Origin of the sequence: Prauserella sp. PE36 (assembly GCF_003311655.1) — a bacterium.
GTDB classification, from domain to species: domain Bacteria; phylum Actinomycetota; class Actinomycetes; order Mycobacteriales; family Pseudonocardiaceae; genus Prauserella_A; species Prauserella_A endophytica.
The window spans coordinates 1-56,785 of record NZ_QEQT01000027.1 but is presented as its reverse complement, the minus strand read 5'-3'; the positions used below and the strand labels follow the sequence as shown (position 1 = coordinate 56,785).

Here is a 56,785-nt window from a genome sequence, read left to right as displayed (position 1 = left end):
ACATCGACTCCAGCGAGGGCTACGACGCCGACGACTTCATCCCCAGCATCCGCCAGTCGCTGTCCCACGAGGGCTCGATGTACGCGGTGCCGTTCTACGGCGAGTCGTCCTTCCTGGCCTACCGCAAGGACCTCTTCGACCAGGCCGGGCTCACGATGCCGGAGAACCCCACGTGGCAGCAGATCGCCGACTTCGCCGCGAGGCTCCACGACCCGGCGAACGGCATCGCCGGGATCTGCCTGCGCGGCAAGCCGGGCTGGGGCGAGAGCCTCGCGCCGTTCACCACCGTGGTGAACACGTTCGGCGGCCGGTGGTTCGACCGGAACTGGAACGCCCAGCTCACGTCGCCGGAGTTCAAGGCGGCGGCCAACTTCTACGTGAACCTCGTGCGCGAGCACGGCGAGACGGGCGCCTCCAGCGCCGGGTTCTCCGAGTGCGGCACGCGCTACGGCCAGGGCCAGGCCGCGATGTGGTACGACGCGACGGTGATGGCCGGTACCAACGAGGACCCGGCCAGCAGCACGGTGGCGGGCAAGTCCGGCTACGTCGCCGCACCGGTGGACAAGACCGACGCGAGCGGCTGGCTCTACACGTGGTCGCTGGCGATGCCGAAGGTCACCGAGAACAAGCAGGCCGCGTGGGACTTCATGCGGTGGATGACCGACAAGCGGTTCGTCCAGACGGTGGGCGAGGAGTTCGGCTGGAACCGCGTGCCGCCGGGCTGCCGCCAGTCCACCTACGACATTCCCGAGTACCGGGAGGCCGCGAAGGCCTACGCGCAGCCGACCCTGGACGGCATCCGCGATGCCAGCCAGGACAAGACGATGACCGAGCCGGTGCCCTACCCGGGCATTCAGTTCGTCGGCATCCCCGAGTTCCAGGACCTGGGCACCCGGGTGAGCCAGCAGCTCTCCGCGGCGATCGCGGGACAGAAGTCGGTCGACGAGGCGTTGGAGCAGGCGCAGGAGTACGCCGAGACGGTCGGCCAGGCCTATCGGGAGACCCAATGACGACGACCGAGATCGCTCCTGCTCGGGCCGGTGAGAGCGCCGAGCAGCCGAAACCGCGCAGGCACGCCAACCCGTGGAAGCGCAGGGCCCCGTTGCTGCCCGCGCTGCTCTTCACCATCGCGGTGACGCAGATTCCCTTCCTGGTCACGGTGTTCTACTCGTTCCAGTCGTGGAACCTGGTGCGGCCGGGCTCGCAGCACTTCGTCGGCTTCCAGAACTACGTCGACGTGTTCGCCGACAGCACGTTCCGCGGCGCGATGCTCAACACCGTCGTGCTCACGGTGGTGTGCGTGTTCGTGTCGATGGCACTCGGGCTCGGGCTCGCCTTGCTGCTCGACCGCAAATTCACCGGCAGGGGCGTGGTGCGCACGCTCATCATCACGCCGTTCCTCATCCTCCCGGCAGCCGGTGCGCTGCTGTGGAAGACGACGATGTTCGACCCGGTGTACGGGCTGCTCAACTTCGTGCTCGGCACCGACATCGACTGGCTCTCGGAGTTCCCGCTCGGGTCGGTGATGGCGCAGGTGGTGTGGCAGTGGACGCCGTTCATGACGCTGCTGATCCTCGCCGGGCTGCAGGCGCAGTCCAAAGAGGTGCTGGAGGCCGCGCAGGTCGACGGCGCGGGCCGCTGGCGCACGTTCGCGTCCATCACGCTGCCGCAGCTGAGCCGGTACCTCCAGCTCGCCGCGCTGCTGGGGGCGATCTACATCGTCAACTCGTTCGACGCGATCTACCTGATGACCCAGGGCGGTCCGGGTACGGCGAGCACCAACCTGCCCTTCTACATCTACCAGCGGGCGTTCGAGGGCTTCGACGTCGGCCAGTCCTCGGCGATGGGCGTGATCGTGGTGATCCTGACGCTGATCGTGGCCACGTTCACCCTGCGCCTGATGTTCCGGACCTTCGACGTGAGCGGGGGTGTGAAATGAGGCTCGGCCGCATCTCGCTGACCGCGTTCACGTGGCTGGTCGCGATCCTGTTCGTCTTTCCCGTCATCTGGATGGTGCTGACGTCGTTCAAGACGGAGGCCGACGCCTACACCGATCCACCGAGGCTGTTCTTCTCGCCGACCCTGGAGCAGTTCGCGGGCGTGTTCGAACGCGGGTTCCTGCCCTACCTCGCCAACTCGGCGTTCGTCACGGTGGTGTCGACGCTCGCCGTGCTGGTGCTGGCGATCCCGGCCGCCTACGCGCTTTCGATCGCGCCGGTCAAGGGCACGAGCAACGTGCTCGGCTTCTTCCTGTCCACGAAGATGCTGCCGATCGTGGCGGCGATCATCCCGCTGTACGTGATCTCGCAGAACGTGCAGCTGCTGGACAACGTGTGGGCGCTGAACATCCTCTACACGGCCATGAACCTGCCGCTGGCGGTGTGGATGATGCGCTCGTTCTTCCTCGAGGTGCCGAAGGAGATGATCGAGGCCGCACGGGTTGACGGCGCCAAGCTGCCGACGCTGCTCTACAAGGTCGTGCTGCCCGTCGTGGCGCCCGGCATCGCGGCGACCGCGCTGATCTGCGTGATCTTCTCGTGGACGGAGTTCTTCTACGCAGTCAACCTCACCGCAGCGCGGGCCGGCACCGTGCCGGTGTTCCTGTCCGGCTTCATCACCAGTGAGGGCCTGTACTGGGCGCAGCTGTCGGCCGCGGCCCTGCTCGCCTCGCTGCCCGTGATGATCATCGGCTGGATCGCGCAGAACCACCTCGTCCGCGGCCTCTCCATGGGCGCCGTCAAGTAGAGGAGCGTCCGCGGCGCGGATCGTGGTGCGCGCGGGGTGCGTGAGCTGGGCGAAGTCCACGTCCTCGACCCCGAGACGACGTTGTCGATCACCCGAAACTCCCAACCGCAGTGACGCCGTGTGGCGGAACGGCTACGATGTCCAGCGTCCCGCATATGGTGAGGAGAGCGAGCCTTCAATGTCCTCCGACAGCGCAGCAGTCGACTCCGAGATCGTCGTACTGGACAACGGGGTGCCGACGGCCGCCCGCGTCTACGACGTCATGCTCAACGGCAAGGACAACTACGCCATCGACCGGCAGGTCGCCGAGGCGAGTCTGTCCGTGATGCCGGAGCTCAAGGAGATCGCACTGCACAACAGGGCGATCCTGCACCGCGTGGTGCGCCACCTTGCCGCCGAGCAGGGCATCACGCAGTTCCTCGACTTGGGCTCGGGGCTGCCTACGGTGCGCAACACGCACGAGGTGGCCCAGGAGGCCAACCCCGACGCGAAGGTCGTCTATGTCGACATCGACCCGATCGTGCTGGCGCACGGCAGGGCGCTGCTGCAGGACAACGAGAACACGCGCGTCGTCACCGCCGACCTCCGCAAGCCGGAGGAGGTGCTCTCGCACCCCGACGTGCAGGAGATGATCGACTTCAGCAAGCCGGTGTGCGTGATGCTCTGCGGCATCCTGCACCACCTCGCCGACGACGAGGACCCGAAGGGCATCGTGCAGGCCCTGCGGGAGGCCGTGGTGCCCGGTTCGTACTTCTTCATCACGAACTTCACGCGGCTGTCCGATTCGCCGGAGAGTGAGGAGCTGGAGAAGGTCCTGCTCTCGCAGCTGGGCACCGGCCGCGTCCGGACCCCGGCGGAGCTCGAGGAGTTCTTCGAGGACCTGGAGATCCTGGCGCCCGGCATCGTGCCGCTGCCGCTGTGGCGGCCCGACGAGATCGTCACCGACGCGACGACGATCGGCGTGCGCTTCATGACCGGCGGGGTCGGCAGGAAGAACTGAGGTGCTTTCCGGGACGCGGGCGGCGTAACCGGCTGATCACCGGAAACCGCCCGCGCCCCGGAATGACTTGACGCGTCCCTCACCTCACGTCGCGCGCCCGCTGAGCTTGTCGCGCATCCGGTCGATCAGGCCCGCGCCCGGGTCGAGGATGCGGTTGGCCGGCGGCTTGTCCGGCGACTGCGGGTGCGGCCTCGTCGGTGCCTTCTCCTTGGCCCGCAACACCTTCTCGCCCAGCTCGCGCAGCTCGTCCTCGCTGCACGCCGCGCGCAGCTTGGGCAGCAGATCGTTCTCCTCGTCCTCGACGTGGTGGCGGATCGAGTCCATCAGGTTGCCGAGCAGCTGGTCGAACTTGGGGTCGGTGGCGTCCATGTCCTCCAGCTGCTTCATCAGCAGCTCGGCCTCGGAGTGCTCCTCGATCTCGTGGTCGGCGAGCTCGTTGCCGTTCTCGAGGTGCTTGCGCGCGGCGGGGTACATGAACTGCTCCTCCGCGACGGAGTGCCGGACCAGCTCGGCGATGACGTGGTCGGCGAGCTCCCTGCGACGGCGCGGGTCGGTGGCCTTGTCCTCCAGCTCGGCGAACACCCGCTCGACCTCGCGGTGGTCGTTCATGATGACGCTGATCAGGTCGTCGGTCATGGGGTGGCTCCTCCTGCTCGGTTGCCTGGCAGGCGGCGGAGTACCCGGGTCCCTGCCTGCGAAACGGGCTCACGCGCGGTGTTCGGCGATCGTGGTCACCACCGCCCGCGCGGCGGCCACGGCGGGCACCGCGAACAGCACACCGGCGATACCGCCCTCGGTGCCGCCGATCACGAGCGCCACGAGCACCACGGCCGGGTGCAGCTTCGAGAGGTTGCCCTGCAGCACCGGTTGCAGCACGTGCCCCTCCAGCTGCTGCACGCCGAGCACCACGCCGAGGATGATGAGCGCGGCCACGCCGCCGTTGCTCACCAGGGTCACCGCGACCGCGACGATCCCGGACACGACGGCGCCCACGTAGGGCACGAACCCACCGAGGAACACCAGCGCCGCGAGCGGCACCGTGAGCGGGACGCCTACCACGGCGAGGCCGATCCCGATGCCGATCGCGTCGATGAGCGCCACGAGCGCCGTCACCCACACGTAGGTCACGACACTGCGGTAGGCCTTGCGCCCGGCATCGTCCAGGATCGTGCGCGTGGGGGTGCGGAACGGCCGCAGCAGGAACTCCCACATCTTCGGCCCGTCGTACAGGAACATCACGAGCAGCACGGTGGACAGCAGCAGGCCGATGGCGACCGCGCTCACGGTGCTGAAGGCGCCGAGCGCCTGCGAGATCACGGCCTGCTGGTTGCCGCCGAGCCACTCCTGCACCCGGTCGGACAGTCCGCCCTCGAACTGGAACGGTCCCCTGCGCAGCCAGTCCTCGACCTGGGCGATGCTCTCGGCGAACTGTAGCCGCAGCTCGTCGAAGTTGTTGAGGATGGAAAGCACGACGAAGGCCACCAGGCCGCCCGCTACCATGAGCCCCGCGATCAGCGAGGCCACCACCGCGAGGCCGCGTGGCCACCGGTGCCGGCACAGGAAGGCCACCAGCGGCTGCAGGAACGCCGAGAGCAGCAGCGCGATCGACATGGGGATCAGGACATAGCTCAGGTGCTGGACGACGTTGCGCAGCGCCCACAACGCGAGAAAGAGCAGCAGCAGCTCGGCTGACACGATGGCAGCGCTGCGCAGCAAGCCCGCGCTCAGCCGCAGGCGGGGCCTCGACATGCGCTGCGGGTATCCATTCGCGTGCATCCGGAAACAGTGGTCGTTTGCCGTCCGCTCCGCGGGGTAGCCAAGGGGCCCCGAACGCGCTGAGCGACGGCCCGTGTCCTTGAGTGAGCCCAGGAGCCGACCATGTTGAGCCATTACGAACGACAGGAGCTGGAACGGATCGCGCAGAGGTTCGAGCACGACGATCCCGAGCTGGCCAGTGCGCTCGGTTCGTGTGCGCACCCGCGTGGCACGCTCAGGCTGTCGAAGCTCGCCCGTCTCGGTCTGGACCTGTTCGCCGGTGTGCTCGTGGTGCTGGGCGCGCTCACGCTGAACTTCGGGCTGGTGTTCGTGGGCGCGCTGCTGCTGATCTGCGCCGCGTGCGCACACCTCAAGGGCTGGAGCCCGATCGACCCGCCGCCCACGCAGTACCGCCGCGTGGAGTGACCGAGGCCAGGGTGCCCCGCTGCAGTGAAGGCCACCTTCACTGCATCCAACGCAGTGAAGGTGGCCTTCACTGCGCCCGCCCGTCTCCCACCACCACCCAAACGGAGACGCTGCCCGCCGCAGTGTTGATTCCACGCAGTGAAGGTGGCCTTCACTGCGCCCGTAGGACCTTTCCTAGCCGGTCCAGGTGTTGCCGGTGATGCGCTCGTAGGCCTCGGTGTAGCGCGCCCGGGTGGCCTCGACGATCTCGGGCGGCACCTCCGGCCCCGGCGGGGTGCGGTCCCAGTCGGTGCTCGTGGCCCAGTCGCGCACGAACTGCTTGTCGAACGCGTGCTGCGTCCGGCCAGGTTCCCACTCGTCGGCGGGCCAGAACCGGGACGAGTCGGAGGTGAGCACCTCGTCGGCCAGCGTCAGCGTGCCGTCGGCGTCCCGGCCGAACTCCAGCTTGGTGTCGGCGACCAGGATGCCCCGGGTCTCGGCGTGCGCGGCGCCCCTGCGGTAGATCTCCAGCGTGAGGTCGCGCAGCCGCTCGGCGGTCTCCCTGCCCTCCTGCCGCACCACGTCGTCGAAGGTGATGAACTCGTCGTGGCCGACCTCGGCCTTCGTGGTGGGGGTGAAGATCGGCTCGGGGAGCTTGCTGCCCTCCTCCAGGCCCGGCGGCAGCGCGACGCCGGAGACCGTGCCGTACTTCTGGTACTCCTTCAGCCCCAGCCCGGCGAGGTAGCCGCGGGCGATGCACTCGACCTTGACCATCTCCAGCGGCTTGCACCGGATGGCCCTGCGGGCGAACTCGGGCGGCACGTCGGTGCCCGAGAGCACGTGGTTGGGCACGACGTCGCCGAAACGCTCGAACCACCACAGCGAGAGCTGGGTGAGCAGCGCGCCCTTGCCGGGGATCGGCGTGGGCAGCGTCACGTCGTACACCGAGACCCGGTCGGAGGCGACCAGGAGGATGTCGCCGCCGTCCTCGTAGAGATCCCTGACCTTGCCCGCATGGATGTGCTTCACGCGGCTCAGCATACGTACGGGTTGGACCGGCCTTGTTCGGGTAGCCACTGGCGGACGGTGACGGCGAGCGAGGAGGCGACATGGCCGAGACGGTCGGTGACCAGGTGGTGCGGCGCTTGCGGGAGTGGGGAGTCGAGCACGTGTTCGGCTACCCGGGCGACGGCATCAACGGGATCGTCACCGCTTTCGGCAAGGCGGACAACCAGCCGCGGTTCGTGCAGTCGAGGCACGAGGAGATGTCGGCGTTCCAGGCCGTCGGCTACGCCAAGTTCAGCGGTGAGGTCGGCGTGTGCCTCGCGACGTCGGGGCCGGGCGCCATCCACCTGCTCAACGGGCTCTACGACGCCAAGCTCGACCACGTGCCCGTGGTCGCGCTCGTGGGGCAGACGGCGCGCACCGCGATGGGCGGTAGCTACCAGCAGGAGGTGGACCTGCAGGCCCTCTACAAGGACGTCGCCGCGGCCTACCTCGTGGAGGTCAACGTCGCCGAGCAGCTGCCGAACGCGCTCGACCGGGCGTTCCGCACCGCGCGGGCGCGGCAGGCGCCCACCGCCGTGATCATCCCGGCCGACCTGCAGGAGCAGGACTACAGCCCGCCGCAGCACGCGTTCAAGCAGGTGCCCTCCAGCCCGCCCAGCTCGCCGCACGCGGTGCTGGTGCCGCCCGAGGACGAGCTGGCCCGCGCCGCCGAGGTGCTCAACGCGGGGGAGAAGGTGGCGATCCTCGTCGGCCAGGGCGCACGCAACGCCGCCGACGAGGTCAAGCACGTCGCGGAGCTGACGGGCGCCGGGGTGGCGAAGGCGTTGCTGGGCAAGGACGTTCTCCCCGACGACCTGCCGTATGTCACCGGCTCGATCGGCCTGCTCGGCACGCGGCCGACGTACGAGCTGATGCAGGAGTGCGACACGCTGCTGATCGTCGGCTCCAACATGCCGTACAGCCAGTTCCTGCCCGAGTTCGGCCAGGCGAGGGCGGTGCAGATCGACGTGGACGCCAGCGTGATCGGCATGCGCTACCCGACCGAGGCGAACCTCGTCGGCGAGGCGAAGGGCACGCTGCGCGCGCTGATCCCCTTGCTGGAGGCCAAGGACGACCGGTCGTGGCGGCGGGACATCGAGCGGAACGTGGCCGCGTGGTGGGAGACGATGGAGCAGCAGGCGATGCTCGAGGCGCGGCCGGTCAACCCGCAGCGGGTGGTGCACGAGCTGTCCGCGCGGATCCCCGAGGACGCGATCGTCACGGCCGACTCCGGCTCGTCGACCAACTGGTACGCCCGCAACCTGCGCATCCGAGGCCGCATGCGGGCCTCGCTCTCCGGCACGCTGGCCACGATGGGTCCCGGCGTGCCGTACGCGATCGGAGCGAAGTTCGCGCACCCGGAACGTCCCGTGGTCGCGCTCGTCGGCGACGGCGCGATGCAGATGAACGGCATGGCGGAGCTGATCACCATCGCCAGGTACCGCGAGCTGTGGTCGGACCCGAGGCTCGTGGTGTGCGTGTTCCACAACGACGACCTCAACCAGGTCACGTGGGAGCTGCGGGCCATGGGCGGCGCGCCGAAGTTCGAGGAGTCACAGTCGCTGCCGGACGTCTCCTACGCCGGTTTCGCGCGCAGCCTCGGTTTCGAGGGCATCGCGGTGGATGATCCGGGCGAGCTCGGCCCGGCCTGGGACCGGGCACTCTCCGCGGACGGTCCGGTGGTGCTGGACGTACGGTGCGACCCCGAGGTGCCGCCGATCCCGCCGCACGCGACGTTCGAGCAGATGAAGTCGACGGCGGAGGCGCTGCTGAAGGGCGACCCCAACGCCTGGCACGTCCTGGTGCAGGGAGCCAAGACGAAGATGCAGGAGTTCGTCCCTGGCAGGCGCTGAGCGACGCACGGTGCCGCGCTGTAGCGCGCTGCTTTTCCTTGCCCAGCAAGCGAAAATCGACTCTCTCGGGGACGATTTCGGCATCGGCCCGGCCCCCGTTGGACGGCCGATCGCAGTAGAATCTGGTGCCCTGCACGGCGGAAGATCACGAGGATCGACCGGGCGTTGTCCCGAGGAGGCGTACTCAGAGTGGCACTCCCCGTCCACCCTGCTGGCCAGCATGAGGCTGACCAGCCGAGCATCGCGCGTGTGAATGACTGCTGGTTGGAGGGCTCGCACCACTCCGACCTGGACCGCGAGTACGCGAACCACATCGCGCTTTGCGCCCCGCACGTTCCGTATCTGGTGCGCGAATCCCGTCAATTGCTGCGCAGGATGGTCGAGTTCCTGGTCGGACAGGGCGTACGACAATTCTTGGACCTCGGAAGCGGCATCCCGACGCAGGGTCATGTCCACGAGGTCGCGCAGCAGATCGACCCGGCTTGCCGGGTGTTGTACGTAGACAACGATCCGCGGGTCGCCTCGGACGGTGCGGCCGTGGTGGCCGGCACTCCGGGGGTCGCATTCGTCGGCGCCGACATTCGCAGGCCGAAGGAGGTGCTCGACACGCAAGAGGCTCGCGAGTTGTTCGACCTGAGCCGGCCGGTCGGAGTCCTCCTGATCGAGACCCTCTTGTACCTGCGAGATGAGGACGATCCCGCGGCCGTCGTCAAGGCGTACGTCGACTCCGTCAGCTCGGGCAGTTACGTCGGTATCGTGCACTTCAGTCAGAACGCCGAGCTGGAGGAGGGCCTGGGGCTGTTCAGCCGGATGTTCGGAGCACCACCTCTGGTCACGCTCCGTGACAGGGAACTCCTCGTCGACTTCTTCACCGGGTTGGAGCTGGTGGAGCCCGGTATCGCGCCGGTTCCGCTGTGGAGGCCGGAGGACGACAACCCAGTCCGCAACCCGGAGACCGTGCAGGTACACGCGGGTCTCGGTCGCAAGCCCTGAACCGACCGGGTCAGGTGTTCGACAGCGCCGTTGCCACCATCGCCAACTCGCCGATCGCCACGAGCGGCAACGTGCGCTTGAGCATCCGGCGCGCACTGGGTACTAGCTCCTCCGACCTGCGGCCGGCCAGCGTGACGACGCTGTGCAGAAACACCGCGTGAGCTGCGGTGGGGAGCAGTGCCCATAGGGGCCCGTAACGCCACCAGAGCCCGGCGACCACCAGGGCAAGCCCGCATGCCAGCACGAGGCAACACACGCCGATCGTCCGACGGAGCCCGTATCGCACGGCGGGTGCGGCGATCCCGCTCGCTGTGTCGGCCGCTTGGTCTGGCAATGACCACCACACCGTGCGGCCGACAGACAGCAGTCCCATTCCCGCGACGACCAGCCAGACCGGCCCCTCGATCGTCGCTGATACCGCGCCGTGGGAGATCAGGAAAGGTAATCCCACCGAGGCGATGCCAAAAGCGGCCGGTCCGGCGAATCCTCGCCGTTTCAAGCGGACCGGCTCGACGTTGTAAGCCACCTGTAAGGCGACGAGCAGCATCCCGGCGACTGCGGCGAGCCATGATCCACTCAGCAATGAGACCGCGATGGACAACGCAAGACCTGTGGTCATCTCTGCGATGGACCAACGCAGAGCGCGTCGGCGGCCGAAGCCCGTGGCTGCGTCCGCCAGGTAGCCCTTTTCCCGATGCCGCTCATCGGTACGCATGTCGACAGCGACATTGAGGGCCAGCGGTCCCACGATCAGCAGGAGATTCGCGAGGACCGCGAGGATCACGGTGCCATGGGCCAGCTGTCCGGTGTCTGTGACCGCAAAGCACGCGCCGAGCGCGGCGTAGCACAGGTAGGTGAGCGGCAGGACGTATTCGAGCCGGTGGATGGTGACGACGTCGCGCCAGGCGGGTGGCGTCGTCAGTCGTGGCACGCCGTCACCTCCATGCGCAGCCGGCCTGACGGGGCCATGGCGTGCCCCCGCACTGTCGGGACTCCGGCGCTCGGGTTGACGCAGCGCAGGACGCGGCGGCGCAGGAGCGTTGCCGTGATGATCCGGACCTCCAGCTGGCCGAGCTGACTGCCGAGGCAGTGCCTCGATCCGCCGCCGAAGGGCAGATACCGCTGGGGTAGCGGCCGGGTGCCAAGGAAGCGGCCGGGATCGAACCGCTGTGGCGCGGGGAAGTAGTCCGGCTGCCTGTGAGCCAGGTAGATGCTCGGCGACACCACGCTGCCCCGGGGCAGCGTGCGGCCGAGCAGCTCCGTGGCCTCGGGCAGGGTACGGTTGCCCGCCGCCGGTACGGGCGGCGTAATGCGCAGCGATTCCTGCACGGTCGCCTGGAGCAGGGGCACCGCCTTCGCATCCGCACCACTGTCCGTTGTGGAGGAGAGTTCGGTCAGCACGTCATGGCGGAGCCGGTCGTGCCGGTCGAGCCAGTACAACGTCCACGCTGTCGCCGATGCCGTGGTCTCGTGCCCGGCGAAGAGCAGCGAAACGATCTGATCCCGCAACTCGTCGTCGTCGATCGCCCCGAGCGGGTTTCCCGGCGCCACCAGGAGGGAGGCCAAGGCGGGCGGTGCCGTTGCCCGTGCGCTGCGGACCAGCTCGCGATCCAGCCAGGCTTCTGAGCGGGGCAGGCCTCCCTTGAATGCCCGGTACAGCAACGAGCGGTACGGCGAGCCGAGCGCTCGGTCGAGCCAAGTTGTGAACGCGTCCAGCACACCGTTTTCGACGTTCCCCAACAGGATCCGGCCCGCGATGTCGAGCGTCACGCGACGCGTCCATTCGGGTAGCGCGAATACGGTGCCCGGTGTCAGCTCCGTGACCGCGCGGTCCGCGGCCTCCTCGATGAGCGAGTGGTAGTCGCCAAGCCTGCGCGCGCCGAGCTGCGGCCCGAGGAGCCGCCGGTAGGCCTCGTAGCGGGGGCCGTCCAGCCACAGCAACGACTTCGGTCCGAGTACCGGGCGCATCGATCTGCTTCCCGGATGGTCGAGCCGGTGGTCGGAGCGGAAGATCCATTCGAGCGCGTCCGGTTGCCATACCAGGAGCTTCAGCGCGGGCTTCGTCGTCAGCTGGACGTAGCCTTCCGGCGCATCGGCCCGGGCATCGAGAAACGGAAGCGTGCGTAACGCCAGCGCGAGTTCCCGCCTCAGCATGCTCCGGCTCGCTCGAGTACCGCGGGCATCAACGAGGTGACACGGACGTCGTTGTGTGCCAGGTAGAGCGCCGCGATGATCTCGACCTCCACGATCCGCAGCGGTGTGTACAGGTCCTTGTCATGCCATAGCGGGGGGTGAGTGGTGTCGCCGTCGGTGGTGAGCAGGTGGGCGGCGCCCCTCGCCGCGGCGCGGACCGTGGCTTCGGTGGTCGGGACTCCTTGGTGCAGCAGGGTTTTCACCGCGTAGGCGGTCTCCTCGCGCGTGCCGTTCCAGCGTCCCCACGAGCCGTCCTTCCGCTGCGTCGCGAGCAGCCAGTCGACGGCGCGGCGCACGGCCTTGTTCCCGTCAGCGCCGCCGTACTCGGCGAGCGCCGTCGCGCAGCACGCCGTGGCGTAGAACGGAGACGCGTGCCATTTGTCGTGCCAGCCGCCGTCGGCGTCCTGCCGCTCGCCCAGCCAGCGCGTGAGCGTCTTCGCCGCGGCGACGTAGCGCTCGCGGTCGGGCAGGTCGAGACCCAGCGAGGCGCCGATCGCTTGCAGCACGTGGGCGTTCGCGCTCGTCGACGGCGTGCGCTCCTCCGGGAAGCACCGGAAGTGGTCGTCCGCCTCGTAGTGCCACAGGCTTTCCGGCGACCGCGGGCTACCCAGCAGGGCCAGCGCGTAGAGCGCGGTGGCGGTGTCGTCGACGTCGGGCGGAAGCCCGTCGCCGCCCGCCGCTCCCTCCGGCGAGAACGCGGCGTGCAGGCCGTCCACGAGCTCGCGGGGGACCCGGACGTCGAGACCCGCGGAGACGAGCGTGGACAGTACCCAGGAGCGCTCGAAGAGGGCCAGCGGCGCGGCCACGGGAACGCCGCCGCCCGGCTCCTGCACCGCGCGCAGGTACCGCACGCACGGGTTCCGCTCGTCGCGCACCGCCTCGTCCCCGAGCCACACCGCCGTGGCGGCGGGGGAGCAGCCAACGACCCTGCCGTGCACCGGTTTCACGAACGGCGCGCTCTGCGCGGGCGCGCCGACGATCTCCAAGGAGTGCAACAGCTTCTCCGGCAGCGGATGTCCCTGCGAGACGGCCGTACGCAGCTGTGCCAGCAAGTCGGCGTAGGTGCCCTTCGGCGATGTCAGTGGTGGGCGGCCGAGGCGTTCGAGGTGAGCGTTGATGTCGTCGACGAGGCCGGGCACCATCAGCTCGATCGCGACCGTGTCGGGCAGAAGGGTGTTAAGACGCAACCGATCGGCGAGCGCACGTACTCCACGTTCGGCCGCCCTCGCGACCTCGGGGTGAGCGCCGGGTCGGGATGTCTCCGTCAGCAACGCGTGGGTCGCGCTCAACGTGGGCACGATGTCGTAGTCACCGGGCCCGCCCCAGCGGCCGTCGCCGTGCTGTTCCCGCAGGAGGAACCCGACCCGTTCCGCGTGTCCCGGAAGGGAAGGGGTGAGCGCCACGATTCTGCCCGTCTCGTAGACGGACGGCGAGAACCGGCCCCATGGATCGGCGGCCATGTCGGCCACCAGTGCTGTCACCGTCTCGTTCGCGTTCGCCAGCCAGGAACCGCGTGAACTCATGGGCACTCCTCGACGGTCAGCGCAGTTGAGTTGTCGGGCCAGCCGGTAACCGGTTGAAAACTCAAAGTAGCATTTCGCACCGAGGTGTCACACCGCTGTGCTCCGAACGGAGCAGTGTGGTGTTGGTCAACCGCGGACACTGAACTGGTTGGACGCACCGGTGAAACTCCTGACTCCACCGAGCAGGTTCCGGGCCTCCCCGTGGTAGCGAATCCGGTACGTGCCCTCGCTGCCAGGGGGAACCTTCCAGCCGATTGTGACGTGTGAGGCCGCGACGCCGCGCCGGGCCCAGCGCAGGGTCGTGCTCCAGTCGCCGTCGTCGGCCACCCGTATCCAGCGGTTTCCGTTCCACCGCTGGACTTCCAGGTAGGTGCCACCGCGGTGCAGGTCGTTGCCGGGATGCGCGCCCGCGAACACCACTTCGGCGCGCTCGCCGGGGGAGTACGACGGCCGGGGCTGGGTGAGCACGTCACCGAACCGCCTGCCCAGCGGCGGTGCGTCGGCGACGATGGGCGGCTGCAGGGAAATCCGCCGTCCCGAGAGGTCGGCGGGTGCGGGGCCGGACGGCGCGGGCCTGCCGTCGCGCATCGCCTCCGCGAGCCCCGCGGCGGTCTGCTGCAAAGCGGGCAGCTGCCAGCGGCCGAACAGCGTGCTGCCGCCCTCGTAGTGCTGCGCGTCGTACTCCTCCGGCGTGGTGACGTAGTGGAAGTAGGCGTTGCTGTACCCCGCGACGAGCACGTCGCGCACGTCGGCGCCGACGATGTCGGCGACGGTCCTGCGCAGCCGCAGCCCGGCCGCGATGGTGACCTCGCCGGGCACGCCGATCAGGTACAGCCCGCCGACGCGCACCAGCTGCACCGGAACCGTCTCCTGCACCCACGGGTACACCGCGTTCATCGCGCCGATCGGCACCGCGATGCCCTTGGGCGCCTGGCACTGCCTCAGCTCGGGGGATGCGGTGTAGAGCACCGAGTGCGACACCGTGTCCCACAACGGGTTCTCGCCCTCGGCGAAGAGCGGGAAGGCGGGGCCGTCCTCGGTGCTTCCCGCCGCCATCGCCGCGCCGACCGCGGGATCGCACGTGCGATGGTGCTTCCCGTCGCCGGTGAACTCGGGCCGCACGTCCACATCGGACATGTCGACGTAGACCAGCCGGGAGTCGACGCCTCCGGTCAGCGCGGCGCCGTCCCGGGTGAGCTGCCTGGCCGCGGCCTCGTACTGCCGCTGCCCGATCTCCTCGGTGCGCGCGAAGTCCTCCGGCGTGGTGGGTGGCGCGAGGTCCAGGTTCGGCGACATGTCACCGGCGTTGGTCTGCGCGAACGCCGACACGAAGTCCGGCGGCGTGTCCGCGAGGTAGTCGACGTGCTCGACCTCGCGTTCCCAGTGGTAGGCCGCGTAGCCCTTGTTGTCGGCGCTGATCAGCCGGTTGTCGCCGGACATGCTGGTGTTGTGCGTGGCGAACCAGTTGACGGCGCCGACCACACGCCCGTCGCGCTCGATGCGCAACAGCGACGTCTGCGGGTCGACCGCGGCTGGAAAGAACTCCCTGTCCTCGGCGGGGTTGCGGTCGAACGCCGCGCGGGAACGGTTCACGCTCGCGTCGGTGAGCTCGGAGTGGGTGAGCGTGAGCGACGCGGGCGCCAGGTCGGCGTGCGCGCGTTCCACCGACTCCACGATTCCTTCGGTGATGGCGTTGAACGTCTTCTCGTGGAAGCCCAGCGTGGTGAGGTTGTAGAGCAGGTGGTGGGAGTAGCCACCGGGGCCCGCGTGGGTGTGCGTGCCGGTGAGCAGAACGTTCTGTTCGGTGTAGAGGTCGCCGTAGCGCTCGGCGAGCCTGCGCAGCACCGCCTGGTGCACGCTGTCGAAGATCATCGGCGAGTCCACGACCACGAGCACCACGCGCTCGCCGGTCGCGGGGTCGGCGACCACGAACGCCCGCGAGCGCAGCCGGTTGTGCAGGCCCTCGGCCTGCTGGTCGGTGCGGCCGTAGCCCATCATGCCGACCTCGGCGATCTCGCCGGTGGCGTCGGCGATCCCGCGCCCGACGAGGTACGGCTCGGCGGGCGCGGGGGACGCCGCGGGTGCGGTCGTGGGCGCGGCGACGAGGCACGCGCCGGTGAGCAGCGCGGCAGCGAGCGCGCGGGCCCTCACGGGGTCAGCACGTCGGCGGGAACGGAGTAGCCGCGCACGCGCTGCGGGTGGTCGCCCACCGGGATACGGGCGACCTCGCGGGGGTTGTCGAACGACACCACCGAGATGTCGTCACTGTCGCTGTTGGACAGGAAGCAGTGCCGTCCGTCGGGCGAGGTGGCCGCCCAGTACGGCTTCTTGCCGGTCGGCACGATCGCGTCCACGGTCAGCGCGGGCACCGAGAGGATCGCCGCGTAGTCGGAGATCGTGCCGGCGTCGCAGATCTTGGTGTGGTCGTTGTTCGTCGAAAGGCCGTGGTGCGCGGAGTCCAGCGGGTACTCGTCGCGCCGCAGCTGTTTCGCCTCCTCCGACAGCGGAAGGTGCACGGTACGGGTGGTGCGTTCCTCCTCGAGGTCGTACTCGATGAACCCGTTGTGGAACGACAGCTGCGCGTACATCGTGCGCTGATCCGGCAGCACGACGAACGGGCGGATGCCGACGCCGAAGTCGATGACCTTGCGCACCTCGAGCGTCTTCGCGTCGGCGATCGTGAGCCAGCGCCTGCCCTTGGCGGCGTCGAGCAGCGGGGCGTCGGGAGCGACGACATTGCCGATCGTCGCGTTGTAGATCGTGCTGCCGTCCTCGGAGAACCGGTTCTCGTGCGGGAAGTCGCCGCTCGCGATGCGGCCGGTGATCGCGCCCGTGGCGGTGTCGACGGTGTTGACGACGTTGGCGGTGGTCGCCGAGACCAGCAGGGTGCGCCCGTCGGGCGAGAGCGCCATGTGGTCGGAGCGGTAGCCGTCGACGCGGGTGAACCACAGCTGCCTGCCGGTGGCCACGTCGAACGCCGACACGTCGCCGAGGCTGGGCCGCGACACGTACATCGTCCTGCCGTCGGGGGAGACCATGATGTCGTCGACGAGCTGGTCGTGGCCCTCGCCCGCGGTCTGTCTGATGACGAGCATCGCGACGAGCCGGTCGGGCGTCATCTCCCGCTTGCGCTGCTCGAAGTCGGGCACGACGTCGATTCGCTGGTACTTCTCGAAGGTCCGGGCGTCCACCAGGTCGACGGTGCCGTCCCAGTTGTTGCCGACGAACATCACGTCCCGTGCTGGCGCGGCGTGTGCCGCCGGAGCGAGCGTCACGGCCAGCAGAGCCGCCGCCACGAGTGAACCGAGCCGTACCCACCGCTTGGCCATAACGTACCTACCCCGTAGTAGATATGAAGGTGATTCACGATTGTGCGGGCTCCGGACGACGAGCGCAACCCGGACGTAGGGTCGCGGGGTGGGCAGTGGTGACGACGCACGGTACTGGCGGCATCCCGGCGTGGCCGGAGTGGACCTGCTCCGCGCGCGGTTCGTGCGGCACGCCTTCGCCCGGCACAGCCACGAGACGTTCGCGATCGGCGTCGTCGAGTCGGGAGCCGAGGAGCTGCGCATCGGCTCGGCCGTCGAGCGGGTCACCTCGGGCGGCACGGTGCTGCTCAACCCCGAGGTCGTGCACACCGGAGCGCCCGCCCACGCCGACGGCTGGACCTACCGCGTGCTGTACCTGCCGGTGGCCGAGCTGGTCTCGTTCACCGGCATCCGCGGCACGCCGGCGTTCACGGAACAGCTCACCTACGACCGCGACACGGCGGCCGCCGTGCTCGCCGCACACCGGGCCGCGGAGTCGCCGGACCGGCTCGCGGCGGGCACCCTGCTCGACCTGCTGCTCGCCCGGCTCTGGCACGCCCACGGCAGCCGGACTCCCACCGCCTCCCCGCGAGCCGGCCGCCGGGACGCCGAACTCGTCAGGCAGGTGCTGCTGGAGCGGATGGCCGGCCCGCCGCCGTTGGCGGAGCTGGCCGCCGAGTTCGGCACCAGCCGGTTCGCGCTGCAGCGCGCGTTCCGGGCCCGTTTCGGGCTGCCGCCGCACGCCTACCTGAACCAGCACCGTGTCCGCACCGCGCGGAGCCTGCTCGCGCGCGGTGTCCCGCCCGCCGAGGTGGCCGTGACGGTCGGCTTCGTGGACCAGGCCCACCTTTCCCGGCACTTCACCCGGATCGTCGGCGTCCCGCCCGGCGCCTACGCGCGGGCGCACGAACGTACAAGCAGGGGGCGAAGGTCCCGCCTAGCGTGAAGCCCATGGATCCCTCCCGCGAGGACGTCGCCGCGATGATGGCGGCGGCAACATCGTTCGTCACCGAGTTCCTTGACGGGCTGCCGCACGCGCCCGCGTCCCACGTGACCGATGGGGACGTGCCCGCGTTGCTGGAACCTCCCGCGGAGCGGCCAGGCGAGCTGGGCGAGTTGCTCGCGACGTTCCGGGACGCGGCCGCGCACGCGGTCGAGACCGCGGGACCCGGCTACCTCGCCTACTTCCCCGCCGGCGGCCTGTTCAGCTCCGCGCTCGCCGAGCTGCTCGCGAACACCGTCAACCGCTACACCGGCGTCAGCTCGACGGCGCCCGCGCTCGTGGCGATGGAACAGGGCGTGCTGCGCTGGCTGTGCGCGGAGTTCGGCCTCCCCGATGGCTCCGGCGGCATCGTCACCACCGGGGCGTCGATGGCGACCCTGTCGGCGCTCGTCGCCGCCCGCGAGCGGGTGCTCGGCGGACCCTTGCCCGCAGGGACGATCTACGTCACCGAGCACACCCACCACTGCGTCGCCAAGGCGGCGCACCTGGCCGGGTTCACGCCTGAACAGCTGCGCACGGTGCCCACTTCGGACGGGCTGCGCATGGACCCCTCCGCCGCGGCGGAGGCGATCACGCGGGACCGCGCCGAGGGCCACGTGCCGTTCCTGCTCGTCGGCACGGCGGGGTCCACGAGCACGGGCACGATCGACCCGCTCGGCGCGCTCGCGGAGGTGGCCCTGCGGGAAGGGCTGTGGTTCCACGTCGACGCCGCGTACGGCGGCGGCTTCCAGCTCACCGAGCGGGGCCGCGCGAAGCTCGCCGGGATCGAAAGGGCCGACTCGGTGACGCTCGACCCGCACAAGACGATGTTCCTGCCGTACGGCACCGGCGTGCTGCTCGTGCGTGCCGCGAGCGACCTGCGGGCCGCGCACTCCGCCGACGCCGACTACCTGCAGGACCTGCGCCGCGACCCGCTGCTGCCCGACTACGCCGACCTCGGCCCCGAGCTGACGCGCGAGTTCCGCGGCCTGCGGCTGTGGCTGCCGCTGCACCTGCACGGCGTCGCCGCGTTCCGCTCCGCGCTCGACGAGAAGCTCGACCTCGCGGCGTGGGCCCACCGCGAGCTGAGCCGGTTCGCCGAGGTGCCGACGGAGCCCGACCTCACCGTGCTCACCTTCCGGGTCCCCGGCGGTGACGACGCCGCCAACCGCCGAGCACTGGAGCGCATCAACGCGGGGAGACGGATCTTCCTGTCCAGCACCAGGATCGGTGGCCGGTTCACGCCAAGGCTGTGTGTGCTGAGCCTGCGCACGCACCGTCCGCACGTCGAGGAGGCGGTGCGCATCGTCCGCGACGCCGTGGTCAGCGCCTCCCGAGGAACTCCAGCAGCAGCGCCGTGAACGCCTCGGGCACCTCCTCGGGCACCCAGTGGGTCACGTCCTCCAGCATCTGGAACTCGTACGGCCCCGTGACCCACTGCTCGGTGTCGAGCGCGGCCGTCGAGCCAAACGCGACGTCCTCGGTGCCCCACACGTACAGCGCGGGAACGCCGACCTTGCCGATCCGTTCCGCCGGCCTGCCCGCGCGGTACCAGTTCAGCGCGGCCGTGAGCGCGCCCGGCTCGGAGAGCCTGCGGAGGTAGTCCTCGACCCGGTCCCTCGGCACCTTCCACTCGTACATCCGCCGCAGCGCCTCGGCGTTGCCCGCGAGCATGCGCTTCTCGGTGTCGCGGCTGCGCCAGTCGCGCATGTACTGCGAGCGCATGGCCTGGTCCTCGTCGCGCCGCAGCGCGTCGGCGAGCGCACCGGGATGCGGCGTGGCCACGGAGGTGATGCTGCGCAGGCGTTCGGGGTGCTTGTCGGCCGTCCACCACGCGACGGCGCCGCCCCAGTCGTGTCCCACGAGGTCGAACCGGCCCCAGCCGAGCGCGTCGGCGATCGCGACGACGTCGCCGACGAGGTGCTCGATCGCGTATTCGGCGACGTCCTCCGGCCGCACACCGGGGGAGTATCCGCGCTGGTCGGGCGCCACGGCGCGGTAGCCCTCGCGGCCGAGCACGGCCACCTGGTGCTCCCACTGCACAGCCGCCTCGGGAAAGCCGTGCAGCAACAGGACCGGTCGCCCGTCCTCGGGACCCGCGGCGAGCGCGTCGAAGGAACCGGCGGGCGTGGGGATGCTCAGGTACTCGCTCACGGAAGGAGCCTAGCCAGCCGGATTCGGCCCCCTCTATCCGCAGTGAAGGCCACCTTCACTGCGTTGAGCGCAGGCAAGGTGGCCTTCACTGCGGTCGGGCAGCCCCCGCGGTCACACGCCCCAGTCGGGGCGCAGGGGCATCGCGGCGTCGCCGTTCGCGGCCACCTTCACGCCAAGCACCTGCTGCAGCTCGATCTTGTGCCGCTCGAAGCCCAGCCGCGACGCTGCCATGTACAGCGCCCACACCCGCGCCCTGCGCACGCCTGCCTCCTGCACCGCCTCGGACCAGTTCGCGTCGAGGTTGGCGCACCAGGCCGCGAGTGTGCGCGCGTAGTGCTCGCGCAGGTTCTCCGAATGCCGCACCTCGAACCCGTGGTCCTGCATCGCCGAGATGATCGTGCCCACGCCCTCCAGTTCGCCGTCGGGGAACACGTAGCGGTCGATGAACGGCCCCGTGTGCGCGGGCTCCCTGGTGGTCGGCCGCGTGATGCAGTGGTTCAGCAGGCGCCCGCCTTCGCGCAGTTTCGAATGCAGGAACCGGAAGTACGACGGCAGGTTGCGGGCCCCGATGTGCTCGGTGAGCCCGATGGAGGACACCGCGTCGAAGCCGCCCTCTGCCACGTCGCGGTAGTCGAGGTGCCGGACCTCGGCCCGGTCGGCGAGACCGCGCGCGACGATGTTCTTCTGCCCCCACTGCGCCTGCTCGCGCGACAGCGTGACCCCGATCGCCCGCACCCCGTAGTGCTCGGCGGCGTGCGCCACCATCCCGCCCCAGCCACAGCCCACGTCGAGCAGCCGCATCCCCGGTTCCAGGGCGAGCTTGCGGCACACCAGGTCGAACTTGTGGAACTGCGCCTCCTCCAGCGTCGAGTCCTCCTCGGGGTAGCACGCACACGTGTAGGCCATCGAGGGACCGAGCACGAGCTCGTAGAAGTGGTTCGACACGTCGTAGTGCTGCGAGATCGCCGCGCTGTCCCGGGACTTCGAATGCCGCAGCCCGCGCAGGCCGCGCTTGACCCTGCCGGGCGCCTCCTCGGCGGGCACGGGCACCGAACGCAGGAAGCGCGTGCCGAGCCTGCGCATGATCCACAGCTTGTCGGCGATGCTGAGCCCGTCGATCACGGCGGTCAGCGCACGCAGCACGGTGTAGAGGTCGCCGTGGACGTCGAGGTGCCCGGTGACGTACGCGCGGGCGAGGCCGAGCTCGCCCGGTGCGGAGAAGACGTAGCTGAGCGCCGTCGGCGAGCGCACGTCGATCCGGTGGGGCGAGCCGGGATCGCCGACGACGCTGCCGTCGTAGAGCGTGATGGCCACGTGCTCGCCCGCGGTGAGGAGCCGTCCGAACACCTCACCGAGTTCTCCATGTGCCATTGCTGCTTTCACCTCGCTCTAACGCACTTGTCGTAAAGGTCTAGCAACCTCCGCGCGGGGTCGTATCGCCGTTTCAGCGCGTGATAGGCCGTTCCGTTGTAGAGCCGCCAGAACGTGTCCTCGTCGTAGAAGCTTTCGGAGTACAGCGACTTCCGCCCGCCGAGCTCGGTCACCTTCTGCTCGATGAGCCGGTTGTGCGTGCCGTCCGGCTCGCCCGGCTCCAGCGGGACCGTTGCCCAGAAACCGAAGTTGACGTAGAGCGCTTTCGGGTCCAGTTCGTACAGTGGCCAGGTGCGGTCCGCGTCCCGCTGCCGCACCGGGCACACCCACACCGGGCTGATCGGTATCTCGCGGTGGAAGAAGTCGAGGAACGCCGCCGCCCGGTCCACCGGAACCTCGATGTCCTGCACCACGGACTCGCGTTCCGGTTTGCCCAGTGCGCGCTCGAACCGGGAGAGCAGGCCGTGCCGCCGCTCGAACGCCACGACCTTCCAGTACACGTCGGAGCGCAGCAGCTTCGGTCCCACCAGCAGGCGGACGAGCCGGTTCTGCACCCCCAGCGCGCGCGAGCACCAGAACCAGTCGGTGTCCCAGCGCCACAGGTAGTCCCGCACCGGGAGGTGGTCGACGGTGCGCTCCCTGATGGACCTGTAGTAGATGTCCAGCCACGTGTAGTCGCTGGTCTCTGGTGCCTCGCCGGTGAACGTCGCGAGCGTCAGGTACAGCTCGTCGGGTCCGAAGATCGTCCCGTCGACGAAGTCGGCCCCGCGTTCGCGGCACGCGCGCTCCAGCGCCGCGAAGTACCGCGCGGGATCGGTGTAGCGGACGTGTTCGAGCCGGACGTAGGGCCGCACCGGTTCCAGCTCGATGCGCAGGCGCAGCGCGTAGCCGAGCGTGCCGTAGGAGTTGGGGAAGCCGAAGAACAGCTCGCTGTGCTCGTTTTCGGGCCGGGCGAGCACGATCTCGCCGTCGCCGGTGAGCAGGTCCATCTCCAGCACCGACTCGTGCGGCATGCCGTTTCGGAACGACGACGACTCGATGCCCAGCCCGGTGACCGCGCCGCCGAGCGTGATGGTCTTGAGCTGCGGCACGACCAGCGGCATCAGCCCGTGTGGGAGGGTCGCGTCCACGAGCTGCTCGTAGGTGACCATGCCCTCGACGTCGGCCGTGCGCGCCACCGGATCCACCGACAGCACGTGGTTGAAATCGGAGACGTCCAGCCCGGAGGAGGTGTCGGCGCGCGGCCGGAAGAGGTTCGACGTGCGTTTCGCCAGCCGCACCGGGGCGGCCTCGGGCAGTGCGGCGAGCTGCTCCCGCAGCCGCGCCACCCTCGCCGCGTACCCCTCAGCTGTGGCCGTGCTCCCGCTTCCCCCGCCGCTTCGCACCATGCAACCCATGATCGCGCTGTCCCGGCCGCGCTGCCAGGGTCCGCTGTGGGTTTGCCTACGGTCAGGCGAAAACGCAGGTCAGACGGGTTGACCCAAATGGCCTATTCGCGGTAAGAGGCGCTGCGCGCCGCTGTGTTCGTCAAACGCGGGCATGGTGGCCTCCACTGCGGCTGAGGTGTCCCGGCAACGCCGCCCTCGACGGCCTCGAGCGCGTCGTCGTGCCCGCGCTCATGCGTCCGGACCCCCGAAAACGCCCTGACCGACCGTCAGCACGCCCTTCGGGTCGTACCGCTTCTTGGCGGCCTCCAGCTTCTCCCACTCGTCGCCGAAGTGGTCCTTCCAGTCCTTCTCCGTCATCGGCAGCGTGTTGGCCGGGTACACCGTGCCGCCGAGCGCCTTGACCCGCTCGTACAGGCCGGTGTTGAGCTGGATCATCCTCGCCACGCCCGCCGGGTCGTACGGCTTGCCCGTGCGCAGCAGTGCGAACAGCCACACGAGGTCGCTCGACGGCACACGGACCAGCGGTGTCGACAGCGGCTCCCTGCGCACCGGGTAGAGCATCACGAGGCCCGAGTCGCCGAGGTCCTCGCCGCCCGTCTCGGCGAGCGTGTCGGCCACCACGGCCTCCACCTCGTCATCGGGCACGAACACGTTGAGCCACGGGTGCGGGTGGAACCAGCTGCCCTCCTCGCGCAGCACCGCTTCGCCGTCGGCCATCCGGTCGAGGAACTCGTGATAGGTCGAGTCCTCCACCTCGGCGGTCTCGCGCGAGAACGACAGGTCCCCGAGCAGTGCCTCCTCGTCGGGCTGGTCCGGCAGCGAGAAGTACGACGCTGCCTCCAGCAGGTACAGCCACTCGCCGGTCTCGTCGTCGAGCAGGAGCTGGCCCTCCACGTAGTCGAAGCGGCCGTCGGTGACCGTGGTGCGCTGGTCGGCGAGGAAGTCGCCGAGCGTGTCGTAGTACAGCTTCCAGCGGCGCGCCCGCTGCTTGGCGGGCTGCAGCCGGATCGTGGCGCGGGTGACGATCCCGCACTGGCCGAGCCCGGCGCGCACGGCGTCGAACAGCTCGCCGTTCTCGTCCGCCGAGCAGCGCACGAGCGCGCCCTCGCCGGTGACGACGTCGAGCTCGGTGACCGTGTCGGTCTGCATGCCGTGGTGGTGGGTCGCGCCGCCGATGCCGCCGACGGCGAGCGTGCCGCCGACCGTCAGCTCCAGGTAGTCCGTGAGCACCGGCGGGGTGAGCCCGCGCGGCAGGCTCGCGCCGAGCACCTGCTGCCAGCGCGCCCCGGCGTCGACCACCAGCCGATTGCCGGTGCCGGCGTGCACGGTGGCGAGGCTCGTCATGTCGAGCACGATGCCGCCGGCCGCCTGGCCCTGCCCGAACGGCGAGTGACCAGCCCCTCTCGCCGCGACCGGAACACCCCTCTCCGCGGCGAACCCGACGACGGCCGCGACGTCCGCCGGGCTTCCCGGTCGGACCACGACGCGGGGCCGTGCCTGGACGATGTGCCCCCAGTCCCGGGCCGCGGCAGCCAAGCTCGCGTCGCCGTCGAGGACATCGCCGTCGAGCGTGGGCAGGTCGGCGAGATCGAACGCTTCCGGCATCTGCCGGACTCTAGCGGCTAGCCTGGCGCACATGGCAGGAGACGTGCTCCCGGCCGAGGGGGAACCGTTCGGCGACCGGGTCCGCCGCAGGCTGCGGGACGAGGCGATCATCTGGCTCACCACCGTCGGCGCGGACGGCACGCCGCAGCCCAACCCGGTGTGGTTCCTGTGGGAGGGCGGCGAGGTGCTGGTCTACACCCGCCCCGACGCCTACCGGCTCGCCCACATCCGCCGCCGTCCCCGGGTCGGCCTGCACTTCGACAGCGACGGCACGGGCGGCGACATCATCGTGCTGAAGGGCACCGCGCGGATCGACGAGAGCCTGCCGCCGGCCGCGGAAATCCCCGCCTTCCGGGAGAAGTACGGCCAGGGCATGGTCACCGTCAGCGGCAGCGCCGAGAAGTTCAGCGCCGACTACTCCGTCGCGCTGCGGGTCCGCGTCGAGCGCGTGCGCGGCTTCCTGACCTGACCCCTGCTCGATTCCACGTCTGGCCTTCACTGCGGTAACCGAGTCCAGCTCTCGTGCAGACCGCGGAGCAGTGCGCGGATGGCCGACGCCGGGTCGAAGGCGGGATCCGGGCTGAGGCACTGGTGGGCGAGCAGGCCGTCGAGCAGGGACAGGACGGTCCACAGGTCACGTTCGGGGTGCGGGGAGCCGAGCGCACGGAACCAGTCCGCCGCCCAGGACTCGATCCGCCCCTGCTGCACCGCGACCTGCTCGCGCAGCCCGCCGTGGAAGGCCGCCTCGGCGAGCAGGGCGTGCCGCGCGAGCGTGACCACCCGTGCGGGGCCGGTCAGCTCCAGTGCGAGCTCGCCCACCACGTCGGCGAAGACGTCGATCTCCACCGCGCCGGTCAGCTCGGCCGCGACACGCTCCCAGCTGCGCGTCTCCAGCTCCCGCAAGCGTTCCAGGACGCCGGCCAGCAGCGCGTCCCGCGTGCGGAAGTGGTTGGAAGCCGTTCCGGATGGCACCCCGGCCTCCGCGTCCACCGCGCGGTGGGTCAGCTGCCGGGTGCCCTGTGTGCCGAGCACCCGGATCGCCGCGTCGAGGACCTGTTCCCGCCTGCCTGTCATCACGACGACAGTAACGGGGCGTCGCTCACCGCCGCGTCGACGCACGCCTCCGCGGTGCGGCGGCACGAGTTGCGGCAGCCGCCCGCGTTGCGCTTCGTGTCCGCGCGGGCGTCCCGGGCGGGAGTCACCACCTCGCTCGAGCAGGACACACCCGGTAGGGCGCTCGGCGCCCCGCTTCTGCCGCTGCCTGTCCACCTTGGACACGGGTGACGTTTTTCAGCCTTTCAGGTTGGGATCGCCCTGTGGTTTTTCCGCTGTCGCGTCGGGTATATCAAGATCATCGGTTTTCTGGTGTGAAAGGAGCCCGTGATGCGGAGCCCCGATGCCGAGCGACAGGCCGAGAGCGTCGAGACCGTCACGGCCGGCGTTCAAGGCGGGGCGGGAGAGGCGGCGGGCAACCTGCGTGTTCCCCTGCCCCGTGACGACGATGACGAGCTGGAGCCCACCATCGTCCTCGGCCGCGAATAGTCCCGGTTCCCCCTCCGAGCCCATTGGTGTAGCGTGCTACGCAATCACTGAGGGGTTCGAAGGGGTACCGACATGATCCGCCGAGACCGCGAGCTGCTCGCCCGGCTCTCCGCTGTGAACACCCATCTCGGTGAGGCCGTGGTGGAGCTGCTGCACCGCCAGGACGGCGGCCAGCTGCCCGCGGACGGCCTGCGTCTGCTCGGCAAGCACCTGCAGGAGCTGACCACCGACCTGATCGCCCGCGCCGACGAGCTCGACGCGATCGAGGGCGAACCGCACGTCCCCAGGCTCCACTGAGCCGGCCCACCGTCCGCGCCAGCGCCACCCATCCGCAGTGAAGGCCACCTTCACTGCGTTGAACGCAGGCATGGTGGCCTTCACTGCGGACGGGGCTCGGATCGGGCACGGGTTTGCCCTGGCGCGCGTGGGTACCCGGAGGCCATGACCACGCCACCACCTGATCCGGACCCGGCCAGGACGCCCGGACTCGAGGAGGGCGGCGGCGTCCGGCCCGGCGACACGCCGCCCGAATCCGGCCAGACGTCCGGCCTCTCGCACCGCGAGCCCCGGCAGTCCAAGGGGATGTCGATCGCGTGGCTCGTGGTCGTGGTGGCGAGCATCGTGCTCGTCGCCGGATTCTTCATCGCCTACTTGGTGATCTACGTCAACGGTGGGTAGGAGGCTTCTCGCGTGTCGAAACGGATCGTGATCGTCGGCGGCGGCTACGTCGGTCTCTACGCCGCGTTGCGCCTGCAGCAGCGGCTGCGCAGCGGCGAGGCGCAGGTGACCGTGGTCAACCCGGAGAACTTCATGGTCTACCGGCCGCTGTTGCCCGAGGTCGCCTCGGGCACGCTCGAACCGAGGCACGCCGTGGTCCCGCTGCGCGCGGTGCTGAGCGGGACGCGCTTCGTCGCAGGAAGGCTCACGGGTGTGGACACCCAGCGCAGGGTCGCGTCGGTCGCACCCGAGGCGGGCCCGGAACTGGAGCTGGAATACGACGAGCTGGTGCTCGGCATGGGCGCCATGTCCAAGCTGCTCCCGATTCCCGGGCTGGCCGAGTGCGGGATCGGGTTCAACTCGCTGGCCGAGGCCGTGCACCTGCGTGACCACGTGCTGCGCCAGCTGGAGATCGCCTCCGCCACCAGCGATCCCGAGCTGCGCCGCTGCGCGCTGACGTTCGTGTTCGTCGGTGGCGGCTACACCGGCGTCGAGGCGCTCGCCGAGCTGCAGGACATGGCCGTCGACGTGCTGGAGGGCTATCCCGAGATCGACGCCTCGGAGATGCGCTGGGTGCTCGTGGAGGCCATGGACCGCATCCTCACCACGGTCAGCGAGGACCTCGCCGCGCGTGCGGTGTCCGAGCTGCGTGGCCGCGGCATCGACGTGCGGCTGAGCACGCAGCTTGAGTCGGCCGAGGACGGCCTGGTGCGGCTGAACGACGGCGACAGCTTCCGCGCGAGCACCCTCGTGTGGGTCGCCGGGACGAAGCCTCCGCCGCTGGTCAAGGAACTGGGACTGCCCACAGACCAGCGTGGCCGGATCGTCGTCGACGAGACGATGCGCGTCGAGGGACACCCCGACATCTGGGCGGCGGGCGACTGCGCCGCGGTGCCCGACCTGCAGAAGGGCGGGGTGTGCCCGCCGACCGCGCAGTACGCGGTGCGGCAGGCGCGCAGGCTCGGCGACAACATCGCGCAGCGGCTGCGGGGCGGCGAGCTGAAGCCGTTCCACTACAAGAGCAAGGGCGAGTTCGTGACGCTCGGCATGAACAAGGCGGTCGGCGAGATGCTGGGCCGCAAGGTCCACGGCAGGTTCGCGTGGACCGCCCGCCGCGCGTACTACGCCACCCAGATCCCCACGTGGAACCGCACGATCAGGGTGCTCGGCGACTGGCTCGTCGGCATGCCGTTCGGGCACGATGTGGTCAACCTGGATTCCCGCGAGGAGCCGCGTGGCGCCTTCCAGGAGGCGGCGGGGCGGCGTGCTTAGCCCTGCTTAGTTCTACACAACCTTGACGTCGGTATGGTCATGCGTAGAAACTTGACAGGGTGACCGCCATCGATGTCGAGGACACCGCAGGGCCGACCACCGTGTCGTTCGACCGGCACCCGGACTCCTATCGCCACTGGAGACTGCGGGTGGACGGCCCGCTCGCGTGGCTGGTGCTGGACGTCGACGAGCAGGGCGGGCTCGTCCCCGGTTACGAGCTCAAACTCAACTCCTACGACCTCGGCGTGGACATCGAGCTGTACGACGCCGTGCAACGGCTGCGCTTCGAGCACCCCGGCGTGCGCACGGTGGTGGTGACCAGCGGCAAGGACAACGTCTTCTGCGCGGGCGCCAACATCCGGATGCTCGCGGGCTCACCGCACGAGTGGAAGGTGAACTTCTGCAAGTTCACCAACGAGACCCGCAACGGCATGGAGGACGCCACCGAGTTCTCCGGGCAGACCTACCTGGCCGCGGTGAACGGCGCCTGCGCGGGCGGCGGCTACGAGCTCGCGCTCGCGTGCGAGCACATCGTGCTGGTGGACGACAACTCCTCCACGGTGGCGCTGCCGGAGGTGCCGCTGCTGGGCGTGCTGCCCGGCACGGGCGGGCTCACGCGGGTGGTGGACAAGCGGCGGGTGCGCAAGGACCGGGCCGACGTGTTCGCCACGCGCAGCGACGGCGTCAAGGGCAGGACGGCCGTCGACTGGGGCCTCGTCGACGAGCTGGCGCCGCGGCGGGAGTTCACCGAGACGGTCACCCGCAGGGCCGAGGAGCTGGCGGAGCGCAGCACCAGGCCCCCGGACGCCGCCGGGATCGAGCTGACGCCGCTGCGGCGCGAGGAGACACCGGAAGGGCTGGAGTACGAGCACGTCTCCGCCCGCTACGACCGGGGCGCCGGCACGGTGGAGCTGACCGTGCGCGGACCATCGGCGGAGCCAGGCGACCCGCACGAGCGGGGCGCGGAGTTCTGGCTGCTCGCCCTGACCCGTGAGCTGGACGACGTGATCCTGCGGTTGCGCACCAACGAGCCCGAGCTTGGGACGTGGGTGCTGCGCACCGCCGGGGACCCTGAGCTGGTGCTGCGGCACGAGGCCGCGGTGCTCGACGGTGCGGCCGGGGATTGGCTCCGCAACGAGATCCTGCACTACTACAAGCGGACGCTGAAGCGGCTCGACGTCACCAGCCGGAGCCTGATCGCCCTGATCGAGCCGGGCTCGTGCTTCGCGGGCGTGCTGCTGGAGCTCGCGCTCGCGTGCGACCGGCAGTACATGTTGGACGGTCCTCCCCCGCCGGCTACGCCCTCATTGGCGGGGGCACCCCCACAGATCGAGGACGAGGACAGCGACGAGCGCGCGTCGATCACGCTCTCCGACGCCAACTTCGGGCCGTTGCCGATGGGCAACGGGCTGACCCGGCTGGAGTCCCGCTTCTACCGCGAGGACGACCACCTGGCGTGGCTCGCCAAGGAGCGCGGCCGCGCGCTGGCCCCCGCCGACGCCGTGGAGCTCGGGCTGGTCACCGACGCCCCCGACGACATCGACTGGGAGGACGAGATCCGCCTGGTGATCGAGGCTCGGAGGGGGCTTTCTCCGGACGCGCTGACCGGCATGGAGGCCAACCACCGCTTCGTGGGGCCCGAGACCATCGAGACCAAGGTGTTCGGACGCCTCTCGGCCTGGCAGAACTGGATTTTCAACCGGCCCAACGCCGCGGGGGAGCAGGGCGCGTTGCGTCGCTACGGCACGGGTCAGAGAGCCGTCTTCGACCGGAAACGGGTGTAGAGCATGCCGGAAAAGATTGACTACGACGCCAAGATCCCGAACAACGTCGACCTGTCGTCCAACCGGCGCCTGCAGCGGGCGCTGGAGGGCTGGCAGCCGAGGTTCATGAACTGGTGGGCCGAGATGGGCCCCACGCTGGAGACCCACGGCGTGTACCTGCGCACGGCGGTCAGCGTCGGCCGCGAGGGCTGGGCGCATTTCGACCACGTGGTGCCCGAGGAGTACCGGTGGGGCATCTTCCTCGCCGAGCGCGACGCCGACCGCACCATCGGCTTCGGCGAGCACAAGGGCGAACCGGTGTGGCAGCAGGTGCCCGGCGAGTACCGGGCCGACCTGCAACGGCTCATCGTCATCCAGGGCGACACCGAGCCCGCGAGCGTCGAGCAGCAGCGGCTGCTCGGCCTCACCGCCCCGTCGCTGTACGACCTGCGCAACCTCTTCCAGGTCAACGTGGAGGAGGGCAGGCACCTGTGGGCGATGGTGTACCTGCTGCACGCCTACTTCGGCCGCGAGGGCCGGGAGGAGGCCGAGGCGCTGCTGTACCGCAACTCCGGCAGCCCCGACTCCCCGCGCATCCTCGGCGCGTTCAACGAGGAGACCGCCGACTGGCTGGCCTTCTACATGTTCACCTACTTCACCGACCGCGACGGCAAGTACCAGCTCGGCACCCTCAAGGAGTCCGCGTTCGACCCGCTGTCGCGCACGTGCGAGTTCATGCTCAAGGAAGAGGCCCACCACATGTTCGTGGGCACCACCGGCGTCGACCGCGTGGTGACCCGCAGCGCCGAGCTGATCCGCGAGCGCGACACGCTCGACATCGCCTCGCACGGCGGCATCCCGCTCGACATCGTGCAGAAGTACATCAACTTCCACTACAGCGTCTCGCTGGACCTGTTCGGCAGCGAGACCTCCACCAACGCCGCCAACTACTACACGTCCGGGCTGAAGGGCCGCTGGCTGGAGAACCGCCGCAAGGACGACCACAAGCTCACCGACGACAGCGCGCTGCTGGAGAAGCCCCGCGACGACGGCACGTGGACCCAGGAGGAGCTGCAGGCGATCCTGCTGCTCAACCTCGACCTGCGCACCGAGTACATCTCCGACTGCCGCAGCGGGCTCAAGCGCTGGAACAAGATCCTCGCCGACAACGACATCGACTACCGCCTTTACCTGCCGCACCCCGGGTTCAACCGGCAGGTGGGCATCAACGCGGGCTACCACGTGACCCCCGACGGCACTATCGTCGACGAGCAGACGTGGCAGGCATCCAAGAGCAAATGGTTGCCCACCAGCGAGGACCTCACCTTCGTCCGTTCGTTGATGAAACCGGTCTACGAACGTGGCAAGATCGCGAGCTGGGTAGCACCTCCGACCAACGGCATCAACGGCAAGCCCTTCGACTACGAATACGTCTACCTGACCTAAGGCGGGGCCCATGTCAGCGCTGACCGCTCCTCCCACCACCTTCAACGCCACCGAGTACCTGGTCGGCAGGCACGTCGCTGCCGGCGACGGGGCACGCACCGCCGTCGTGTCCAACACCCGCACGCTCAGCTACGCCGAGCTGGACGAGGAGGTCCGCAGGGTCGCGGGCGGGCTGCACGCGCTCGGCGTGCGGCCGGAGGAACGCGTGCTGATGTGCATGGCCGACGAGGTCGAGCTGTTCACCGCCATCCTCGGCGCGATGTACCTCGGCGCCGTCGCCGTCCCGTGCTCGACCATGCTCACCGCGGGCGAGCTGGGCAAGCTCATCGCCGACTCGCGTACCCGGATCGTGCTCGGTTCCAGCGCGTTCGGTGACGTCGTGCTGGCCGCCGTCGAGCAGGCACCGGACGTCGAGACCGTCGTCCTCACCGACGACTGGCACCGCCTGCGGGGCGCGGGGGAGGGCGCACAGCCCTACGCGACGTGGGCCGACTCGCCCGCATTGTGGCTCTACACCTCGGGCACCACCGGCACGCCCAAGGCGGCGATGCACCGGCACACCGACATCCGGTTCGTGGCGGAGACCTACGCCCATCAGGTGCTCGGCATCACCCGCGACGACCGGTGCCTCTCCGTCGCGAAACTGTTCTTCGCCTACGGCATCGGCAACTCGATGTTCTTCCCGCTCTCGGTCGGCGCGACAGCGCTGCTCGAGTCGGCGCGGCCGACCCCGCAGCTCGTCGCCGCGCGCGCGATGACCGACCGCGCGACGCTGCTCTTCGGCACGCCGAGCTTCTGGGGACCGCTACTGGCGAGCGACGTGCCCCGCGACGCGTTCTCCTCGGTGCGCCAAGGGGTTTCGGCCGGGGAGGCGTTGCCCGCACGGATGTTCCACGGCATGCGCGACGAGTTCGGTGTCGAGGTGCTCGACGGCATCGGCTCCACCGAGATGCTGCACATCTTCATGTCCAACCGGCCCGGCGAGGTCCACCCGGCGTCGTCGGGTGTTCCGGTGCCCGGATACGACGTGGAGATCCGCGACGAGCACGGTGCGGTGGTCTCCGAGATCGGTAAGCCGGGTGAGCTCTACGTGCGCGGTGACAGCGCGGCGACCGGCTACTGGTGCCGGGCGGAGACGTCGCGCAAGGTGTTCCTCGGCGAGTGGATGCGCACCGGCGACACGTACGTGCGCAACGAGGACGGGACGTACTCGTGTCTCGGCCGCTTCAACGACATGATCAAGGCGGGCGGCATCTGGGTGACGCCGAGCGAGGTGGAGGAACGGCTGCTGGAGCACCCGGACGTTGCCGAGGCCGTGGTGGTCGCGGTACCCGATTCCGACGAGCTCGACAAGCCCGTCGCGTGCGTGGTGCCGAAGCCGGGTACGCACGTGGACGGCGACGCGTTGATCGCGTGGTGCCGGGCGGGGCTCGCGTCGTTCAAGCGCCCGCGCGCGGTCGTGGAGCTGACCGAGCTGCCCAAGACGGCGACCGGCAAGATCCGGCGCAACGTGCTGCGCGACCTGGTCAGGACCGACGCGGTGCCGGTCGCGGAGGCTCCGCCCGTCGAGGCGGTTACGTGATCGACGGCTACCCCGTGGTCGACGCGCACGTGCACGTGCCGCGCCTTTCGACCCTCAAGCCGGCGTGGCTGGAGTGGGCTCGGCGGTTCTCGGGGCCGCATCCGTGGCGTTCGGTCTACGACTCGGCCGGTGACCCGGTGCCTGAGCGGCTCGACGCGCTGTTCGAGGAGGAGGGCGTCGACCGGGCGCTGTTGTTCTGCGAGTACAGCCCTCGGGCGACCGGGATCCAGCCGATCGAGGACAACCTGCCGTTCGTGGAGTGCAATCCCCGGCGGTTCCGGCTCGTGGCCAACGTGAACCCCCATCTGCACCACCCGCTGGCGTCCGAAGTGGAGCGTCAACTGGACCTCGGCGCGGTGGCGCTGAAACTGCACCCGGTGCACGGCGGGTTCTCTCCGGCGGACAAGGAGCTGTACCGCGCCTACCAGGTGTGTGAGGAACGCGGCGTCCCGGTGATCCTCCACTCTGGCACGAGCAGCTTCCCCGGCGCGAGAACGATCTTCGGTGACCCCCAGCTGCTGGCCGACGTGGTGGAGGACTTCCCGGACGTGCGGTTCGTTTTCGCGCACGGTGGCCGTGGGTGGTGGTATGACGCGGCGGCGTTTCTGGCGCTGGCCAAGGACAACGTGTGGCTCGATCTGGCGGGTCTGCCGCCGAAGAAGCTGCCCGAGTACTACGCGCGGTTCGATTTCGAGAGGCTCGCGACCCGTTTCGTTTTCGGCACCGATTGGCCGGGGGTACCGGGCACGGCCCGCAACGTCCGCGCCCTCGCGGCACTCGGGCTTCCCGAGGAGGTACTGCGCGACGTCCTGGCCGGTAACGCGGCGAAGCTGTACCCGGGGTTGGCGATCTGACCCGCTCCGGCCCGCGAGTCCCCCGTTCGGGCCGGCGAGTTGCCCGCTCGGGCGCGCGAGTCCCCCGCCAAGGCCCGTGAGTCCCCCGTTCCGGCCCGCGAGTTCTGCGTTCCGGGCCACGAGTGGCCCGTTCAGGACATTCGCTTCGGCTGCCCGGCTCGCCGGGGCTCCCGATTCGCACACGCGGGCTCCCGGCCGGGAACGCACGATTCGCGGTCGGGAGCGGGGGACTCGCGCGCCTGAGTGGGGGACTCGCGCGCCGGAGTGGGGGACTCGCGGGCCTTGGCGGGGGACTCGCGCGCCGGAGTGGGGGACTCGGCGTCCGGAGCGGGGGACTCGCGGGCCTTGGCGGGGGACTCGCGAATGCGGGTCAGGCGGCTTCTTCGGCGGCCAGGCGTTCGTCCCAGCGGTGCTGGGCGGAGGGGCGCCATTCGGTATGCCTGCGGTGGAACAGCTCGGCCGCCTTGGCTCCGCTCCAGCCCGTTGGCAGGAGGGTCGCTGGCAGCTGGGGGTCCAGGAAGGGGAACCGGCGCCATTCGTGCACCAGCCGGGTCTGCGCGTCGAGCACGGCATCGCCGCCGGCGGGCTCCAGCGCCGCGAAGGCACCGACGAACTCCTCGTACCGCGTTTCCAGGTTCCGCAGGTCCCATGCGCGGGCGACCATTGTCGCCTCGTCGCCGATCCGGCCGTACGGACCGGTGAACGACAGCGCGTCGCCGAGGCCCAGGCCCGTGAGGATGTCGAGCGCTTCCGCCTCGCGCGAGGTGTGGGGGGTGACCCACACGCCGGGGTCGGGCGAGCCGAAACCCGCCCACGTCAGCTTGGTCCGCAACTGGTGCCGCAGGTCCCGCTTGGCCTCGGGCACGGACACGAGCACCACGAGCCACTCGCCGTCCCAGGTGCGCTCGGTGCTGCCGAAGTCGTAGATCCGCCGCGCGCCCTCGGTGAGCAGCTTGCGCCCCGGCTGCGTCAGCGACCACCGCACGCGCCTGCCGACGCGCTCCGACTCCAGCCAGCCCTCCGCGGCGGTGCGGGCCAGGGCCTGGCGGGCGGACTTCTCCTCGACGTCGAACATCGCCAGCGCGTCCACCAGCACGGAGGTCCACACCGGACGATCACGGGGGAGCACGAACTCGCCGAGCAGCGTCATGAGCAGCGACCGCGCGCTCATGTGGCTGACCTCGCGCCGTCTGCTCAGCACCGGCCTGCCGCGCCGCCCCTCCGCCGCCGGCATCGCGTCACCACCCTCATCGCTGATCGTGCGTGCCACTGGGCAGGGTAGCGTCACCCGGCCTGCCAGTCGCGCACGGCGGTGACCAGCGCGTCCGTCCAGGCCTCGAGCCGTGCCTCGCCCTCCGTGGCCGTCGCGCCCGTCGGATCACCGAGCACACCGTTCGCGCTCACGCTCCGTACACCCCTGCTCACCAGCCGGTCGATCAGCGAAGGCAGCGGTTCCGTGTTGCCGGGTTCGCCGGGCAGCACGTCGCCGGGTCGCAGGTGCAGCAGCACGGACGTCTCGGTGCGCCCCGCGTGCGTGTCGTCGGGCGGCCCGCCCGGAGCCCACGCGAACACGCGCCTGCCCTCCGCGCGCAGCAGCCGCACGGCGTTCCGCAGGGGTTCCAGGTTGCCGCCGTGACCGTTGACGAACACGATCCCCGCGAAGTGGTCGGCCGAGCGCGCCAGCTCGACGAGCACGAGTTCCAGTGCCTCCTGCCCGATCGACAGCGTCCCCGGGAAGCCCGCGTGCTCGCCGCTCGACCCGTACGGTAACGCCGGTGCCACGACCACGCCGGGCACGCGCTCGGCGAGCCGTCGCGCCAGCTCCTCGGCGACGGTGGTGTCGGTGTCGAGCGGCAGGTGCGGGCCGTGCTGCTCGGTCGCGCCCAGTGGAACGGCCAGAAGCGCGCGCGGCACCTCAGGCCAGCGCAGGTTCGCCAGGGAGGTCATCGCGGCGTGCCCTCGGTGCGGGGGTGCGTTCGCGGAGGCTGCCCGTCCACACCCCGGCGCCGTAGGTGGGGTCGTCGGCGGGCTACGCGGGTGGGCTCGGTGGTGGGCGTTGCCTCGGGCCAGGGCAAGCGGGACACCGACGTCATCGCAGCGCGCCCTCGGTGAATGCGGGCAGCAGTGCCGCGGGGGTGCGTTCGCGGAGGCTGCCCGTCCACACCCCGGCACCGTAGGCGAGGTCGTCGGCGATCCGCAGGGCCAGCCACGCCGGCGAGTGCCCGAGTGCCTCCGCCGCGCACGGCACCAGCGCGGCCAGCAGCACGCGGCGTCCCCTCGCGGTGAGCAGCGCGGCGGGCCACCACGCGCGGCGCGTGGCCTCCGCGAGCAGCCTGCCCGCGCCGAGGTGGCCGAGCGCCGCCAGCCGCAGGGACTCCGGCACCGGCACGCCCCGGCCCCGCAGCCTGCGCGGCAGCAGTGCCGTCGAGCCGGCCGCGAGCGCGAGGGCGAGCCACGGCCTGCCGAGCGCCAGCAGTGCCCACGCCGCCGCGCTCCACGCCGACAGCCGCGCCGGACTCAGCTTGCCGGGATGCCGCCGCGACAGCGGGGCCGCCGACGTGCCGTACTCGAACCGCTGCCGCAGCCACGGGCGCAGCGCGGCTCTCGGCTCGTGCGTCACCACGGCGGTGGGCTCGTAGCGCACGGCACCGAGCTCGAGCAGCCGCCACACCAGGTCGACGTCCTCGCCGAAGCGCAGACCGGTGTCGAAACCGTCCACAGCGGACAGCGCGGAGCGGCGGACGACGAGCGCCGCGCTCGGCACGTAGCTCACGCGGCTCATCGGTCGCACCGGCGCGGGGCGGGCACCGAGGTCGAGGCTCGACCGGTCGGCCTCGTACCGCGCGAGCACGTCGTCGCCCGGCACGCTGCGGATCCGGGGCGCCACGGCGAGCACGGTCGGGTCGGAGAACTGCGGCAGGAGCGCGTCGAGCCAGCCCGGCTCAGGCTCGGTGTCGGAATCGAGGAACGCCACCAGCTCGGTGCCCGCCAGCCGCCAGCCCGCGTTGCGTGCGGCGGCGGGCCCGCCCGGCCGCTCGTGCCGCACGTTCGCGCCGGGAAGCGGCTCGCGCGAGCCGTCGTCGACCACGATCCGCTCCGCGACCTCGGTGGTCGCGGACAGCACGCGTTTGACCCCGCCGGGGTTGTCCTTCACCGGCACCACGACGGTCACGTCGGCCGCGGTCAGCAGGGGCGGCGGGCTCGGGTGCACGAGCCCGGCGTCCAGCAGCCTGCGCGCGAGCCGTTCCTCCGAGGGGCCGTCGCCCAGCGGTTCGCCGGCGAGCCACCGGTCGAGCAGCCGGGTGCCCGCCTTGCCGAGCCGCACGAGGCGAAGCGGTGAGCCGCCGATGAGCAGGGGGCCGCGCCTGCGCACGGAGTCGTCGAGCGTGAGCCGCGTGCCGGGCTTCACGACGTGGCACCTCCCTCCGGACGTACGGATCGCCGATGGGAACGCAGGACTCGCGGTCCGGAACGCAGAACTCGCGGGCGGGAACGCAGAACTCGCGGTCCGGAACGCAGAACTCGCCGACGGGAACGCAGAACTCGCGGGCCCGGCTTCACGGCGCGAAGCCTCCGTCCGCGTGCACGACCGTGCCCGTGATGGCCGAGGACTCTGGCGAGCACAGGAAGCACACCGCCGCCGCGACCTCGTCGGGCTCGAGCAGCCGCTCGACCAGTTGGTGGGAGGCGAACTCCTCGACGTCGCCGAGGTCGTAGAGCCGCGCCGTCGCCGTGAGCATGTCCGTGCGGGTCGAGCCCGGCGACACCGCGGTCGCGCAGATGCCCGTGCCACGCAGGTCGGTGGCGAGCCCCTTGACGAGCCCGACCACCGCGTGCTTGGCGGCGTTGTAGCCCGCAAGGTGCCACAGGCCGTGGTGGGCCGCGGCCGACGCGAGCGCGACGAACCGGCCCTGCCGAGGCTGCGGGCGGCGCAGCATGGCGGGGATCGCGGCGCGCGCGAGGTTGGCGATCCCGGTGACGCCGACGGAGAACAGGGCGTCCCATTCGGTGTCGTCGCTCTCCCACAGCGGGCGGCCGCCCGCCATGAGCGCGGCGGCGGCCACCGCGGCGTCGAGTCCGCCGAAGCGCTCCTCGGCCAGTGCGACCGCCGAGCGCAGCCCGGCCAGGTCCTGCACGTCGGCGACGACGTCGAGCACCGAGTCCGGATACGAGGCCGCCAGCGCGGCCAGCTCCTCCCTTGTGCCGAGCGGGTACGGCACGCGGGGGTCGTCGGCGCAGCGGTCGACGGCCACCACCTGCCAGCCCGTGGTGGCCAGGCGCCGGACCACCGCCGCGCCGATTCCCCGGGCGGCACCGGTGACCAGCGCGACGCTCACAGGTAGCCCTTGCCCCGCAGGTACTCCAGCAGCTCGTCGGCCGCCTCGGTCGGGTCGTCGGTGACGACGACGCGGGGCGGTTCGCGATGCTCGTACGCACCGGTGAGGCGCAGCAGCCGCAGCCGGGGGTCGGCCTCGGGCGGCGGGGGAAGCTCCTTGGCCCTCGGCCGGAACGGGCGCGCGGCGTGTGCGGTCACCGGCTCGGCGGCGATGGACCCCGTGACGACCGGGATCGTGGCCGTGCGCGCCGCCAGTGTCGAGGGCAGCGCGGCCCTGCGCAGCCGCAGCCCGGCCGGTTCGACGGAGCACACGGCGGGCAGCGGCACGGCGAGCCGCTCCCTGCGGCCCCTGTCGAGCCTGCGCAGCGCCAGCAGCTCACCGTCGGCATAGGACAGTTCCACGAGGCCGAGTGCCTGCGCGCAGCCCAGCTCGGCGGCGAGGAACGCGGGGGTGCTGCCGGTGCCCCGGTCGGCCGAGTGGTCGCCGGTGAGCACGAGCGACGGCTCGCCGAGTTCCGTCCTGATCGCGTGTGCGAGCGCCCGCGCCGTGGTGGCGCCGGAGTCGGGGACGCGGGAGTCCCACGACGGCACGTCAACGCGCAGCACCGCGTCGGCACCGCACGCGAGGGCGTCGCGAAGCAGCTCCTCCGCCGGTTCCGGGGCGAGGGTCACGGCGACGCACCGGCCTGCGGCGGCCTCGGCGATGCGCAGTGCGTGCTCCAGCGCGCACCTGTCGGCCTCGCTCGGACCGGCACCGCGCGGGTCGGTCTCGACCTCGCCCGATAGCGGGTCGATCCTGGCCCGCGCGTCGGTCCAGCGCAGCAGGGCCACGACGAGCGGCCTGAGCGGCTCAGCCATGGCGGAACACCACGCCCTGGCCGCCGTCGGGGTAGCTCCAGCTGATCGCGTTGCCGCCGTCGCACATCAGGTAACACGTGCCGCACTCGAAGCACTGCTCGTAGTTGAACAGGATCCCGCCCTCGGCGGTGGGCACGAACAGGTTCGCCGGGCACGCGTGCACGCAGGTCTTGGTGGTGCACGACCGGCAGACGTCGGTGTCCACCACGATGTGCGGCTGCTCCGCGACCCGGAAGTCAACGTGCGACATCCGGTCCTCGAACGAGACGTCGCCGTAACGCTGCTTCATGGGCACCTCCTAGCTGCAGTGATGGTGGCCTTCACTGCGGATGGTTGGCTCATGGGGACACTCCTCACCCGAACGACCGCAGGCCGGTGAGCGCGTCCCTGGCCAGCTCGCGCATCTTCACGCCGTTGCGCTTCGCCGACGCGCGCAGCAGCTTTCGCACTCCTGGCTTCGGCTTGGGGTTCTCGACGGTGAACATCCCCTCGACCAGGTCGCACACCAGGCCGGGGTAGCGCTGCTGAACGCGCTCGGAGAGCACCAGCTCCGGCGCCTTGCGCAGCTTCTTGTGGTCGGCGAGCACGAACGACGACTCCAGCAGACCCCGGTACTCGCGCAGCGCGCCGAGGTCGCCCGAGGACAGTGCCTTCGAAGCCGCCCTGCCCGCGTACATCCCGGAGCCCATCGCGAAGTTGACGCCCTCCAGCCAGATCCCGGCCGCGAGGCACATCGCCGCCGCGTCGCCCGCCACGAGCAGCCCGTCGCCGGCGAGCTGCGGCATCGTGTCGTAGCCGCCCTCGGGGATGAGGTGTGCCGAGTACTCCACCAGCTCCGCGCCGCGCACGAGCGGCTGGATCGAAGGGTGCCGCTTCAGCTCGGCGAGCACCTCCTCGGGGCGCTTCCCGGACTTCGCGAGCCCCTGCAGCCCCAGCACGAGCCCGACGCTGAGCGTGTCGGAGTTGGTGTAGAGGAACCCACCGCCGGGGATGCCCTGCGTGCAGCCGAGCATCTCGATGTCGACGCCCTCGTGGCCGCTGACGCCGAACCGTTCGTCGATGGTCCGCGCGGGCAGCGCCAGCGTCTCCTTCACGCCGAGCGTGGTGTGCGCGGCCTGGTCGCCGGGGAAGAGCCCGGCCTGCTTGGCGAGGAACGAGTTCACGCCGTCGCACGCGATCACGACCTTCGCGGTGAGGTCGCCGTCCGGGCGGTCGGTGCGCACGCCGACGATCCGGCCCCGTTCCGTGCGCAGCAACCGGGTGGCCACGGTGGACGGGACGAGCACGGCGCCCGCCTTCTGCGCGTGCCCGGCGAGCCAGTCGTCGAACTCGGCGCGGTAGGTCGTGGCGCCGTTGTAGGGCTCGCGACCCCAGCTCTGGCTGCGGAAGTCCACGGTCATCGAGCGCTCGCCGTCCAGCAGCATGGTCTGCCGCCGCGTGACCCAGCGCTGCACCGGCATCTCGTCGTACCAGCCGGGGATCAGCTCGTCGAGGATCCGGCCGTAGACCACGCCGCCGTAGACGTTCTTCGAGCCGGGAAACGGCCCGCGCTCCAGCAGCGCCACCGAATGCCCCGCACGGGCCAGCTCCAGCGCCGCCGCCGAGCCCGCGGGGCCCGCGCCGACCACGATCGCGTCGAACTGCGGCCGCTCCGGCTCCGCCACGGTCACCGCGGAGCTCGCGGGTCCTGCCCTGTCACGCATCCTTGCTCCCGGGGGTGTCCAGGCGGCGAGCCAGCTCCCGCAGCAGCTCCTGCGCGTCGGTGACCAGCCCGAGGTCGGCCATCGCCGTCATGGGCGAGCTGCCGTCGGTGTTCACGGACACGACGTGGCGCGGGTTGCCGAGACCGCCGGTGTGCTGGGTGGCGCCGGAGACCCCGAACGCCACGTACAGATCCGGATCGACGACCACGCCCGTGGTGCCGATCTGCCGTTCGTAGGGCGCCCAGCCCGCGTCGGTGACCACGCGCGTGGCGCCGACGGACGCGCCAAGCGCCGAGGCGACCTCGCCGAGCAGCGCGAGCGACTCCGGCCCGGTCAGCGCGCCCCTCGCCAGGCCGGCGCCCGCGCCGAGGATGCGCGGGGCCTCCGCGAGGTCCGCGGTCGCCGGGTCGGGATCGAGCACCTCGAGCACGCGCGCGTCGGGAGATTCCGGGACGTCAAGGTCGACGTGCGTGACCTCTGGCGTCCCCTCGGCGGGGGCGCTGCCGCGCACACCCGGCACGAGCGTCGCGACGAACGGCCGCGACGTCTCCACGGTCACCGAGAGCCTGCCGTCCCAGCGGGCGAGGTCGGCGCACTGCTCACCGATCCGCACCGCACCGGCCAGCAGCGGCCGGTCCAGCTCGGCGGCGAGGCGGGGCGCGAGGTCCCTGCCGTCGGCGGAGGCTGGCAGCACGACGCGGCGGACGTCGCGCAACAGCGGCGCGAGCGCGTCCGCCCACGCCCCCGCGGCGAAGTCACCGGCCTCGGCACACCACGCGCGCCGCAGCGGAGGCAGCTGGTCCGCCGCCTGCGCGCAGCCGGAGCCGACGAGCAGCGCGTTCCCGTCCGCCTCCGCCACGGCCTCGTCGCCGCCGAGCGGGGGCACGCCACGGCGGATCACCAGCAGGGCAAGGGAATCGGTGTTCACAGGAACGTTCACAGCGCCACCGCCACCCGGTGTCCCTCGACCACCGCGGCGTGTGCGCGGCGGGGGGCCACGCAGTCACCCGCGCGGTACACCTCGAACTCGGCCGAGCCAGAGAGCTCGTGCCACAGCTCGTCCTCCGGCGCCTGGTGCGTCGCGCACACCACCCAGTCGCAGCGCACGTCGGTGGTTGATCCGGTGGTGTGCGTCAGCACCTGCAGCCGCACACCACCGGCGTCCTCTTCGGCGCCCAGCACCACCTCGTCGGTGGTCTGGGTGATCCCCTTCGCGGCGGCCCGCACGTTGAAGGTCTCCATGTCCAGCGTCACGCCGAGGTCCTGGCCGACGACCATGCCCGACGTCGAGATCCGCACCGTGCAGCCGCGGTCGGCGAGCAGCTCGGCCACCGAGGTCGCCTGGTGGAAGCCGAGGTCGTCGATCACCACGACGTCGCCCTCGGGCGCGACCCGGCCCTCCAGCACGTCCCGCACGTCGACGATGCGCTCGATCCCGCCGGCCCACCACGGCGCCTGCGGCTTCGCGCCGGTCGCCAGCACCACGACCTCCGGGTTCAGCGCGCGGATGTCGTCGGCGGTCGCCGTGACGCCCGTGCGCACGTCCACGCCGTAGCGGTGGCACTCCGAGAGCGAGTTGCGCACCACGTCGAGGAACTCGGCGCGGCTCGGCACGCTCGCGGCCACGCTCGCCTGCCCGCCCGTGGTCTGGTTCCGCTCCAGCAACGTCACCTCGTGCCCGCGTTCGGCGGCCGTCGCCGCGGCCTGCAGTCCGGCGGGCCCACCGCCCACCACCACGACCCGGCGGCCCCGGCGCGTCGGCATCGGCAGCGCGACGCTCTCCTTGCCAGTGCGCGGGTTCTCGATGCAGCCCAGCCAGCGGTTGAGGCCCATGCGGCCGACGCACTCCTGGTTGCACGACAGGCACGTGCGGATCTCCGTGGCATGTCCCGCGCGGGCCTTGGCGACGAAGTCGGCGTCGGCGATCTGCCCGCGCACCACGCCGATCAGGTCGGCGTGCCCCTCCGCGAGCGCGCGGTCGGCCTGCAACGGGTCCTTGAACCGGCCGACACCCACCACCGGCAGGTCCACCGCCTTGCGCAGCGCGCTCGGGATGAACATCGCATAACCGGGCGGGATGCTCATCGACGCCTCGATCATGTACAGGGTCGACGTGGCGACCCCGATCGAGGTGTTGATGTAGTCCACGTGCCCGCTGGCCTCGACCCACTTGGCGACCTCGACGGCCTCGTCGATCGTGGTGCCGCCCTCGATCAGCTCGTCACCGCAGAGCCGAACGCCCAGCGCCATTCCCGGCCCGATCGCCTCGCGCACCGCGGCCACGAGCCGGAGCAGGATCCGCGCGCGGTTCTCCAGCGAGCCGCCGTAGTCGTCGGTCCGGACGTTGGTGGCGGGGGAGAGGAAGCCGCGCACGATCGAGGAGTGCGAGCACTGCAACTCGACGCCGTCGAACCCACCCGCCCGGCAGTGCTCTGCGACCTTCGCGTACCCGGCCACGATCTCGTCGATCTCGGCGACCGTGACGGCCTTCGGCACCTCGCGGAACAGCGGGTCGGGCACGGGCGAGGGCGCCCACACCGGCAGCCGCGAGTACATGCTCGACGCCTGCCCGCCGTTGTGGTTGAGCTGCGCGAAGATCGGCACGCCGTGCGCGTGCACCGCCTCGGTGATGCGCCGGTAGCCGGGGATCACCTCGGGGTGGAAGCCGTGGATGAGCTTCTCGTACGGCCAGTCCGTCGGGTGGGTCGAGTGCTCCTCGGTGATGATGAGCCCCGCGCCGCCCTTCGCGCGGGCCGCGTAGTAGGCGGCGTGCTGCTCGCTGGGCAGCCCTTCCTTCGCGTAGTTGGTCAGGTGCGCGGAGAACACCACGCGGTTGGCCAGTGTCACCGGGCCCAGCCGCAGCGGTGAGAACAGGTAACGGTAACGGCTCGTTGCGCTCATCGGTGCACCGCCAGTGGTTTCGCGGCGAAGGCCAGCGCGGCCCTGCGGCCCTCCAGTACGGCCTCGTGCACCGATCGCGGGGCCACGCGGTCGCCCGCCTCCACCATCCCGGCCGGAACCGGGGTGGGATCGGGCAGCCGGTGTCCACAGTGGATCAGCGTGGCGCACTCGAGCTCGGTGGCTGTGCCGGTGTAGGCATCGGTGACCACCACGTGACCCGCGTGCACCTCGCGCAGCAGGCTCCGCTTGGCCAGCCGCACCCCGGCCCGCTGCAGGCGCGCGTTGGCGTCGGCGAGGTCGCCGGTGAGGGCGAGCTGCGTGCCCACCACCTGGTCCTGCGTGATGATCGTGGTCGGCCTGCCCGCGGCAGCGGCCAGCTCGGCGATGCCCACGCCCACGGCGTCGCCCACCGGGTCGTAGATCGCGACCGGCCCCTCCGGCAGGCGGCCGGGCGCCTTGAGCAGGTCGACGACGTCGAGCACGAACCCGCCGTCGTGCACGGTGTAGCTGCGCGGTCCGGCGACCGATCCGGTGGCGACCACGACGTCGCCGGACAGTTCCGCGAGGTCGGCCTCGGTGTTCAGTGCGACCTCCACGCCGAGCCGGTGCACCTCACCGGCTAGCCAGCGCGCGAGGTTGCCCAGCCGGCCGCGGCCGGGCACGCGGGCTGCCAGTGCGAGCATCCCGCCCAGCTCGGCGTCCCGTTCGACCAGCCGCACCCGGTGCCCGCGCAGGGCGAGCACGCGCGCGGCCTCCAGCCCGGCCGGTCCGCCGCCGACCACGAGCACGGACCGCGCGGGATCGGTTCCGGTCAGCGGAGCGTCGCCGGTCTCGTGCCCGCTGCGCGGGTCGCCGATGCAGCTGACGATCGGGTTGCGGTTGTCGCGGACCCGGCACTTCTGGTTGGTCAGCGTGCACGGCCGCACGGGCTCGGTCGTGCCGAGCTTGCGCACCAGGTCCGCGTCCGCGATCTGCGCGCGCGTCATCTCCACGAGGTCGGCGACGCCGTCGGCGAGCGCCTGCTCGGCCTGCCCGGGTTCGACCACCGAACCCTGGAGGATCACGGGCGCCGCACCGGCCACCGCCTCGCGGATGCCGCGGCACAACTCGACGTTGAAGCCCGGCTCGGTGTGCGAGTCGGGGCGCGTGGCCGAGGTGCCCATCGCGGAACCGCGCACCACTACGAGGTAGTCGACCGTTCGAGCGAGGTCCCTGGCGAGCGACTGCCCCTGGTCGGGCGTGATGCCCGCCCACGGCGCGAGCTCGTCGCAGGAGAGCCGCAGGCCGAGCACGCGGCCGTCGCCGATGCGGGCGCGCACCGCCGCGAGCACCTCGCGCAGCAGCAGGGCCTTGTCGGTGCCGTAGGCGTCGCCGCGCTGGTTGGTCAGCCCCGAGAGGAACTGCCGCAGCAGCGAGTGCTGGCCAGCGTCCACTTCCACGCCGTCGAGGTCGGCTTCCACGGCCAGCTCGGCGGCGCGGGTGAACCCGGCGACCACCGCGCGGATCTCGGCCGCCTCCATCTCCATCGGCATCTCACGGCTCGCCACGTCCGGCACCCGCGAGGGCGCCCACAGCGCCTGCTGCGAGAACGCCGACGAGCCCTGCGAGCCCGCGTGGCCGAGGCCCGCGAGCACGAGCGTCCCGTGTGGACGGCAGGCCCGCACGACCGAGGCCCAGCCGGCGCCGCAGCCGGCGGCGAGCGGGGCCCGTTCGTAGGGCCAGTCGGAGTCGTGGACGCTGGCCGTCTCGGTGACGATCAGCCCCGCACCGCCCGCGGCACGGCGCTCGTAGTAGGCCACGTGGGCCTCCGAGATCGCCCTGCCGCGGGCGAGGTTCGTCTCGTGTGGTCCGAAGAGCACGCGCGACGGTGCGCGGCGACCGGCCAGCGTGACCGGTTCGGTGAGTTTCACGGCCGGAAACCTGCCAGCGGGCTCGTGTCACACGCGCGGTCCGGCAGGCGGTCGGGCTCTGGTGGGCCCCACCCGATGCTGACGCCGACGCGGCCGCGCTTGGTCCGGTTGGGCTTGGAGTGGTCCTTGTCCGGCTTCGGCTTCTCCGAGCCGCCGCCGACGAGGGCGAGCGCGCGCTCCCCGTTGCCCTTGACGCATTCGGGATCGGGACCGTCGAGCGGAAGGCCCGTGAAGAACTTGGCGGCCATGCAGCCGCCCTGGCACGAGTCGTAGGCGGAGCAGGACGTGCACGCGCCGCCGGTCTGCGGGGCGCGCAGCCGCTCGAACAGCTCGGACGTGCGCCACACCGACGTGAACCCGCCCTCGTCGCGCACGTTGCCCGCGAGGAACTCGTCGTGGATCGCGAACGGGCACGCGTACACGTCGCCGATCGGGTCGATCAGGCACACCACGCGCCCCGCGCCGCACAGGTTCAGACCCGGCAGCGGGGTGGAGCCGAGCGCGTTGAGGTGGAAGAACGAGTCGCCGGTGAGCACGTTCTCACCGTGGTCGATCAGCCACTCGTAGAGCTCGAGCTGCTGGTCGGCCGTGGGGTGCAGCTCGTCCCACGTGTCGGCGCCCCGGCCCGAAGGCCGCAGGCGGGTGATGCGCAGCTGCGCCCCGTAGTCGTCGGCGATGCGCTTGAACTCGTCGAGCTGGCCGACGTTGTGGCGCGTCATCACCACGCTGATCTTGAAGTCCTTGAAGCCCGCGTCGCGCAGGTTCTCCATGGCCCGCATGGTGGTGTCGAACGACCCCGGCCCGCGCACGTAGTCGTTGACCTCGGCGGTGGCGCCGTCGAGGGAGAGCTGCACGTCGACGTAGTCGGTGCCGGCGAGCCAGCGGGCTCGCTCCGGGGTGATGCGCACGCCGTTGGTGGAGAACTTCACGCCCACGTCGTGCGCGACGGCGTAGTCGACCAGCTCCCAGAAGTCGGGCCGGATCGTGGGCTCGCCGCCGCCGATGTTGACGTAGAACACCTGCAGGCGCTGCAGTTCGTCGATGACGGCCTTGCATTCCTCAGTGGACAGTTCACGAGGGTCGCGGCGGCCCGACGAGGAAAGGCAGTGCACGCAGGAGAGGTTGCAGGCGTAGGTCAGCTCCCACGTGAGACAGATGGGGGCGTCCAGCCCGTGCTGGAAGTGCTCGACGAGTTTCATGAGGTCCCTCTTGCTTCGATCGTGCCCGCGGACAGCAGCCCGGCGAGCGCGTCGAGATAGCGCTTGTGCTCGGCCTCGGGTACCTCGGCTGAGTCGAGCGCGGAACGAGCGTCGGGCTGGTTCTCGAGTTCCCGGACGACGTTCACCAGCAGCTGCGTCTTGAGGAACGAGAGCTTGCGGGTGGTGAAGTCGTAGACGAGAGCGCCGAACGGTTCCGGCCGTAACGCGACTGAGGAGCTCAGCCGGTACGGCCGGTCCGGGGCGAACCGATCAGTAGACACCGCACATGCCGTCGATCGAGACTTCTTCGACGAGCAGGTCTTCCTCGACGGTGACCTCGGTGGCGGCCGATTCGTTCATGGCAAGCTACTCCTCACTGAGCAGGTTGTTGTGATCGACGGCACGAGTATAATGGCACCGGGTGCCAAATGGAAGGGATCGAGGCGAAGGCGGTGTCGGAACCATCCGTTCGGCCAGGTAGACGCCGGTCGACGAGTCAGCACGAGCTGGAGGCCGTGGCCTTCGAGCTGTTCGAGCGCGAGGGGTTCGACGCCACCACCGTCGACGCGATCGCGAAGAGCGCGGGCATCGGCAGGCGCACGTTCTTCCGCTACTTCGAGTCGAAGAACGACGTGGTGTGGGGGTCCTTCACCGAGCAGCTCGACCACATGCGCGAGCGGTTCGCGCAACGCCCGGCCGACGAGCCGCTCATGGAGTCCGTGCGCGCCGTTGTGGTGGAGTTCAACCGCGTCGACCCCGCCGAGGTGCCCAAGCACCGCAGGCGCATGGAGCTGATCCTGCGCGTCCCGGCCCTGCAGGCCCATTCGACGCTGCGCTATGGCGACTGGCGCGCCGTGGTGGCCGAGTACGCCGCGAAACGCCTCGGCGAGAAGCCGGCCGCGCTGCGCCCGCAGGCGATCGCCTACGCCGCGCTGGGCGTCTCGCTCGCGGCGTACGAGCACTGGCTCGCCGAGACCGATCTGCAGCTGTGTGACGTTCTCGACGAGGCGCTGTCCGAGCTGGCCAGAGGCTTCGTGCTGGGCTGAACACGTTTAGCGATCGCCCAGACGGGGACCCTCTCCGGCGTGAAGAACATCTTCGTACTCGCCCTCGACGAGGAGAACAGGCGCACCCTGCGCGACATCCGGAACGCAGACTCCTACGCGTTCCACTCCCTGCTCACGGTCGACGAGACGCAGGTAGGGGAGATCGACTTCGAACAGCTGCTGGACAAGGCACAGTCGCAGCTGGACGCGTTCGACGGGTCGATCGACGCCATCGTGGGCTACTGGGATTTCCCGGTGTCCACGTTGCGCGCGATCCTGTGCCACCGCTACGGCCTCCCCGGGCCGTCGCTCGCGTCGATCGTCAAATGCGAGCACAAGTACTGGAGCAGGCTCGAACAGCAGAAGGCCATCGACGAGTACCCGCGCTTCGGCATCGTCGACCTCGACGACGAGCAACCGAGTCCGCCGGACGGCGTGCGCTATCCGATGTGGCTCAAGCCCGTGAAGTCGTACTCCTCCGAGCTGGCGTTCCTCGTCCGCGACGAGTCCGAGTTCGACAAGGCCGTCGCCGAGATCCGCGAGGGCATCAGCCGCGTCGGCAAGCCCTTCGAACAGGTGCTGGACATGCTGGAGCTGCCGCGTGAGATCGCCGAGGTGGGCGGGCAGGCTTGTCTCGCTGAGGAGGCGCTCTCCGGCGTGCAGTGCGCCACCGAGGGTTACGTGTACAACGGCGAGGTCGTGGTCTACGGCGTGCTCGACTCCGTCAACTACGAAGGCCGTTCGTCCTTCCTGCGGCACCAGTACCCATCGCAGCTGCCGAAGGCCGCCGTCGACCGGATGATCGACGTCTCGAAGCGCATCATCGGTCAGATCGGGATGGACAACTCGACGTTCTCCATCGAGTTCTTCTGCGAGCCGGAGAGCGGCGACGTGTGCCTGCTGGAGATCAACCCGAGGCACTCGCAGTCGCACGCCGAGATGTTCGAATGCGTCGACGGCATGCCCAACCACCACGCGATGGTGATGCTCGGCCTCGGCCGGGACCCCGCGCTGCCCGACGACAAGGGTGAGTACGGCATCGCCGCGAAGTGGTACTACCGGCGGTTCTCGGACGCGCTCGTGCGGAAGGTCCCCACCGCGGAGGAGATCGAGCGCGTGCACCGCGAGATCCCCGGCGTGATCATCGACATCGTGCCCGTGGCCGGCCAGCGGCTCTCCGACCTGCCCGGCCAGGACAGCTACAGCTTCGAGCTCGCGCACGTCTTCGTCGGGGCCCGCGACGAAACCGAGCTGAAGGACAAGTACGAGCGTACGGTGGAGGCGCTGGACTTCGAGTTCGCCGAGGAAGGGCCCGAGAAGGAGGGATAGCTTGCTCCGCGCGGTCGGATCGCTGCCGTGTCAGACCACAGAGGACGAACACGTCTGGATCCCCGTCTCGGACGGCACCAGGCTCGCCGCCAAGATCTGGCGGCCCGTCTCGTCGGACGACCAGCCGGTGCCGGGGATCCTGGAGTACATCCCCTACCGCAAAAGGGACCTCACCGCCGTCCGCGACTCGATCCACCATCCTTACCTGGCCGGGCACGGCTACGCGTGCGTGCGCGTGGACATTCGGGGCACCGGCGAGTCGGAGGGCGTGCTGACCGACGAGTACCTCGAGCTGGAGCAGCGCGACGCCGAGGACGTGCTGGAGTGGATCGCGAACCAGCCGTGGTGCGACGGCCGCACCGGCATGATGGGCATCTCCTGGGGCGGCTTCGCCGCGCTCCAGGTCGCCGCCCGCAAACCGGAGACGCTGAGGGCGATCGCGATCGCGTCGTTCACCGACGACCGCTATTCCGACGACTTCCACTACATGGGCGGCTGCCTGCTCTCGGACAACCTCGCCGAGGCGGGCACCATGTTCGCGCACGGCACGCTGCCGCCGGATCCGGCGCTCGTCGGCGACCGCTGGCGCGACATGTGGCGCGAGCGCATCGAGGCGAGTGGGCCGTGGGTGGACACGTGGCTGCTGCACCAGCGCCGGGACGACTACTGGCGGCACGCGTCGGTGTGCGAGAACTACTCCGGCGTGCGCTGCCCCGTGCTCGCCTCCAGCGGCTGGGCCGACGGCTACTCCAACGCCGTCGCCCGCTTGCTCGCGAACCTGGACGTGCCGCGCAAGGGGCTCGTCGGACCGTGGTCGCACAAGTACCCGCACCTCGGCGAGCCGGGCCCGGCGATCGGCTACCTGCAGGAGCTCGTGCGCTGGTGGGATCACTGGCTCAAGGACGTCGACAACGACGTCATGGACGGGCCCATGCTGCTCACGTGGATGCAGGACAGCGTGCCGCCGTCCACGTCCTACGAGGACCGGCCCGGCCGCTGGGTGGGGGAGCCGAGCTGGCCGTCGCCGAACGTGCGGGACGTCGAGCTGCCGCTGTCCCGGCACCGCATCGGCAGGCCAGACGAGGAGGTGGCCGACGAGCCGCTGACCGTGCAGTCACCGTTGTCGGTCGGGCAGTTCGCCGGTAAGTGGGCCTCCTACAACGCACCGCCGGACATGCCGTACGACCAGCGTGAGGAGGACGGCGGGTCGCTCGTGTTCGAAACCGACCCGCTGCCGGAGACCTGCGAGATCCACGGCGCGCCGAGGGTCTGCCTCGAGATCTCGGCCGACCAGCCCGTGGCGATGGTGGCCGCGCGCCTTTCCGACGTCCTGCCCGACGGCAGGGCCACGCGGGTGACCTACGGCGTGCTCAACCTGACCCACCGCGACGGGCACGACATCCCGAAGCCGCTGGAACCCGGGAAGCGCTACCAGGTGAGCTTCGACCTCAACGTGGTCGCGCAGGCGTTCCCGGCGGGGCACAAGATCCGGCTGTCGCTGTCGTCGTCGTACTGGCCGCTCGTGTGGCCGTCGCCGGAGCAGACCTGCCTGACCGTTCACACCGGTGGGAGTGGTGTGCGGCTGCCGCTGCGCACGGGCGGTGAGGAGCAGGTGCACCGTCCGTTCGCCGAGCCGGAGGGCGCGGAACCGATCACGGTGACCCAGGTGGAACCCGGCGAGCACCGCTGGACCGTCACCCGCGACCTCGTCGACTACGAGTCGGCGCTGGAGATCGTCAAGGACAACGGCACCGTCCACTACGAGGACATCGACCTCGACGTCAGCAGGCGGGCCTACGAGCGGTACAGCTCGGTGGCGGACGACTTCTCGTCCCCGCGCGCGGAGACGGAGTGGACGATGAGGTTCGCCAGGGGCGACTGGTCGGCGACCACCGTGACGCGAACGGTGCTCACGTGCACCAGCACGGAGTTCCGCCTGCACGCGACGCTGGACGGCTACGAGGGCGAGAAGCGCCTCTTCTCCCGCAACTGGCAGCGCGCCATCCCGAGGGACTGCGTGTAGGCCCTTTCCAACCGCAGTGAAGGCCACCTTCACTGCGTTGAACGCAGGTAAGGTGGCCTTCACTGCAGTCTGGCGGGGGTGCCGGGGCTATTGGCCGACCTTGCCGCACTCGCCGTTTAGCTTGTGTTCGGAGAACGCGTTGGCGCTGGCCGACTGGACGGCGCGCAGGGAGCTCTGGTCCGAGTGCGCTCCGACGCCGGGTGTCTGGCCGATCGGGTCGGCGACGTCGCCGAGCGGGTGGTGTGCGAATGCGGCCTCGTTGGCGCAGTCGAACGATTCGACAATGGGATGAATCGTCGCCGATGCGATACCGGACATCAGTCCGAATGACAACGCGAGCGCCGCGAAAAACGCGAATATTCTTTTGCGCTTCATCGGGGGCCTCCCGGGTCTTCTCGGTGGAGAGGCCTGCCACTATCCACCTGGGCACCGGCGCTTTCAAGTGCGCGATATTCACCCGGCAATTCTTATCTTCTCACGAATTGCCGGGTGCGGCGGTTATTCATGAATTGGGTCGGCCTGCTGAAACTCTCGTTCCGGCTCAGGCGGGCAGCTTCAGCTTCAGGATCTCCGCGGAGACCTCGCCCGCCGGGGTGCGGTAGGTGATCGTGTCGCCCTTCTTGTGCCCCGTTATGGCCCTGCCGAGCGGGCTGTCGGCGGTGAGCGTGGACGCGTCGTCCTCGTCGGCCTCCTCGGTGAAGCCGACCACCACCATGTCCTCCACGCTGCCGTCGCTGAACTTCAGCGAGACCTTCGTGCCCGAGGGCAGCGCGGACTCGGAGTCGGCGGTGGGGCCGCCGTGGAGCAGGTCGTACACCTCGGCGATCCGGCGGTCCAGCCGCGACACGACCTCGGCCCGCTCGAGCAGGTCGGCCTGGTCGGCACTGTCGCCCAGCGGGTCCTCGCCGAGCCGTGGCGCCAGGGACTCGCGCTGTTCGCGTAGGGATTCGAGCTCCTTCTCGAGCCGCGCGCGGGTGGCCGGGCTCAAGCCTCCGGTGGACGTCATTGACCCATTGTCGGGCTTGACCGCCCGGCCCGCCACGTCATTCACCGAGGTCACCCCCGGCGGCGACCTCGTCAGCGACCGTAACCGGCCTTGCGCAGGGCGTCCGCCATCGCGCCGCCGGCGGGCGCCTGGCGCTGCCTGCCCTGGCCTTGCCGCTGCTGCTGCGGCTTGCCACCGCGGCCGCGCTGACCTCCACGCCCGCCGCCCTGGCCGGACTGGCGCTGTTCCCCGCCACCGGGCTTGGCCTCGTCGTCGAGCCGCAGCGTCAGCGAGATCCGCTTGCGCGCAACGTCCACCTCGAGCACCTTCACCCGCACGACGTCACCCGGCTTGACCACCTCGCGCGGGTCCTTGACGAAGTTGCGCGACATCGCCGACACGTGCACGAGGCCGTCCTGGTGCACACCGATGTCGACGAACGCGCCGAACGCCGCGACGTTGGTGACCACGCCCTCCAGCCGCATCCCCGGCGTCAGGTCGGTCATCTTCTCCACGCCCTCGGCGAAGGTCGCCGTCTTGAACTCGGGCCGGGGGTCGCGGCCGGGCTTCTCCAGCTCGGCGAGGATGTCGGTGACCGTCGGCAGGCCGAACGTGTCGTCGACGAACTTCTCCGGCTGGAGCGCCCGCAGCGTGCGCGCGTCGCCGATCAGCTCCCGGATGCCGACGTTCGTCTCGTCCAGGATCCGGCGCACCACCGGGTACGCCTCGGGGTGCACGCTGGAGGCGTCGAGCGGGTCGTCGCCGTCCGGGATCCGCAGGAAGCCGGCGCACTGCTCGAACGCCTTCGGGCCGAGCCGGGCGACCTCCTTGAGCGCGGTCCTGCTGCGGAACGGCCCGTTGTCGTCCCGGTGCGCCACGATGTTCTCGGCGAGCGTCGTCCCGATGCCCGACACCCGGCTGAGCAGGGGCACCGAGGCGGTGTTGAGGTCCACGCCCACGGCGTTCACGCAGTCCTCCACCACCGCGTCGAGCGAACGCGAGAGCTTCGACTCGGCGAGGTCGTGCTGGTACTGCCCGACGCCGATCGACTTCGGGTCGATCTTCACCAGCTCGGCCAGCGGATCCTGGAGCCTGCGCGCGATCGACACCGCGCCGCGCAGCGAGACGTCCAGCCCCGGCAGCTCCTGTGCCGCGTACGCCGACGCCGAGTACACCGAGGCGCCCGCCTCGGAGACCACGATCTTGGTGAGCTTCAGCTCGGGCCGCAGCTTCACCAGCTCGCCCGCGAGCTTGTCGGTCTCGCGCGAGGCCGTGCCGTTGCCGATGGCGATGAGCTGCACGTTGTGCTCGCGCGCGAGGTGCTCCAGCTTCGCCAGCGACTGGTCCCACTGCGACTGCGGCTTGTGCGGGTAGATCGTGTCGGTGGCCACCACCTTGCCGGTGCCGTCGACGATCGCCACCTTTACGCCCGTGCGGTAGCCGGGGTCGAGACCCATCGTCGTGCGCGTGCCGGCGGGCGCGGCGAGCAGCAGGTCACGCAGGTTCGCGGCGAACACGCGCACGGCCTCGTCCTCGGCGGCCTGCCGCAGGCGCATCCGCAGGTCGATGCCGAGGTGCAGCAGGATCTTCGTGCGCCACGCCCACCGCACGGTGTCGTTGAGCCACTTGTCGCCCGCGCGGCCCTGGTCGGAGATGCCGAACTTCTCGGCGATCCGGATCTCGTAGTCGCTCGGGCCCCGCTTCGGCTCGGCATCGGGAGCCGGGGGCTCCTCCGGCTCGGTGGCCACGTCGAGGATCTCCTCCTTCTCGCCGCGGAACAGGGCGAGGATGCGGTGGGAGGGGAGCTTCGTGAACGGCTCGGCGAAGTCGAAGTAGTCGGAGAACTTCGCGCCTTCTGTCTCCTTGCCCTGGCGGACCTTCGAGGTCACCCAGCCACGCGTCCACATGCGCTCGCGCAGCTCGCCGATCAGGTCGGCGTCCTCGGCGAAGCGTTCCACCAGGATGGCCTTGGCGCCGTCCAGCGCGGCGGCGGCGTCGGCGACGCCCTTCTCCGGATCGACGAACACGGCGGCCGCGGCCTGCGGCTCGGTGGTCGGGTCGGAGAGCAGGCCGTCGGCCAGCGGCTCCAGCCCGGCCTCCTTGGCGATCTGCGCCTTGGTGCGCCGCTTCGGCTTGTACGGCAGATAGATGTCCTCGAGGCGGGCCTTCTCCTCGGCAGCCATGATGCGGGCCTCGAGCTCGGCGTCGAGCTTGCCCTGCGAGCGGATCGACTCCAGGATCGTCGTTCGCCGCTCCTCCAGCTCACGCAGGTAGCGCAGCCGGTCCTCGAGCGTGCGCAGCTGCGTGTCGTCGAGCGCCCCGGTCACCTCCTTGCGGTACCGGGCGATGAACGGCACGGTCGAGCCCTCGTCGAGCAGGGTGACGGCGGCCCGGACCTGTCCCTCGCGGACACCGAGCTCGTCGGCGATCTTCTGATGAATCGACACCTTCTCAGCCACGTTGGGCATTGTGCCCTGTCTGTATTGAGGCATCATCGGCCCATGGCCGACTACGACATCAAGCCGCGCAGCAGGGCCGTCACCGACGGGATCGAACGCGCCGCCGCACGCGGGATGCTGCGGGCCGTCGGGATGGGCGACGAGGACTTCGCCAAGCCCCAGATCGGCATCGCGTCCTCCTGGAACGAGATCACCCCGTGCAACCTCTCGCTGCAGCGGCTCGCCGAGGCGAGCAAGAAGGGTGTGCACGCCGGCGGCGGGTTCGCCATGGAGTTCGGCACGATCTCGGTCTCGGACGGCATCTCCATGGGACACGAGGGCATGCACTTCTCGCTCGTGTCCCGTGAGGTCATCGCCGACTCGGTGGAGACCGTGATGGAGGCGGAGCGGCTCGACGGCGCCGTGCTGCTCGCCGGGTGCGACAAGAGCCTTCCGGGCATGCTGATGGCCGCGGCCAGGCTCGACGTGGCGGCGGTGTTCCTCTACGCGGGTTCGACCCTGCCCGGCACGGTCGACGGCCGCGAGGTGACGATCATCGACGCGTTCGAGGCGGTCGGCGCGTGCGCGCGCGGGCTCATGACCCGCGAGGAGGTCGACAAGATCGAGCGCGCCATCTGCCCCGGCGAGGGCGCGTGCGGCGGCATGTACACGGCCAACACCATGGCCTGCGTGTCGGAGGCGCTCGGCATGTCGCTGCCCGGCTCGGCCAGCCCGCCCTCGGTCGACCGCCGCCGCGACGGGTTCGCGCGCGCCAGCGGCGAGGCGGTGGTGGAGCTGCTGCGCAAGGGCATCACCGCGCGCGACATCCTCACCCGCGAGGCGTTCGAGAACGCGATCGCCGTGGTCATGGCGCTCGGCGGGTCCACCAACGCCGTGCTGCACCTGCTCGCGATCGCCAACGAGGCGCAGGTGGAGCTCACCCTCGACGACTTCTCCCGCATCGGCGATCGCGTGCCCCACCTCGCCGACGTCAAGCCGTTCGGCAGGCACGTGATGACGGCCGTCGACCGCGTGGGCGGCGTGCCCGTGGTGCTGAAGGCCCTGCTCGACGCGGGTCTCGTGCACGGCGACTGCCTCACCGTCACGGGCCGGACGCTCGCGGAGAACCTCGCCGAGCTCGGCCCGCCCGAGCTCGACGGCGAGGTGCTGCGCAAGCTCAGCGACCCGATCCACCCCACGGGCGGCCTGACGATCCTGCACGGCAGCCTCGCGCCCGAGGGCGCCGTCGTGAAGAGCGCGGGCTTCGACGCCAGCCGGTTCGAGGGCACGGCGCGCGTCTTCGACGGAGAACAGGCCGCGATGGACGCGCTCGGCGAGCTGAAGGCGGGCGATGTCGTGGTGATCCGCAACGAGGGCCCGCGCGGCGGGCCCGGCATGCGCGAGATGCTCGCCGTCACCGGCGCGATCAAGGGCGCGGGACTCGGCAAGGACGTCCTGCTGCTCACCGACGGCCGGTTCTCCGGCGGCACCACAGGCCTGTGCATCGGACATGTCGCGCCGGAGGCCGCGCACGGCGGGCCGATCGCGTTCGTCGAGGACGGCGACCCGATCGTACTCGACCTGGCCGCGCGCACGCTCGACGTCGGGATCGACGAGGCCGAGCTGGCGCGGCGCCGTGAGGGCTGGGAACAGCCTCCGCCGCCGCGGCGCACCGGGGTGCTCGCCAAGTACGCCAAGCTCGTCGGTTCGGCGGCACAGGGCGCGGTGTGCTCGTGACCCGCACCGCGCTCGTCACCGGCGGCACCGGGGGCCTGGGCGTCGCCGTGACGAGAGCGCTCCTCGGTGACGGCTGGCGCGTGGTGGTGCCGTGGATCGCCGAGGCGGAGCTGGAGCGGCTGGAGCCTACCGATGGGCTCGAACTGGTGCGCGCCGATCTCTTCGAGGCCGCAGACGCGCGGCGCTGCGCCGAGCAGGCGGCCGGCGTGACGCGGGCGCCGTTGCGGGCGGTGGTGAACCTCGTCGGCGGGTTCGCGGTGGGGGAGCGGGTGGCCGAGACGCCCGTGGAGGAGTTCGAGCAGCAGTTGCGGCTCAACCTGCGCCCAACGTACCTCGTGTCGCAGGCGGCGGTGCCTCACCTGATCGAGGCGGGCGGCGGGGCGATCGTGTGCATGTCCAGCAGGGCCGCGCTGCACCCGTTCCCCGGTGCGGCCGGGTACGTGACCTCCAAGGCCGCCGTGCTGGGCCTGGTTGGCGCGCTGGACGCGGAGTACTCGCGACGCGGCATCCGCGTCAACGCGGTCTTGCCGAGCATGATCGACACCCCGGCGAACCGGGCGAGCCAGCCCGGGGCCGACCGGTCTCGCTGGGTCTCACCGGAACGCATCGCGAAGGTGATCGCCTTCCTGTGCGGGGACGACGCGGGCGTGGTGAGCGGAGCCCACGTCCCGGTCTACGGCTGACGCCGCCCGCGAGTCCCCCCGCTCGGGCCCGCGAGTCCCCCCGCTCGGGCCCGCGAGTCCCCCCGCTCGGGCCCGCGAGTCCCCCCGCTCGGGCCCGCGAGTTGCCCGCTCGGGCCCGCGAGTTGCCCGCTCGGGCCCG

General features: G+C 70.7%; 53 protein-coding genes (1 of these 53 cut by a window edge). 23 read left to right on the top strand and 30 right to left on the bottom strand.

Annotation, left to right across the window (positions count from 1 at the left end; genetic code table 11):
- The 4 genes from DI005_RS01035 to DI005_RS01020 all read left to right on the top strand — a co-directional run.
- A protein-coding gene (locus DI005_RS01035; RefSeq protein WP_113641005.1) for a sugar ABC transporter substrate-binding protein crosses the window boundary here: on the top strand, window positions 1-1,010 show its 3' portion. 355 nt of this gene lie to the left of the window's left edge; only the last 1,010 of its 1,365 coding nucleotides appear in the window; its start codon lies beyond the left edge, outside the window; its stop codon occupies window positions 1,008-1,010.
- Window positions 1,007-1,939 carry a carbohydrate ABC transporter permease gene (locus DI005_RS01030; protein ID WP_112271634.1) on the top strand — a complete coding sequence of 311 codons (933 nt, stop codon included), beginning with the start codon at window positions 1,007-1,009 and terminating at the stop codon, window positions 1,937-1,939. Before DI005_RS01035 ends, DI005_RS01030 begins: the two co-directional genes overlap by 4 nt.
- Window positions 1,936-2,745 (top strand): carbohydrate ABC transporter permease, encoded by an 810-nt coding sequence (locus tag DI005_RS01025; RefSeq protein ID WP_112271636.1) that lies wholly within the window; start codon window positions 1,936-1,938, stop codon window positions 2,743-2,745. Before DI005_RS01030 ends, DI005_RS01025 begins: the two co-directional genes overlap by 4 nt.
- Window positions 2,746-2,923: 178 nt before the next feature.
- Window positions 2,924-3,745 carry an SAM-dependent methyltransferase gene (locus DI005_RS01020; RefSeq protein ID WP_113641004.1) on the top strand — a complete coding sequence of 274 codons (822 nt, stop codon included), beginning with the start codon at window positions 2,924-2,926 and terminating at the stop codon, window positions 3,743-3,745.
- Window positions 3,746-3,829: 84 nt separating this feature from the next.
- On the opposite strand, the gene DI005_RS01015 is transcribed toward DI005_RS01020, so the two are convergent.
- Window positions 3,830-4,381 carry a hemerythrin domain-containing protein gene (locus tag DI005_RS01015; RefSeq protein ID WP_112271640.1) on the bottom strand — a complete coding sequence of 184 codons (552 nt, stop codon included), beginning with the start codon at window positions 4,379-4,381 and terminating at the stop codon, window positions 3,830-3,832.
- 69 nt (window positions 4,382-4,450) lie between these two features.
- Entirely contained in the window at window positions 4,451-5,494 is a 1,044-nt protein-coding gene (locus tag DI005_RS01010; protein WP_113641003.1) for an AI-2E family transporter, read from the bottom strand.
- A 129-nt stretch (window positions 5,495-5,623) separates the two neighbouring features.
- On the opposite strand from DI005_RS01010, the gene DI005_RS01005 reads away from it, so the two are divergent.
- Window positions 5,624-5,926 (top strand): DUF3040 domain-containing protein, encoded by a 303-nt coding sequence (locus DI005_RS01005; protein ID WP_112271642.1) that lies wholly within the window; start codon window positions 5,624-5,626, stop codon window positions 5,924-5,926.
- Window positions 5,927-6,100: 174 nt separating this feature from the next.
- Here DI005_RS01005 and DI005_RS01000 read toward each other — a convergent pair whose 3' ends face one another.
- A complete protein-coding gene (locus tag DI005_RS01000) occupies window positions 6,101-6,943 on the bottom strand; it encodes a phosphoribosylaminoimidazolesuccinocarboxamide synthase (RefSeq protein ID WP_112272069.1) in 843 nt (280 codons plus the stop codon).
- Window positions 6,944-7,014: 71 nt separating this feature from the next.
- Between DI005_RS01000 and DI005_RS00995 the strand changes: the two genes are divergently transcribed.
- Both DI005_RS00995 and DI005_RS00990 read left to right on the top strand, forming a co-directional pair.
- Window positions 7,015-8,805 (top strand): thiamine pyrophosphate-requiring protein, encoded by a 1,791-nt coding sequence (locus DI005_RS00995; RefSeq protein WP_113641002.1) that lies wholly within the window; start codon window positions 7,015-7,017, stop codon window positions 8,803-8,805.
- A 189-nt stretch (window positions 8,806-8,994) separates the two neighbouring features.
- Window positions 8,995-9,798, top strand: coding sequence for an SAM-dependent methyltransferase (locus DI005_RS00990; protein WP_113641001.1), 804 nt, complete (start codon window positions 8,995-8,997; stop codon window positions 9,796-9,798).
- A 10-nt stretch (window positions 9,799-9,808) separates the two neighbouring features.
- Here the strand turns inward: DI005_RS00990 and DI005_RS00985 are convergent, their stop codons facing one another.
- The 5 genes from DI005_RS00985 to DI005_RS00965 form a co-directional block, all read right to left on the bottom strand.
- Window positions 9,809-10,729, bottom strand: coding sequence for a UbiA family prenyltransferase (locus DI005_RS00985; RefSeq protein WP_158559770.1), 921 nt, complete (start codon window positions 10,727-10,729; stop codon window positions 9,809-9,811).
- Window positions 10,717-11,952 carry a cytochrome P450 gene (locus DI005_RS00980; protein ID WP_113640999.1) on the bottom strand — a complete coding sequence of 412 codons (1,236 nt, stop codon included), beginning with the start codon at window positions 11,950-11,952 and terminating at the stop codon, window positions 10,717-10,719. The genes DI005_RS00985 and DI005_RS00980 overlap by 13 nt, the downstream gene beginning before the upstream one ends.
- On the bottom strand, window positions 11,946-13,514 hold the full coding sequence (locus DI005_RS00975) for a prenyltransferase/squalene oxidase repeat-containing protein (RefSeq protein WP_113640998.1): 1,569 nt from the start codon (window positions 13,512-13,514) through the stop codon (window positions 11,946-11,948). Before DI005_RS00975 ends, DI005_RS00980 begins: the two co-directional genes overlap by 7 nt.
- 126 nt (window positions 13,515-13,640) lie before the next feature.
- Window positions 13,641-15,665 (bottom strand): neutral/alkaline ceramidase, encoded by a 2,025-nt coding sequence (locus tag DI005_RS00970; RefSeq protein WP_113640997.1) that lies wholly within the window; start codon window positions 15,663-15,665, stop codon window positions 13,641-13,643.
- Window positions 15,662-16,843, bottom strand: a complete 1,182-nt coding sequence (locus DI005_RS00965; RefSeq protein WP_113640996.1) for a YncE family protein — start codon at window positions 16,841-16,843, stop codon at window positions 15,662-15,664. Before DI005_RS00965 ends, DI005_RS00970 begins: the two co-directional genes overlap by 4 nt.
- Before the next feature lie 88 nt (window positions 16,844-16,931).
- On the opposite strand from DI005_RS00965, the gene DI005_RS00960 reads away from it, so the two are divergent.
- On the top strand, window positions 16,932-17,768 hold the full coding sequence (locus tag DI005_RS00960; protein ID WP_113640995.1) for an AraC family transcriptional regulator: 837 nt from the start codon (window positions 16,932-16,934) through the stop codon (window positions 17,766-17,768).
- A 5-nt stretch (window positions 17,769-17,773) separates the two neighbouring features.
- Entirely contained in the window at window positions 17,774-19,165 is a 1,392-nt protein-coding gene (locus tag DI005_RS00955) for an aminotransferase class V-fold PLP-dependent enzyme (RefSeq protein ID WP_113641025.1), read from the top strand.
- Here the strand turns inward: DI005_RS00955 and DI005_RS00950 are convergent.
- The 4 genes from DI005_RS00950 to DI005_RS00935 form a co-directional block, all read right to left on the bottom strand.
- Window positions 19,128-19,958 carry an alpha/beta fold hydrolase gene (locus tag DI005_RS00950; RefSeq protein WP_113640994.1) on the bottom strand — a complete coding sequence of 277 codons (831 nt, stop codon included), beginning with the start codon at window positions 19,956-19,958 and terminating at the stop codon, window positions 19,128-19,130. The genes DI005_RS00955 and DI005_RS00950 overlap by 38 nt on opposite strands.
- Window positions 19,959-20,069: 111 nt before the next feature.
- Window positions 20,070-21,329 (bottom strand): cyclopropane-fatty-acyl-phospholipid synthase family protein, encoded by a 1,260-nt coding sequence (locus DI005_RS00945; RefSeq protein WP_112271654.1) that lies wholly within the window; start codon window positions 21,327-21,329, stop codon window positions 20,070-20,072.
- 8 nt (window positions 21,330-21,337) lie between these two features.
- Window positions 21,338-22,717, bottom strand: a complete 1,380-nt coding sequence (locus DI005_RS00940; RefSeq protein WP_113640993.1) for an FAD-binding protein — start codon at window positions 22,715-22,717, stop codon at window positions 21,338-21,340.
- 228 nt (window positions 22,718-22,945) lie between these two features.
- Window positions 22,946-24,322, bottom strand: a complete 1,377-nt coding sequence (locus DI005_RS00935) for an FAD-binding protein (RefSeq protein WP_113640992.1) — start codon at window positions 24,320-24,322, stop codon at window positions 22,946-22,948.
- A gap of 31 nt (window positions 24,323-24,353) precedes the next feature.
- On the opposite strand from DI005_RS00935, the gene DI005_RS00930 reads away from it, so the two are divergent.
- Window positions 24,354-24,791 carry a TIGR03667 family PPOX class F420-dependent oxidoreductase gene (locus DI005_RS00930; protein WP_112271659.1) on the top strand — a complete coding sequence of 146 codons (438 nt, stop codon included), beginning with the start codon at window positions 24,354-24,356 and terminating at the stop codon, window positions 24,789-24,791.
- Between the two features lie 26 nt (window positions 24,792-24,817).
- Here the strand turns inward: DI005_RS00930 and DI005_RS00925 are convergent, their stop codons facing one another.
- Both DI005_RS00925 and DI005_RS39400 read right to left on the bottom strand, forming a co-directional pair.
- Entirely contained in the window at window positions 24,818-25,396 is a 579-nt protein-coding gene (locus tag DI005_RS00925; protein WP_113640991.1) for a TetR/AcrR family transcriptional regulator, read from the bottom strand.
- The gene (locus tag DI005_RS39400; protein WP_255565645.1) at window positions 25,396-25,524 is read right to left on the bottom strand and encodes a hypothetical protein; all 129 of its coding nucleotides are present in this window, start codon (window positions 25,522-25,524) and stop codon (window positions 25,396-25,398) included. The genes DI005_RS00925 and DI005_RS39400 overlap by 1 nt, the downstream gene beginning before the upstream one ends.
- Before the next feature lie 181 nt (window positions 25,525-25,705).
- On the opposite strand from DI005_RS39400, the gene DI005_RS38450 reads away from it, so the two are divergent.
- The 8 genes from DI005_RS38450 to DI005_RS00890 all read left to right on the top strand — a co-directional run bounded on the left by DI005_RS38450 (window position 25,706) and on the right by DI005_RS00890 (window position 33,498).
- On the top strand, window positions 25,706-25,864 hold the full coding sequence (locus tag DI005_RS38450) for a hypothetical protein (protein WP_170200528.1): 159 nt from the start codon (window positions 25,706-25,708) through the stop codon (window positions 25,862-25,864).
- A gap of 72 nt (window positions 25,865-25,936) precedes the next feature.
- The gene (locus DI005_RS00920) at window positions 25,937-26,161 is read left to right on the top strand and encodes a hypothetical protein (RefSeq protein WP_112271661.1); all 225 of its coding nucleotides are present in this window, start codon (window positions 25,937-25,939) and stop codon (window positions 26,159-26,161) included.
- A gap of 144 nt (window positions 26,162-26,305) precedes the next feature.
- Window positions 26,306-26,542: a DUF6480 family protein gene (locus tag DI005_RS00915; protein ID WP_112271662.1), complete on the top strand. Its 237-nt coding sequence runs from the start codon at window positions 26,306-26,308 to the stop codon at window positions 26,540-26,542.
- Between the two features lie 12 nt (window positions 26,543-26,554).
- On the top strand, window positions 26,555-27,853 hold the full coding sequence (locus DI005_RS00910) for an NAD(P)/FAD-dependent oxidoreductase (RefSeq protein WP_113640990.1): 1,299 nt from the start codon (window positions 26,555-26,557) through the stop codon (window positions 27,851-27,853).
- A 59-nt stretch (window positions 27,854-27,912) separates the two neighbouring features.
- On the top strand, window positions 27,913-29,637 hold the full coding sequence (boxC, locus tag DI005_RS00905) for a 2,3-epoxybenzoyl-CoA dihydrolase (protein WP_199542425.1): 1,725 nt from the start codon (window positions 27,913-27,915) through the stop codon (window positions 29,635-29,637).
- Between the two features lie 3 nt (window positions 29,638-29,640).
- A complete protein-coding gene (gene boxB / locus DI005_RS00900) occupies window positions 29,641-31,062 on the top strand; it encodes a benzoyl-CoA 2,3-epoxidase subunit BoxB (RefSeq protein WP_113640989.1) in 1,422 nt (473 codons plus the stop codon).
- Between the two features lie 10 nt (window positions 31,063-31,072).
- Complete coding sequence (locus DI005_RS00895) at window positions 31,073-32,644, top strand: benzoate-CoA ligase family protein (protein WP_113640988.1); 1,572 nt, start codon at window positions 31,073-31,075, stop codon at window positions 32,642-32,644.
- Entirely contained in the window at window positions 32,641-33,498 is an 858-nt protein-coding gene (locus DI005_RS00890) for an amidohydrolase family protein (RefSeq protein WP_113640987.1), read from the top strand. Before DI005_RS00895 ends, DI005_RS00890 begins: the two co-directional genes overlap by 4 nt.
- A gap of 370 nt (window positions 33,499-33,868) precedes the next feature.
- Here the strand turns inward: DI005_RS00890 and DI005_RS00880 are convergent, their stop codons facing one another.
- The 13 genes from DI005_RS00880 to mftA form a co-directional block, all read right to left on the bottom strand.
- Window positions 33,869-34,669 carry a PaaX family transcriptional regulator C-terminal domain-containing protein gene (locus DI005_RS00880; protein WP_112272074.1) on the bottom strand — a complete coding sequence of 267 codons (801 nt, stop codon included), beginning with the start codon at window positions 34,667-34,669 and terminating at the stop codon, window positions 33,869-33,871.
- 113 nt (window positions 34,670-34,782) lie between these two features.
- Complete coding sequence (gene mftE / locus DI005_RS00875) at window positions 34,783-35,445, bottom strand: mycofactocin biosynthesis peptidyl-dipeptidase MftE (protein ID WP_112271667.1); 663 nt, start codon at window positions 35,443-35,445, stop codon at window positions 34,783-34,785.
- 142 nt (window positions 35,446-35,587) lie between these two features.
- Window positions 35,588-36,907: a mycofactocin biosynthesis glycosyltransferase MftF gene (gene mftF, locus DI005_RS00870; protein WP_113640986.1), complete on the bottom strand. Its 1,320-nt coding sequence runs from the start codon at window positions 36,905-36,907 to the stop codon at window positions 35,588-35,590.
- Window positions 36,908-37,055: 148 nt separating this feature from the next.
- Window positions 37,056-37,835: a mycofactocin-coupled SDR family oxidoreductase gene (locus DI005_RS00860; protein WP_113640984.1), complete on the bottom strand. Its 780-nt coding sequence runs from the start codon at window positions 37,833-37,835 to the stop codon at window positions 37,056-37,058.
- Window positions 37,832-38,692 (bottom strand): mycofactocin-associated electron transfer flavoprotein beta subunit, encoded by an 861-nt coding sequence (locus DI005_RS00855; protein WP_113640983.1) that lies wholly within the window; start codon window positions 38,690-38,692, stop codon window positions 37,832-37,834. The genes DI005_RS00860 and DI005_RS00855 overlap by 4 nt, the downstream gene beginning before the upstream one ends.
- Entirely contained in the window at window positions 38,685-38,981 is a 297-nt protein-coding gene (locus DI005_RS00850; protein WP_113640982.1) for a ferredoxin family protein, read from the bottom strand. The genes DI005_RS00855 and DI005_RS00850 overlap by 8 nt, the downstream gene beginning before the upstream one ends.
- Window positions 38,982-39,045: 64 nt before the next feature.
- Window positions 39,046-40,395: an FAD-dependent oxidoreductase gene (locus DI005_RS00845; RefSeq protein WP_113640981.1), complete on the bottom strand. Its 1,350-nt coding sequence runs from the start codon at window positions 40,393-40,395 to the stop codon at window positions 39,046-39,048.
- Window positions 40,388-41,335: a mycofactocin-associated electron transfer flavoprotein alpha subunit gene (locus DI005_RS00840; protein ID WP_113640980.1), complete on the bottom strand. Its 948-nt coding sequence runs from the start codon at window positions 41,333-41,335 to the stop codon at window positions 40,388-40,390. The genes DI005_RS00845 and DI005_RS00840 overlap by 8 nt, the downstream gene beginning before the upstream one ends.
- Window positions 41,332-43,296, bottom strand: a complete 1,965-nt coding sequence (locus DI005_RS00835) for a mycofactocin system FadH/OYE family oxidoreductase 2 (RefSeq protein ID WP_112271680.1) — start codon at window positions 43,294-43,296, stop codon at window positions 41,332-41,334. The genes DI005_RS00840 and DI005_RS00835 overlap by 4 nt, the downstream gene beginning before the upstream one ends.
- Window positions 43,293-45,206, bottom strand: coding sequence for a mycofactocin system FadH/OYE family oxidoreductase 1 (locus tag DI005_RS00830; RefSeq protein ID WP_113640979.1), 1,914 nt, complete (start codon window positions 45,204-45,206; stop codon window positions 43,293-43,295). The genes DI005_RS00835 and DI005_RS00830 overlap by 4 nt, the downstream gene beginning before the upstream one ends.
- The gene (mftC, locus tag DI005_RS00825) at window positions 45,203-46,405 is read right to left on the bottom strand and encodes a mycofactocin radical SAM maturase (protein WP_112271684.1); all 1,203 of its coding nucleotides are present in this window, start codon (window positions 46,403-46,405) and stop codon (window positions 45,203-45,205) included. Before mftC ends, DI005_RS00830 begins: the two co-directional genes overlap by 4 nt.
- Complete coding sequence (gene mftB, locus DI005_RS00820; RefSeq protein WP_112271686.1) at window positions 46,402-46,686, bottom strand: mycofactocin biosynthesis chaperone MftB; 285 nt, start codon at window positions 46,684-46,686, stop codon at window positions 46,402-46,404. The genes mftC and mftB overlap by 4 nt, the downstream gene beginning before the upstream one ends.
- Entirely contained in the window at window positions 46,676-46,765 is a 90-nt protein-coding gene (gene mftA, locus DI005_RS00815; RefSeq protein WP_110342009.1) for a mycofactocin precursor MftA, read from the bottom strand. The genes mftB and mftA overlap by 11 nt, the downstream gene beginning before the upstream one ends.
- Window positions 46,766-46,833: 68 nt before the next feature.
- Between mftA and mftR the strand changes: the two genes are divergently transcribed.
- The 3 genes from mftR to DI005_RS00800 are packed head-to-tail and all read left to right on the top strand — an operon-like array spanning window position 46,834 to window position 50,803.
- A complete protein-coding gene (gene mftR, locus DI005_RS00810; protein ID WP_113640978.1) occupies window positions 46,834-47,451 on the top strand; it encodes a mycofactocin system transcriptional regulator in 618 nt (205 codons plus the stop codon).
- A gap of 39 nt (window positions 47,452-47,490) precedes the next feature.
- Entirely contained in the window at window positions 47,491-48,780 is a 1,290-nt protein-coding gene (locus DI005_RS00805; protein WP_112271690.1) for an acetyl-CoA carboxylase biotin carboxylase subunit family protein, read from the top strand.
- 1 nt (window position 48,781) lies between these two features.
- Entirely contained in the window at window positions 48,782-50,803 is a 2,022-nt protein-coding gene (locus DI005_RS00800; RefSeq protein WP_113640977.1) for a CocE/NonD family hydrolase, read from the top strand.
- Between the two features lie 87 nt (window positions 50,804-50,890).
- Here DI005_RS00800 and DI005_RS00795 read toward each other — a convergent pair whose 3' ends face one another.
- The 3 genes from DI005_RS00795 to DI005_RS00785 all read right to left on the bottom strand — a co-directional run bounded on the left by DI005_RS00795 (window position 50,891) and on the right by DI005_RS00785 (window position 54,256).
- On the bottom strand, window positions 50,891-51,178 hold the full coding sequence (locus DI005_RS00795) for a hypothetical protein (RefSeq protein ID WP_112271694.1): 288 nt from the start codon (window positions 51,176-51,178) through the stop codon (window positions 50,891-50,893).
- 166 nt (window positions 51,179-51,344) lie between these two features.
- The gene (locus DI005_RS00790) at window positions 51,345-51,809 is read right to left on the bottom strand and encodes a GreA/GreB family elongation factor (RefSeq protein ID WP_112271696.1); all 465 of its coding nucleotides are present in this window, start codon (window positions 51,807-51,809) and stop codon (window positions 51,345-51,347) included.
- A gap of 71 nt (window positions 51,810-51,880) precedes the next feature.
- Window positions 51,881-54,256, bottom strand: coding sequence for a Tex family protein (locus tag DI005_RS00785; protein ID WP_199542423.1), 2,376 nt, complete (start codon window positions 54,254-54,256; stop codon window positions 51,881-51,883).
- Window positions 54,257-54,289: 33 nt separating this feature from the next.
- On the opposite strand from DI005_RS00785, the gene ilvD reads away from it, so the two are divergent.
- Window positions 54,290-55,963, top strand: coding sequence for a dihydroxy-acid dehydratase (gene ilvD / locus DI005_RS00780; protein ID WP_112271697.1), 1,674 nt, complete (start codon window positions 54,290-54,292; stop codon window positions 55,961-55,963).
- On the top strand, window positions 55,960-56,646 hold the full coding sequence (locus DI005_RS00775) for an SDR family NAD(P)-dependent oxidoreductase (RefSeq protein ID WP_113640976.1): 687 nt from the start codon (window positions 55,960-55,962) through the stop codon (window positions 56,644-56,646). The genes ilvD and DI005_RS00775 overlap by 4 nt, the downstream gene beginning before the upstream one ends.
- Window positions 56,647-56,785: the final 139 nt, after the last annotated feature.

Coding starts and splice junctions, on each gene's coding strand:
- DI005_RS00965 (WP_113640996.1), bottom strand. CDS start 16,843: ATGGCCAAGCGGTGGGTACGGCTCGGTTCACTCGTGGCGGCGGCTCTG.
- DI005_RS00790 (WP_112271696.1), bottom strand. CDS start 51,809: ATGACGTCCACCGGAGGCTTGAGCCCGGCCACCCGCGCGCGGCTCGAG.
- ilvD (WP_112271697.1), top strand. CDS start 54,290: ATGGCCGACTACGACATCAAGCCGCGCAGCAGGGCCGTCACCGACGGG.
- DI005_RS00855 (WP_113640983.1), bottom strand. CDS start 38,692: ATGGCTGAGCCGCTCAGGCCGCTCGTCGTGGCCCTGCTGCGCTGGACC.
- DI005_RS01020 (WP_113641004.1), top strand. CDS start 2,924: ATGTCCTCCGACAGCGCAGCAGTCGACTCCGAGATCGTCGTACTGGAC.
- DI005_RS00980 (WP_113640999.1), bottom strand. CDS start 11,952: ATGCTGAGGCGGGAACTCGCGCTGGCGTTACGCACGCTTCCGTTTCTC.
- boxB (WP_113640989.1), top strand. CDS start 29,641: ATGCCGGAAAAGATTGACTACGACGCCAAGATCCCGAACAACGTCGAC.
- DI005_RS00850 (WP_113640982.1), bottom strand. CDS start 38,981: ATGAAGCAGCGTTACGGCGACGTCTCGTTCGAGGACCGGATGTCGCAC.
- DI005_RS00995 (WP_113641002.1), top strand. CDS start 7,015: ATGGCCGAGACGGTCGGTGACCAGGTGGTGCGGCGCTTGCGGGAGTGG.
- mftR (WP_113640978.1), top strand. CDS start 46,834: ATGGAAGGGATCGAGGCGAAGGCGGTGTCGGAACCATCCGTTCGGCCA.
- DI005_RS00895 (WP_113640988.1), top strand. CDS start 31,073: ATGTCAGCGCTGACCGCTCCTCCCACCACCTTCAACGCCACCGAGTAC.
- DI005_RS00845 (WP_113640981.1), bottom strand. CDS start 40,395: ATGCGTGACAGGGCAGGACCCGCGAGCTCCGCGGTGACCGTGGCGGAG.
- DI005_RS01010 (WP_113641003.1), bottom strand. CDS start 5,494: ATGTCGAGGCCCCGCCTGCGGCTGAGCGCGGGCTTGCTGCGCAGCGCT.
- DI005_RS00915 (WP_112271662.1), top strand. CDS start 26,306: ATGACCACGCCACCACCTGATCCGGACCCGGCCAGGACGCCCGGACTC.
- DI005_RS00795 (WP_112271694.1), bottom strand. CDS start 51,178: ATGAAGCGCAAAAGAATATTCGCGTTTTTCGCGGCGCTCGCGTTGTCA.
- DI005_RS00920 (WP_112271661.1), top strand. CDS start 25,937: ATGATCCGCCGAGACCGCGAGCTGCTCGCCCGGCTCTCCGCTGTGAAC.
- DI005_RS00930 (WP_112271659.1), top strand. CDS start 24,354: ATGGCAGGAGACGTGCTCCCGGCCGAGGGGGAACCGTTCGGCGACCGG.
- DI005_RS00925 (WP_113640991.1), bottom strand. CDS start 25,396: ATGACAGGCAGGCGGGAACAGGTCCTCGACGCGGCGATCCGGGTGCTC.
- DI005_RS01015 (WP_112271640.1), bottom strand. CDS start 4,381: ATGACCGACGACCTGATCAGCGTCATCATGAACGACCACCGCGAGGTC.
- DI005_RS00945 (WP_112271654.1), bottom strand. CDS start 21,329: ATGGCACATGGAGAACTCGGTGAGGTGTTCGGACGGCTCCTCACCGCG.
- DI005_RS01030 (WP_112271634.1), top strand. CDS start 1,007: ATGACGACGACCGAGATCGCTCCTGCTCGGGCCGGTGAGAGCGCCGAG.
- DI005_RS00835 (WP_112271680.1), bottom strand. CDS start 43,296: ATGAGCGCAACGAGCCGTTACCGTTACCTGTTCTCACCGCTGCGGCTG.
- mftE (WP_112271667.1), bottom strand. CDS start 35,445: ATGACCTCCCTGGCGAACCTGCGCTGGCCTGAGGTGCCGCGCGCGCTT.
- mftA (WP_110342009.1), bottom strand. CDS start 46,765: ATGAACGAATCGGCCGCCACCGAGGTCACCGTCGAGGAAGACCTGCTC.
- DI005_RS00785 (WP_199542423.1), bottom strand. CDS start 54,256: ATGCCCAACGTGGCTGAGAAGGTGTCGATTCATCAGAAGATCGCCGAC.
- DI005_RS01025 (WP_112271636.1), top strand. CDS start 1,936: ATGAGGCTCGGCCGCATCTCGCTGACCGCGTTCACGTGGCTGGTCGCG.
- DI005_RS38450 (WP_170200528.1), top strand. CDS start 25,706: ATGCGGAGCCCCGATGCCGAGCGACAGGCCGAGAGCGTCGAGACCGTC.
- mftC (WP_112271684.1), bottom strand. CDS start 46,405: ATGAAACTCGTCGAGCACTTCCAGCACGGGCTGGACGCCCCCATCTGT.
- DI005_RS00880 (WP_112272074.1), bottom strand. CDS start 34,669: ATGAGCGCGCGGTCGCTGCTCATGACGCTGCTCGGCGAGTTCGTGCTC.
- DI005_RS01005 (WP_112271642.1), top strand. CDS start 5,624: ATGTTGAGCCATTACGAACGACAGGAGCTGGAACGGATCGCGCAGAGG.
- DI005_RS00955 (WP_113641025.1), top strand. CDS start 17,774: ATGGATCCCTCCCGCGAGGACGTCGCCGCGATGATGGCGGCGGCAACA.
- DI005_RS00975 (WP_113640998.1), bottom strand. CDS start 13,514: ATGAGTTCACGCGGTTCCTGGCTGGCGAACGCGAACGAGACGGTGACA.
- DI005_RS00935 (WP_113640992.1), bottom strand. CDS start 24,322: ATGCCGGAAGCGTTCGATCTCGCCGACCTGCCCACGCTCGACGGCGAT.
- DI005_RS00940 (WP_113640993.1), bottom strand. CDS start 22,717: ATGGTGCGAAGCGGCGGGGGAAGCGGGAGCACGGCCACAGCTGAGGGG.